General features: G+C 36.4%; 60 protein-coding genes and 1 other annotated feature (2 of these 61 cut by a window edge). Of the genes, 17 read left to right on the forward strand and 43 right to left on the reverse strand.

Annotation, left to right across the window (positions count from 1 at the left end; translation table 11 throughout):
- The 6 genes from BJ095_RS08835 to BJ095_RS08860 all read right to left on the reverse strand — a co-directional run.
- On the reverse strand, positions 1 to 749 hold the 5' end (the start) of the coding sequence (locus BJ095_RS08835; RefSeq protein WP_107935031.1) for a Ppx/GppA family phosphatase. Its footprint begins 790 nt before the window's first position; the window shows 749 of its 1,539 coding nt (coding positions 1–749); it begins with the start codon at positions 747 to 749; its stop codon lies beyond the left edge, outside the window.
- Positions 750 to 981: 232 nt separating this feature from the next.
- Entirely contained in the window at positions 982 to 1,884 is a 903-nt protein-coding gene (locus BJ095_RS08840) for a chemotaxis protein (RefSeq protein ID WP_107934972.1), read from the reverse strand.
- A gap of 102 nt (positions 1,885 to 1,986) precedes the next feature.
- Positions 1,987 to 3,306 carry an MFS transporter gene (locus BJ095_RS08845; protein WP_107934973.1) on the reverse strand — a complete coding sequence of 440 codons (1,320 nt, stop codon included), beginning with the start codon at positions 3,304 to 3,306 and terminating at the stop codon, positions 1,987 to 1,989.
- Positions 3,307 to 3,389: 83 nt separating this feature from the next.
- Positions 3,390 to 4,262: an NAD(P)-dependent oxidoreductase gene (locus BJ095_RS08850; protein WP_107934974.1), complete on the reverse strand. Its 873-nt coding sequence runs from the start codon at positions 4,260 to 4,262 to the stop codon at positions 3,390 to 3,392.
- A 370-nt stretch (positions 4,263 to 4,632) separates the two neighbouring features.
- Positions 4,633 to 4,827, reverse strand: coding sequence for an aspartyl-phosphate phosphatase Spo0E family protein (locus tag BJ095_RS08855; protein WP_107934975.1), 195 nt, complete (start codon positions 4,825 to 4,827; stop codon positions 4,633 to 4,635).
- 96 nt (positions 4,828 to 4,923) lie between these two features.
- Positions 4,924 to 5,112 (reverse strand): hypothetical protein, encoded by a 189-nt coding sequence (locus BJ095_RS08860; protein WP_107934976.1) that lies wholly within the window; start codon positions 5,110 to 5,112, stop codon positions 4,924 to 4,926.
- Positions 5,113 to 5,232: 120 nt separating this feature from the next.
- On the opposite strand from BJ095_RS08860, the gene BJ095_RS08865 reads away from it, so the two are divergent.
- From BJ095_RS08865 to BJ095_RS08875, 3 genes are all read left to right on the forward strand, one after another.
- A complete protein-coding gene (locus BJ095_RS08865) occupies positions 5,233 to 5,424 on the forward strand; it encodes a YkvS family protein (RefSeq protein ID WP_107934977.1) in 192 nt (63 codons plus the stop codon).
- Positions 5,425 to 5,667: 243 nt separating this feature from the next.
- A complete protein-coding gene (locus BJ095_RS08870; protein ID WP_107934978.1) occupies positions 5,668 to 6,279 on the forward strand; it encodes a CPBP family intramembrane glutamic endopeptidase in 612 nt (203 codons plus the stop codon).
- A 79-nt stretch (positions 6,280 to 6,358) separates the two neighbouring features.
- On the forward strand, positions 6,359 to 7,024 hold the full coding sequence (locus BJ095_RS08875) for a hypothetical protein (protein WP_107934979.1): 666 nt from the start codon (positions 6,359 to 6,361) through the stop codon (positions 7,022 to 7,024).
- Positions 7,025 to 7,084: 60 nt separating this feature from the next.
- On the opposite strand, the gene BJ095_RS08880 is transcribed toward BJ095_RS08875, so the two are convergent.
- From BJ095_RS08880 to BJ095_RS08915, 8 genes are all read right to left on the reverse strand, one after another.
- Positions 7,085 to 7,531 (reverse strand): MarR family winged helix-turn-helix transcriptional regulator, encoded by a 447-nt coding sequence (locus tag BJ095_RS08880; protein WP_107934980.1) that lies wholly within the window; start codon positions 7,529 to 7,531, stop codon positions 7,085 to 7,087.
- 82 nt (positions 7,532 to 7,613) lie between these two features.
- Positions 7,614 to 9,038, reverse strand: a complete 1,425-nt coding sequence (locus tag BJ095_RS08885) for an ATP-binding protein (protein ID WP_215534988.1) — start codon at positions 9,036 to 9,038, stop codon at positions 7,614 to 7,616.
- A gap of 607 nt (positions 9,039 to 9,645) precedes the next feature.
- Entirely contained in the window at positions 9,646 to 10,995 is a 1,350-nt protein-coding gene (locus BJ095_RS08890; RefSeq protein WP_107934982.1) for a TrkH family potassium uptake protein, read from the reverse strand.
- Positions 10,996 to 11,229: 234 nt separating this feature from the next.
- Positions 11,230 to 12,003 carry a TerC family protein gene (locus BJ095_RS08895; protein ID WP_107934983.1) on the reverse strand — a complete coding sequence of 258 codons (774 nt, stop codon included), beginning with the start codon at positions 12,001 to 12,003 and terminating at the stop codon, positions 11,230 to 11,232.
- 500 nt (positions 12,004 to 12,503) lie between these two features.
- The gene (locus tag BJ095_RS08900) at positions 12,504 to 14,081 is read right to left on the reverse strand and encodes a peptide chain release factor 3 (protein ID WP_107934984.1); all 1,578 of its coding nucleotides are present in this window, start codon (positions 14,079 to 14,081) and stop codon (positions 12,504 to 12,506) included.
- Positions 14,082 to 14,364: 283 nt separating this feature from the next.
- A complete protein-coding gene (locus tag BJ095_RS08905; RefSeq protein WP_107934985.1) occupies positions 14,365 to 15,834 on the reverse strand; it encodes a UDP-N-acetylmuramoyl-L-alanyl-D-glutamate--2,6-diaminopimelate ligase in 1,470 nt (489 codons plus the stop codon).
- A 1-nt stretch (position 15,835) separates the two neighbouring features.
- Positions 15,836 to 16,894: a M42 family metallopeptidase gene (locus tag BJ095_RS08910; RefSeq protein WP_146223204.1), complete on the reverse strand. Its 1,059-nt coding sequence runs from the start codon at positions 16,892 to 16,894 to the stop codon at positions 15,836 to 15,838.
- A gap of 340 nt (positions 16,895 to 17,234) precedes the next feature.
- Positions 17,235 to 18,626, reverse strand: a complete 1,392-nt coding sequence (locus BJ095_RS08915) for an aldehyde dehydrogenase (RefSeq protein WP_107934986.1) — start codon at positions 18,624 to 18,626, stop codon at positions 17,235 to 17,237.
- 160 nt (positions 18,627 to 18,786) lie between these two features.
- Between BJ095_RS08915 and BJ095_RS19015 the strand changes: the two genes are divergently transcribed.
- Positions 18,787 to 18,954 carry a hypothetical protein gene (locus BJ095_RS19015; RefSeq protein ID WP_181418010.1) on the forward strand — a complete coding sequence of 56 codons (168 nt, stop codon included), beginning with the start codon at positions 18,787 to 18,789 and terminating at the stop codon, positions 18,952 to 18,954.
- Positions 18,955 to 19,158: 204 nt separating this feature from the next.
- On the opposite strand, the gene BJ095_RS08920 is transcribed toward BJ095_RS19015, so the two are convergent.
- The 3 genes from BJ095_RS08920 to BJ095_RS08930 all read right to left on the reverse strand — a co-directional run bounded on the left by BJ095_RS08920 (position 19,159) and on the right by BJ095_RS08930 (position 22,429).
- A complete protein-coding gene (locus BJ095_RS08920; RefSeq protein ID WP_107934987.1) occupies positions 19,159 to 20,517 on the reverse strand; it encodes an IS1182 family transposase in 1,359 nt (452 codons plus the stop codon).
- 440 nt (positions 20,518 to 20,957) lie between these two features.
- Entirely contained in the window at positions 20,958 to 21,671 is a 714-nt protein-coding gene (locus BJ095_RS08925; protein ID WP_107934988.1) for a thermonuclease family protein, read from the reverse strand.
- 179 nt (positions 21,672 to 21,850) lie between these two features.
- Positions 21,851 to 22,429, reverse strand: a complete 579-nt coding sequence (locus BJ095_RS08930; RefSeq protein WP_107934989.1) for a phosphatidylglycerophosphatase A family protein — start codon at positions 22,427 to 22,429, stop codon at positions 21,851 to 21,853.
- 135 nt (positions 22,430 to 22,564) lie between these two features.
- On the opposite strand from BJ095_RS08930, the gene BJ095_RS08935 reads away from it, so the two are divergent.
- From BJ095_RS08935 to BJ095_RS08945, 3 genes are all read left to right on the forward strand, one after another.
- Positions 22,565 to 23,284, forward strand: a complete 720-nt coding sequence (locus BJ095_RS08935) for an alpha/beta hydrolase (RefSeq protein WP_107934990.1) — start codon at positions 22,565 to 22,567, stop codon at positions 23,282 to 23,284.
- 80 nt (positions 23,285 to 23,364) lie between these two features.
- Positions 23,365 to 23,880, forward strand: a complete 516-nt coding sequence (locus tag BJ095_RS08940) for a YjcG family protein (RefSeq protein ID WP_107934991.1) — start codon at positions 23,365 to 23,367, stop codon at positions 23,878 to 23,880.
- A 3-nt stretch (positions 23,881 to 23,883) separates the two neighbouring features.
- Positions 23,884 to 24,312, forward strand: a complete 429-nt coding sequence (locus BJ095_RS08945) for a GNAT family N-acetyltransferase (RefSeq protein ID WP_107934992.1) — start codon at positions 23,884 to 23,886, stop codon at positions 24,310 to 24,312.
- Between the two features lie 144 nt (positions 24,313 to 24,456).
- Here the strand turns inward: BJ095_RS08945 and BJ095_RS08950 are convergent, their stop codons facing one another.
- From BJ095_RS08950 to BJ095_RS08975, 6 genes are all read right to left on the reverse strand, one after another.
- Positions 24,457 to 24,705, reverse strand: a complete 249-nt coding sequence (locus tag BJ095_RS08950) for a stage VI sporulation protein F (RefSeq protein ID WP_107934993.1) — start codon at positions 24,703 to 24,705, stop codon at positions 24,457 to 24,459.
- Between the two features lie 13 nt (positions 24,706 to 24,718).
- Positions 24,719 to 24,865 (reverse strand): YjcZ family sporulation protein, encoded by a 147-nt coding sequence (locus BJ095_RS08955; RefSeq protein ID WP_146223205.1) that lies wholly within the window; start codon positions 24,863 to 24,865, stop codon positions 24,719 to 24,721.
- Between the two features lie 169 nt (positions 24,866 to 25,034).
- Positions 25,035 to 25,406: a stage V sporulation protein AE gene (gene spoVAE, locus BJ095_RS08960; RefSeq protein WP_107934994.1), complete on the reverse strand. Its 372-nt coding sequence runs from the start codon at positions 25,404 to 25,406 to the stop codon at positions 25,035 to 25,037.
- A gap of 10 nt (positions 25,407 to 25,416) precedes the next feature.
- Positions 25,417 to 26,412, reverse strand: a complete 996-nt coding sequence (locus BJ095_RS08965) for a stage V sporulation protein AD (protein WP_107934995.1) — start codon at positions 26,410 to 26,412, stop codon at positions 25,417 to 25,419.
- Positions 26,406 to 26,861: a stage V sporulation protein AC gene (gene spoVAC / locus BJ095_RS08970; protein ID WP_107934996.1), complete on the reverse strand. Its 456-nt coding sequence runs from the start codon at positions 26,859 to 26,861 to the stop codon at positions 26,406 to 26,408. The genes BJ095_RS08965 and spoVAC overlap by 7 nt, the downstream gene beginning before the upstream one ends.
- Positions 26,862 to 27,263, reverse strand: coding sequence for a hypothetical protein (locus BJ095_RS08975; RefSeq protein WP_107934997.1), 402 nt, complete (start codon positions 27,261 to 27,263; stop codon positions 26,862 to 26,864).
- A gap of 188 nt (positions 27,264 to 27,451) precedes the next feature.
- On the opposite strand from BJ095_RS08975, the gene BJ095_RS08980 reads away from it, so the two are divergent.
- Positions 27,452 to 27,964 (forward strand): CotY/CotZ family spore coat protein, encoded by a 513-nt coding sequence (locus tag BJ095_RS08980; protein ID WP_107934998.1) that lies wholly within the window; start codon positions 27,452 to 27,454, stop codon positions 27,962 to 27,964.
- Between the two features lie 241 nt (positions 27,965 to 28,205).
- Here BJ095_RS08980 and BJ095_RS08985 read toward each other — a convergent pair whose 3' ends face one another.
- The 6 genes from BJ095_RS08985 to BJ095_RS09010 form a co-directional block, all read right to left on the reverse strand.
- Complete coding sequence (locus BJ095_RS08985; RefSeq protein ID WP_107934999.1) at positions 28,206 to 28,538, reverse strand: 4-diphosphocytidyl-2C-methyl-D-erythritol kinase; 333 nt, start codon at positions 28,536 to 28,538, stop codon at positions 28,206 to 28,208.
- A gap of 94 nt (positions 28,539 to 28,632) precedes the next feature.
- Complete coding sequence (gene mgtE, locus BJ095_RS08990) at positions 28,633 to 30,009, reverse strand: magnesium transporter (RefSeq protein WP_107935000.1); 1,377 nt, start codon at positions 30,007 to 30,009, stop codon at positions 28,633 to 28,635.
- 140 nt (positions 30,010 to 30,149) lie between these two features.
- Complete coding sequence (locus BJ095_RS08995) at positions 30,150 to 31,052, reverse strand: RluA family pseudouridine synthase (protein WP_107935001.1); 903 nt, start codon at positions 31,050 to 31,052, stop codon at positions 30,150 to 30,152.
- Between the two features lie 12 nt (positions 31,053 to 31,064).
- Positions 31,065 to 31,859 carry an NAD kinase gene (locus BJ095_RS09000; protein ID WP_107935002.1) on the reverse strand — a complete coding sequence of 265 codons (795 nt, stop codon included), beginning with the start codon at positions 31,857 to 31,859 and terminating at the stop codon, positions 31,065 to 31,067.
- 3 nt (positions 31,860 to 31,862) lie between these two features.
- A complete protein-coding gene (locus tag BJ095_RS09005; protein ID WP_107935003.1) occupies positions 31,863 to 32,543 on the reverse strand; it encodes a GTP pyrophosphokinase in 681 nt (226 codons plus the stop codon).
- Between the two features lie 44 nt (positions 32,544 to 32,587).
- Positions 32,588 to 32,977: a UPF0738 family protein gene (locus tag BJ095_RS09010; RefSeq protein ID WP_107935004.1), complete on the reverse strand. Its 390-nt coding sequence runs from the start codon at positions 32,975 to 32,977 to the stop codon at positions 32,588 to 32,590.
- 104 nt (positions 32,978 to 33,081) lie between these two features.
- On the opposite strand from BJ095_RS09010, the gene BJ095_RS09015 reads away from it, so the two are divergent.
- From BJ095_RS09015 to BJ095_RS09030, 4 genes are all read left to right on the forward strand, one after another.
- Positions 33,082 to 33,669: a CYTH domain-containing protein gene (locus tag BJ095_RS09015; protein WP_107935005.1), complete on the forward strand. Its 588-nt coding sequence runs from the start codon at positions 33,082 to 33,084 to the stop codon at positions 33,667 to 33,669.
- 23 nt (positions 33,670 to 33,692) lie between these two features.
- Positions 33,693 to 34,427, forward strand: coding sequence for a lytic transglycosylase domain-containing protein (locus BJ095_RS19390; protein WP_107935034.1), 735 nt, complete (start codon positions 33,693 to 33,695; stop codon positions 34,425 to 34,427).
- A 201-nt stretch (positions 34,428 to 34,628) separates the two neighbouring features.
- Positions 34,629 to 35,030, forward strand: a complete 402-nt coding sequence (locus BJ095_RS09025) for a globin domain-containing protein (protein WP_107935006.1) — start codon at positions 34,629 to 34,631, stop codon at positions 35,028 to 35,030.
- Positions 35,027 to 35,836 carry a DsbA family protein gene (locus BJ095_RS09030; protein WP_107935007.1) on the forward strand — a complete coding sequence of 270 codons (810 nt, stop codon included), beginning with the start codon at positions 35,027 to 35,029 and terminating at the stop codon, positions 35,834 to 35,836. The genes BJ095_RS09025 and BJ095_RS09030 overlap by 4 nt, the downstream gene beginning before the upstream one ends.
- Before the next feature lie 576 nt (positions 35,837 to 36,412).
- Here the strand turns inward: BJ095_RS09030 and pepF are convergent.
- From pepF to spxA, 4 genes are all read right to left on the reverse strand, one after another.
- The gene (gene pepF / locus BJ095_RS09035; RefSeq protein WP_107935008.1) at positions 36,413 to 38,218 is read right to left on the reverse strand and encodes an oligoendopeptidase F; all 1,806 of its coding nucleotides are present in this window, start codon (positions 38,216 to 38,218) and stop codon (positions 36,413 to 36,415) included.
- 64 nt (positions 38,219 to 38,282) lie between these two features.
- On the reverse strand, positions 38,283 to 39,407 hold the full coding sequence (locus BJ095_RS09040; RefSeq protein WP_107935009.1) for a competence protein CoiA: 1,125 nt from the start codon (positions 39,405 to 39,407) through the stop codon (positions 38,283 to 38,285).
- Positions 39,408 to 39,654: 247 nt separating this feature from the next.
- Positions 39,655 to 40,305 (reverse strand): adaptor protein MecA, encoded by a 651-nt coding sequence (gene mecA / locus BJ095_RS09045; protein ID WP_107935010.1) that lies wholly within the window; start codon positions 40,303 to 40,305, stop codon positions 39,655 to 39,657.
- 477 nt (positions 40,306 to 40,782) lie between these two features.
- Positions 40,783 to 41,178 (reverse strand): transcriptional regulator SpxA, encoded by a 396-nt coding sequence (spxA, locus tag BJ095_RS09050; protein WP_181418012.1) that lies wholly within the window; start codon positions 41,176 to 41,178, stop codon positions 40,783 to 40,785.
- A 512-nt stretch (positions 41,179 to 41,690) separates the two neighbouring features.
- Positions 41,691 to 41,900, forward strand: a binding site (T-box leader).
- A 67-nt stretch (positions 41,901 to 41,967) separates the two neighbouring features.
- Here spxA and trpS point away from each other — a divergent pair.
- Positions 41,968 to 42,957: a tryptophan--tRNA ligase gene (gene trpS, locus BJ095_RS09055; RefSeq protein WP_107935012.1), complete on the forward strand. Its 990-nt coding sequence runs from the start codon at positions 41,968 to 41,970 to the stop codon at positions 42,955 to 42,957.
- Positions 42,958 to 43,280: 323 nt separating this feature from the next.
- On the opposite strand, the gene fabF is transcribed toward trpS, so the two are convergent.
- Both fabF and BJ095_RS09070 read right to left on the reverse strand, forming a co-directional pair.
- Positions 43,281 to 44,516 (reverse strand): beta-ketoacyl-ACP synthase II, encoded by a 1,236-nt coding sequence (gene fabF / locus BJ095_RS09065; protein WP_107935014.1) that lies wholly within the window; start codon positions 44,514 to 44,516, stop codon positions 43,281 to 43,283.
- Positions 44,517 to 44,564: 48 nt separating this feature from the next.
- Positions 44,565 to 45,503, reverse strand: a complete 939-nt coding sequence (locus BJ095_RS09070) for a beta-ketoacyl-ACP synthase III (protein WP_107935015.1) — start codon at positions 45,501 to 45,503, stop codon at positions 44,565 to 44,567.
- Positions 45,504 to 45,693: 190 nt separating this feature from the next.
- Here BJ095_RS09070 and BJ095_RS09075 point away from each other — a divergent pair, with 190 nt between their 5' ends.
- Positions 45,694 to 45,885 (forward strand): YjzD family protein, encoded by a 192-nt coding sequence (locus BJ095_RS09075; protein ID WP_107935016.1) that lies wholly within the window; start codon positions 45,694 to 45,696, stop codon positions 45,883 to 45,885.
- A gap of 109 nt (positions 45,886 to 45,994) precedes the next feature.
- Here the strand turns inward: BJ095_RS09075 and BJ095_RS09080 are convergent, their stop codons facing one another.
- On the reverse strand, positions 45,995 to 48,124 hold the full coding sequence (locus BJ095_RS09080) for an ATP-dependent Clp protease ATP-binding subunit (protein WP_107935017.1): 2,130 nt from the start codon (positions 48,122 to 48,124) through the stop codon (positions 45,995 to 45,997).
- A gap of 211 nt (positions 48,125 to 48,335) precedes the next feature.
- Between BJ095_RS09080 and BJ095_RS09085 the strand changes: the two genes are divergently transcribed.
- A complete protein-coding gene (locus BJ095_RS09085) occupies positions 48,336 to 49,037 on the forward strand; it encodes a Crp/Fnr family transcriptional regulator (protein ID WP_107935018.1) in 702 nt (233 codons plus the stop codon).
- Between the two features lie 39 nt (positions 49,038 to 49,076).
- On the opposite strand, the gene BJ095_RS09090 is transcribed toward BJ095_RS09085, so the two are convergent.
- The 3 genes from BJ095_RS09090 to BJ095_RS09100 all read right to left on the reverse strand — a co-directional run bounded on the left by BJ095_RS09090 (position 49,077) and on the right by BJ095_RS09100 (position 51,548).
- Positions 49,077 to 50,216, reverse strand: coding sequence for a zinc-dependent alcohol dehydrogenase (locus tag BJ095_RS09090; protein ID WP_107935019.1), 1,140 nt, complete (start codon positions 50,214 to 50,216; stop codon positions 49,077 to 49,079).
- A gap of 199 nt (positions 50,217 to 50,415) precedes the next feature.
- Complete coding sequence (locus tag BJ095_RS09095; RefSeq protein WP_107935020.1) at positions 50,416 to 50,730, reverse strand: metal-sulfur cluster assembly factor; 315 nt, start codon at positions 50,728 to 50,730, stop codon at positions 50,416 to 50,418.
- 56 nt (positions 50,731 to 50,786) lie between these two features.
- Positions 50,787 to 51,548 carry a prolyl oligopeptidase family serine peptidase gene (locus BJ095_RS09100; RefSeq protein WP_107935021.1) on the reverse strand — a complete coding sequence of 254 codons (762 nt, stop codon included), beginning with the start codon at positions 51,546 to 51,548 and terminating at the stop codon, positions 50,787 to 50,789.
- Positions 51,549 to 51,759: 211 nt separating this feature from the next.
- Between BJ095_RS09100 and BJ095_RS09105 the strand changes: the two genes are divergently transcribed.
- Together BJ095_RS09105 and BJ095_RS09110 are read left to right on the forward strand one after the other, a co-directional pair.
- Complete coding sequence (locus BJ095_RS09105; RefSeq protein ID WP_107935022.1) at positions 51,760 to 52,566, forward strand: Cof-type HAD-IIB family hydrolase; 807 nt, start codon at positions 51,760 to 51,762, stop codon at positions 52,564 to 52,566.
- Between the two features lie 97 nt (positions 52,567 to 52,663).
- On the forward strand, positions 52,664 to 53,515 hold the full coding sequence (locus BJ095_RS09110) for a DegV family protein (RefSeq protein ID WP_107935023.1): 852 nt from the start codon (positions 52,664 to 52,666) through the stop codon (positions 53,513 to 53,515).
- 103 nt (positions 53,516 to 53,618) lie between these two features.
- On the opposite strand, the gene BJ095_RS09115 is transcribed toward BJ095_RS09110, so the two are convergent.
- From BJ095_RS09115 to BJ095_RS09130, 4 genes are all read right to left on the reverse strand, one after another.
- Complete coding sequence (locus tag BJ095_RS09115) at positions 53,619 to 55,448, reverse strand: oligopeptide ABC transporter substrate-binding protein (RefSeq protein ID WP_107935024.1); 1,830 nt, start codon at positions 55,446 to 55,448, stop codon at positions 53,619 to 53,621.
- A 149-nt stretch (positions 55,449 to 55,597) separates the two neighbouring features.
- Positions 55,598 to 56,506 (reverse strand): ABC transporter permease, encoded by a 909-nt coding sequence (locus BJ095_RS09120; protein ID WP_107935025.1) that lies wholly within the window; start codon positions 56,504 to 56,506, stop codon positions 55,598 to 55,600.
- A gap of 30 nt (positions 56,507 to 56,536) precedes the next feature.
- Positions 56,537 to 57,499, reverse strand: coding sequence for an oligopeptide ABC transporter permease (gene opp4B / locus BJ095_RS09125; protein ID WP_107935026.1), 963 nt, complete (start codon positions 57,497 to 57,499; stop codon positions 56,537 to 56,539).
- Between the two features lie 2 nt (positions 57,500 to 57,501).
- On the reverse strand, positions 57,502 to 57,671 hold the final stretch of the coding sequence (locus tag BJ095_RS09130; RefSeq protein WP_107935027.1) for an ATP-binding cassette domain-containing protein. It continues 778 nt past the right edge of the window; 170 of the gene's 948 nt are visible here — the last part of the coding sequence; the start codon falls outside the window, past its right edge — the gene reads right to left on this strand; its stop codon occupies positions 57,502 to 57,504.

Consider the following 57,671-nt stretch of genomic DNA (forward strand, 5'->3'; position numbering starts at 1 on the left):
CTAAATGTTTCCAAATAACTACTTAAGTTTGTCAGCTCTTCACGAGTAATTTCGTATTGGTGAACGCCAGATATCGGATATTCAATTAGCTGCTGATGAATTTGTGCAGCATTTCGAGCACTTCCTCCTATTCCAATGACAGGAAGCCCAATCTGCTTTATCCATTCAAGCTTTTCAAATTGCTGTCTCACATACTGACGCAATGGTTCTTTTTCTTCCTTACTGATTGCTTCTCCTGAAACGAACATTTCCTTAAGGGAAACCGTACCAAATGGAAAGCTAATTGTTTTTTGTAGCTTTTTATCCTCAAATAAAGTGATTTCCGTAGAGCCACCACCGATGTCAATTGTAACTGCCGATTTCGTATCCATTGAATGAGCAACAGCAACGAATCCAAAAAAGGCTTCTTCTTCCTCTGTTAATAAATCGATTAGAATTCCTGTTTCTTTTTCCATACGATCAATAATGGTCTGGTTATTAGTAGCTTGGCGAATTGCCGCTGTGGCTGTCGCCTTTATATCTGTTACATCATAATCGTCGATAATTTTTTTAAATGAGCTTAATGTGTCAGCCAAGAGCACGATACCTTCTTCAGACATCTCACCATTTGCTTGCAGATATTTTCGCAACCTTGCCACTGTTTTAATATTTCCGAATTCTCTTAAGCCTTCAAGGTTATTATATTTATAAAGTACTAGACGTATTGTGTTGGACCCAATATCGATAATAGCCGTTTTTAAATTTTCCATATTTTCTATTGTTATCACTTCTCTCTTTGAAATTTCATATGGAAGAAACACTACTCTTCTATACCCTAAAGAATGGATTAAAAATTTCAACTTTAAACCCGAGAAGAAAAAAGAACACAATCGTTAACCCTTGAAAGGTTTCCGACCGTGTTCTAATATAAATCAATCACCTTGGAAGAGCCTTACTAACTAAACTATAATTTTTAGACTGCCTAAAATATTGACCTCTTTTTTATAGAATCAATTCGTCGACCTTTAAAATGAGCTCCGCTATTTCAGGTTTACTAATTTGCTCTTGGGCACCTACTACTTCCCCTTTATGACGAAGATCATCTGTTATCAAGCTTGAGAAGATAATTACAGGCAGCTTCGCTAATGAAGGATTTGTTTTAATTTTTTTAGTAAAATGATGCCCATCCATTTGTGGCATCTCAATATCTGTTACTACTAATTGTACATGCTCTTCAATATTGCTTCCTGTACTTAGAAGTGATTCCAGGTAATCAAAAGCATCACGGCCATTTTCAAAGAATTCAAGGTTTACATAGCCTGCTTCATGCATCGTATCATGCAATAATTTTCGAAGTAATGGAGAATCCTCTGCAATAACAATTTTCTTTTCAGAACGTTCACGTTTACCCAGCTTTTTCACAGATTCTACGTTGATTCCCGACTCAGGATTGATGTCCACCATAATTTTCTCGAAATCCAGTAATAAAAGCATTGTGTCCTGCTGTTTAATAACCCCAATTACCTGACTTGAGCCACCTTGATACATATCTGAAGGCTTTTCAATTTCATTCCAAGAAATGCGATGGATTTGTGTAACATTATCAACATGGAAAACAACCTTTTGCTTATTAAACTCAGCAACAATATATTTTTGCTGTGCAGAAAATGTTCCATTAGAAATCCCTAAAACCTTAAGCATATTCACTACAGGCAATACTTCTCCACGAAGTTGAATAATCCCTTCAACATGAGGATGTGCATGCGGGATAAAAGTCACAGGAATCGGTTGGATGATTTCTTTAACCTTTATCACATTAATACCAAATTTATTATTAGCGACTTCAAATTCTACAATTTCAAGTTCATTTGTACCACTTTCTAGTAAAATACCTTTATGTTCCAAGTCACTCACGCTTTCCTTTCCCGGCTAAAACATTTTTATTTTAGCTACTTTTGATACAGATTTTTATAAGTAAATTGTAACATAGGGGAAGGTATTCTCCTATCATCTATTTTCTTCAGGTTTTACCTTCAAATGTATGAGTAGTCCAATTAATGTCAGTATGATTAGGGAACCTAACGCTACTCGACTTGCTAATGTTCCTTGATCTCTAAGGATTAATGTGATCGTACCATAAATTGCTGGCCCAATTATCGATGACACTTTTCCTGAAAATGCGAATAAGCCAAAAAATTGTCCGCGCTTTTCTTCTGGAGATAATTCAATAATTAATGTGCGAGAGGTAACCCACATGGATCCAAGAGAAATACCAAACATACTACCCGCAATCCAGAACATTCCCTGAGTTGTCGCAAATACAGCTAAAATAAGGGCCACAATCATAATAATTGCAACTATCGTTATAGATTGTTTTGCCCCAATCCATTTTGCGATATATCCAAATACCATTGAACCAATGACAGTTGCAATTGTGCTGACCAAATACAGGATTATAAATTGACCCGATGTAAATCCTACAATAGCCGTTGCATAAACAGCCATCATAGCGATCGTTGTTGCTATTGCATCATTTAGGAAAAAGTAAGCAATCATAAATGTAAAAATCGCTTTATACTTTTTCATTTCCTTGAAGGTCTGAATAATTTCCTTATAGCCTTCTAGAAATTTAACCTTTTTTCTCTCTGCCTTAGGGATTGGCTTATCCTTTATAAAGAAAAATAATGGCAAGGAAAAGATTAGATAGAGAATAGCTGTCGGTATAAATGCACGATGGAAGTCTCCATCGCTTACAAGTAGATATACTAGCAAACCGCACAGCGTACCCAGATACCCTACTGCCACACCAAAGCCAGATATTAAAGGCATTTCTTCTTTTGTCCCAAGATCCCCCATCATGGAATCATAGAATACTAAACTAGAATTAAAGAAAAATTTAGCTATAACAAAGCTTACAACAACTAAAAACAAACTAAGGGGAACACCTGAGTAATGTATATTAAAATCAAAACTCGCAAAGACCCCCATCATAAACGTGAAAACAATCGAAATAGAAGCAAACCAAACGATAAACCTCTTTTTGTAGCCAGTATTATCAATCCACACACCAAACAACGGTGAAAATAGTACGAGGAAGAAGCTAGCTACTGCATTCGCATAAGATATAAACGTGCTTGCAACCTGCTGTCGAACTTCGTCAGTTCCTAGTACTTCATCCATATAAAATGGGAAAAATACTGTATTAATGTTAGACGAAAATATCGTGTTGGCAAAATCGTAAAATGCCCAGGAAAGAATGGGTAACGAAAGATATAAGGCAATCGGACCTCTTGTATTAGAGTTTTGACGATTAACTGTTTTCCCCAAAGTGTTCGCCCCTAAAAAAATATTTTCTATATCTAAATTTCAACAAACACAAGACAGCGTTCAATTATAGATTGAACAAAAAATTAATCAATATAGTATTTAATCAGGCTTTGTGTCCCATTATCTCCATAGCCCTTTTCTAACAGCGTATTATAAAGCTCTTTAGAAAGTTTTACACCAGGTAGATTTAAGTTCATTTTTTCCGCTTCATCAATGGCAATTTTCATATCCTTAATGAAATGCTTCAAATAAAAGCCTGGTTCGAAATCTCCTTTAATCATGCGTGGACCAAGATTGCTCAATGACCAAGATCCAGCTGCTCCTGTAGAAATAGATTGAAGTACCCTTTCTATATCTAATCCTGCCTTCATGGCATATGCAATTGATTCACAAACCCCAATCATATTCGTTGCAATAAGCAATTGATTACACATTTTTGTATGCTGGCCTGCACCTGCTTCACCTTGATACACTATATTCTCGCCAAAGATTTGTAGAATCGGAAGTAATTCATTAAAAACAGCTTCGTCTCCGCCCGCCATAATAGAAAGCGTCCCATTTTGAGCACCAATATCCCCACCCGATACAGGTGCATCAATACTAGAAATCCCTTTTTCCTTTGCTGACTCATATATCTTTTTCGCAAGTGTAGGCTCAGAAGTTGTCAAATCTACAGCAACCGCTCCTTTTCGGGCAGTTTGTAAAAGTCCTTGCTCACCAAAGTAAACCTCCTCAACATCTATAGGGAAGCCCACCATTGTAAAAATTATGTCCCTATTTTTTGCTGCGTCTTTTGGTGTTTCTGCCCATTTTGCACCAAGCTCAATTAAGCTCTGAGCCTTAGATTGCGTACGAGTATATACACTTACCTCATAACCAGCCTTTAATAAGTGTTTAACAATACTAGAGCCCATAACTCCTGTTCCGATAAATCCAATCTTTTTCGTATGTAGCATTTGATCAACCCTTTCCTATTCTCATGAATAGCAAACAATATTATCTGTATTAATACTAAGTAGCCATATCTCATACAATATAAGAGCGAGATAATTTTTTATAATAGTTTACCAAATATTTTCTGATTATTGCTTAAAAGTAGAAAAAAATTACATAAAATTTACAAAATAAGTGTCATATTCTAAAAAAAGCTAGTGCATCCCCTGTATCGAGCTTTTACTTTGGCAATACAACTTTCTCAATTGAACACAAAAAGAGAGCAGAAGACTAATGCTCCTGCTCTTAAAGGGGGAAATGAGAATGTTGCTGTGTTCATAAATAATATATCCCCCTTAATACCTTTTTAAACAATTTTTACAAATTTTTTTTCTAGATATAATTATACTCATCATTTTTTTCTAATTGCTTATCTTCACTAGCAAAAACAACATCATATTCATTCATTAAACGATCTAATTCTTTACTTATACGAATTGTTCTTGGGTTTTGAAGACCGTACTCTATTCCAGTTTGTATCATTAGCTGTCTTTTTGATTCAAGTTCTTTTAAAAGGTCCTTACCCACTAAACTCCTCCTAAAAAAATATGATGTAATTATTATAAGGGTTTCTTAGGAAAATAAGGACGAAAATCGCTAGACAAAGTTCGACAGAAATAGCGTTTAACTTCTTGGTTCCTTTAAAAATGTGAAAACAACATCTCCACCCTGTTGAGCTTCTCCACGAAAATGTTTAAACTTTTCATCACTTACCAAGAACGTTCGAAATTGCAAAAATTCTTCCTTCGGTATTTTGATACTTTCAATTTCACCGTTTTTAAGCTGTTCAATTATTTGTTGATAGTTATCCATTTAATCACCTTTTAATTGTTAAATTTTAGAGAAATTAATTAAAAATTCTAAAAATCTCTTTACTTTTTTTAGATTTTCATGCAAAATTTCTTAATATTAGTCGATAAGGAGCTGACTCTTATGAAAATAGCAGAGGTTGGAAATATTGTCGAGTTTAAAGAAGGTTTACAAGGTGTCGTAGAAAAGGTAAACGAAAACTCTGTGATTGTAGACTTAACGATTATGGATAATTTTCATGATCTAGATATGGAAGAAAAAACAGTTGTAAATCACAAACGCTATAAGATTTTAAATCATCCAAAGGAACATTAATTCTACTAATATGGTACTAGCCTTTAAAGTACCTAGAATTCACCCGAGGTCACCTCGTTTAGTTCTCACCTAAAATTAATCACCTCTGGTAGAGGCTTTAACTTCACTACATTAGAGAAGTTAAAACAAATTCCAAAAAAGTTCAACACATTAATACAAATAAATAAAAATCTCCTTTTCATTTGCTAATAGATGATAGGAGATTTTTTTTTTGATAATATGATAAGAAGGAGGTCATTAATAATGGAAAAATCTAAACAATTTGTCGGGCTCCTTCTCTCTTTAATATTCATTTATGTAATGCTGTATATTACTTTTAAAGAAGTTAATATCTTTTGGTACCTATACACCTTTACACTTCTGGTAGGAATAGCGATAGCCATTGTCTACGGGAAATTCATGGATGAAGTATCCACATGGCAATACATTATCTATGGTATTGGTTATGGGACAATCCTTTACGGAATTGTGCGACTAGGCTACTTGCTGATTACAAAGGTTGATAGTGGCGCCCAAATCGCAATAACAAGATTTCTAGAAGCCTATGGACCAGCTAATATTGGGCATTTTTTATTGCTAGTTTTCATCATCGTCTTAGGTGAGGAATTATTCTGGCGTGGTTATGTACAACAATATTTAAAAAAGTGGGTATCATCTAGTATGGCGGTTATTATTACTAGCGTCCTTTTTGCACTATCTGTGGCTATTAGTGGATTCTGGCTAGGTGTTGTTGCAGCCTTTGTTGCAGGACTGATTTGGGGATTCCTATATGAGTGGAAGAAAAGCTTGCCACTTATTATTGTCTCACACGAAGTATTTATTTTACTTCTATTCATGATTTTACCTTTACATTAAGCTTTAGGTAAAAATTGAATTAAATGTGAAACCTTTTATAAGATAAAACGTTCTATATAATAATTAAGGGGGCTAAAAAATGTCAAAAACTATTAAATTAATCATAACACTATCATTATCAATTGCCGTTTTAGCTGCATGTAACACAGCCGAAGAATCTACAACTACCGAGTCTGAAAAAGAAAATGTAACAGCAACAACTGAATCAAAAGAGGTCAATGAATCGGTTGAGACAGAAGATACTAAAGCAGAGGATGCACAAAAAGAAGAAGATACTGCTGCTGAAGAAACACAATCTACTCTAACTTTTTACTCTAAAGGGGAAAGTAAAACTGAAGAGGTTACTGAAATTTCAGGTGAACGTTATACACTGCAAGCAATCCCAGGCTTCAGTTTAACGCCAGAAGAGCCTGGTAAAGACATGTTAATATATGACCAAGACGATACAGTCTCAATGCGAATTGAGGCCTTAACAACAAGTGCTACAACCTTTGATGACTTAGTAGCAAATACAGAACAAACAATGGCTGCTATAAGTGAAGACTACAAACCTTATGATATTTCAGCATTTGTCGAAGGTCAAAATTTATCTAACTCAACTGCTTATGTTGCAAATTTTGACACTGAAGAAGTAATAACTGTCGTATTCTTAAAAGCAGACAAATTAGTACGCTTAACAATCTACGATAATACAGAAGTTGATTTATCGGAAGCAATGATTAAAATGGGCTTAACAATTAAATAATCTTACATGTGAATGTTAGAAATACTAAAGGAGTTGCCTCATAAATAGAGACAACTCCTTTTAGTATGACAAATCCTTTATTGATAGACCTAATTTCTTTAACAGCTCAATCACAGTATCCTTTTCTTCAGAAGTTAAAACACTTAATAATTCATGTAAATTTTCTTCGTGCTCTGGAAATAACTTCTTCATGAATTCCGCACCTGATTCTGTTATCTCTGCAAATGTTACACGTCGATCTGAAGGACACGAAACTCGATCTAAATAACCTCTTTTTTCTAGCTTGTCAATCACATACGTAATAGAGCCGCTAGCAAGTAAGATTTTATTCCCAATTTGTTGCAGCGGTTGACGACCTTTATGATAAAGTAATTCTAATACCGCGAATTCTGTTGGATTTAAACCGTGCTGTTGAAAAAATTGATTCGTCACTTCATTTATGGCCTTGTTCGCTCTCGACAAGACAATATACAATTTAAGCGATTGCTTAATTTCCTCAGAAGACATGACAAAACACCCTTTTTATCATTATATATGAATTATAGCGATAAAAAGAAACTTTTGTCAAAATACTCATCTCTATTTTTCTTTAAACTACAGGTAAACGGTTAAAAGAATCATGGCTCATCCACATTTCAATTAAGTTATCATCCTCATGTCTTAAATACTGACGTTCAGATATAGGTAATGAAATTTTAAATGTTGTCCCTATGCCAATATTACTTTCAACACTGATAGTGCCATTATGCTCTTCAATAACTTTTTTGACTAATGCTAGTCCTAATCCAGTTCCCGTTGCTTTCGTTGTAAAAAACGGCGTAAATAACTGATCCATTTCAGCGTCTGATAATCCTGTTCCCTCATCAATGACAGAAACCTCTACTCCTCCGTCATGATTTTCCAGCTTAATAACAACAACCCCACCACTACACATTACCTCAATTGCATTTTTTACTAGGTTAATAAGCATTTGCTTCAACCGATTATGATTACCCATTATGCTAATTGGACAGTAATTGGAATCATCCATTTTCAGCATGACATTGTACTGAATAGCATGCGGAATCATTAATTCTATCACTTCCTTTACCACATGAGTAATAGAAGTCTCCTCATAGCTTCGTTGTTTAGGCTTAGACAAATATAACAGATCCGTTAGTATTGACTCCATTCGCTGTAACTCTGAATCCATAACAGATAAATAATTTTGATGATCTTCATTTGAGTTTAGTCTTAGCAAATCAACAAATCCCTTTAATGAAGTCATTGGATTACGAATTTCATGAGCAATACTTGCTGCCATTTGGCCAATAGAGTTTAAAGTTTGCTGCTGTTCAACCTGTTGCTTTAATAATATTTTCTCTGTTTCATCAGTAATTGTTGTAACAATCATATTCATATTATAGTTGAATTTACTTTCCATTTTATAATAGGAAGGCTTTCCAATATCACTCGAAACATTTATAGTAGCTCGTCCACCATTCATTAGATTTGCAAAATATTGTAGTTTACTATATTCGTAATCCGAAAGTGTTTCGAATATCACTTCATGCTGCTTCTTGATAATCTGACTTTTTTCGCATTGCATACATTGTAATGCTTGACTATTTAAATCCACAATTTCCCCATTTAAATCAGTCAGAATAATACCATGCGAAATGTCATTAAACATAGAGTAGATGTCAATACTGTTGCTTTCATTAATTGAGCTAGCTTCAGACTTTGGAGAAATTCTTACAAATATAAGATCCTTCTTTTCATGAAAATATCCCATCATGCGAAATTCCTTATACTTTCCCTCATCAATTTTAAGATTCAGATTGCAAAATCCACCAAGAGTGCTTTGAATTTTCTTTAAATAATTATTCCATTTACTTTTAGATGACTCGTCCATCTCTAATAGACTTCTTGATGATTGATCTATATTTAGCATTTGCGCTGCATAGTCATTAATTGACTCAATTTGACAGGAAGTATTCAATATTAGTACTGGATCTTTAACGGTTTGAAACAATTTCCTAAAAATAGGTCTGACAGTTTTCACCATTTCACTCTCACCAATCCTTTCCTTCTGGAAAAAATACTCTCTTCCACGCAATTCTCTTACTTTTATTCTATTAATAAATTGGTTAATTTATGACTTTGTAAATTAAATTATACTAAATATTCAAACTATATCTTTTAATACAAATTATTCCATAGATTTTTTTTTTAATAAAATGGGACAAAAACATTATTTATAAGGCATACAATCTATTTAAGTAACATTTTTATGATTATTTTTGTATTTTTATACTACCGTCATGCTAATAGATGTAAGACCTTTGACCTTTTATTTTTTCGACAAATTCCAAAATTAAAATTCGTTAGTCCTATTGAAATCCAATTTTCCTAAAAAACTTCTCTTGATTACAATATTTAATAATTAAATTAATTATTTAGAATTACATTATCTTGAAGTTAATCTTAATTTAACTAATAAAACCAAAAATTGCACGTTAAATATCTGTAAATTCTAATAATTTAATATTTGTAACATTACAAAACTCAAATTTCCGCAAAGAGCTACTGGCGATAAATGACAAAAAGGGTCTCATATTATAATGAGACCCCTTAAAAAATCAACCGATTATAACCCGTTCCTTTGGATAGCGATAAGGCGGTTTATCGACTCTACCTCCGAGTGTATATAAGAATGAAATTAATCCAACACGACCGATAAACATCAAAATCATAATGACGAATTTGCCTTCAGTCGACAAATGCTCGGTAATTCCTAGAGACATACCTGCTGTTCCGAAGGCAGATGTGATTTCGAATATAATTTGTGTAGTAGAAGCAGCCGGCTCCGTTATTAGTAAAATCATTGTCGAAATCATGACCATAAAGAAAGCAAGCATAATGACAACATAGGACTTGAAAATATCAATTAAATAAATTTCACGACCGTATAATTGTATCTCTGTTCGCCCATTTGCAAAGTTATATAAAAACAGGATAGCAAGTGCAAAGGTCGTTGTCCGAATTCCTCCACCTACTGAGCTTGGTGAAGCACCTATAAACATTAAAAAGCTTAAGAAAATGTCAGTAGCTTCACTAAACAAAGTTACATCAAATGTTACTAACCCACCCGAACGTGCTGAAATCGAGTGAAACATTGATGTAAACAGCTTTTCATGCCATGGCATGCCACGAAAAGAGTGAAAGGTTTCTATCAGTAAAATAACTAAAGTACCTACAACAAATAATAGACCATAGGTAACCGTTGTTATTTTTGTGAATAAGCTAAAACGAAATGATGGATTTTTACGGAACATATAATTTTTCACTTCAATTAACACCGGGAACCCAATCGCACCTAGCACGATTAAAATCATTGTGATGAATTGAACAAAATAATCCTTGTGATAGGGTATTAAGCTATCGCCTGTAATGCTAAATCCTCCATTTGTCGTTGCCGAGATGGCAGCGAAAACGCCATGTTTAAATGCTTGTTCCCATGTATCAAAGTATTGAAGAAAATGCATTGATAAAATAAGTGCACCAACCGCTTCAATGATAAAGAGTATTTTTACGATTTCCCTTAATAAATGAACTACACCAGACAAATTGTATTGGTTATGGTCAATCATAATTAGCTGTCTTTCACGCATTCCGATTCTTTTCCCCATAATAATCCAAATAAAAGTCCCTAATGACATGATTCCTATTGCCCCTAATTGCAATATTACGAGCAATACAATCATTCCAAATGATGTAAGAGCTTCAGATAGATCAAATACTGTTAAGCCTGTAACACTTACAGCACTTACAGCAGTGAATAACGTATCGATTAAAGATATATCAACGCCATCCTTATATACACCAGGAATTCTTAATAAAAGGAAGGAAGTAGCTATTGCTATAAAATAATAGCTAACAAGTATTTGAAATGGTGTTATGACTCTAGTTTTTTTAGGATGCTGGGCCATATAATTCGCCTCTTTTACTTATCGTTCTAGTTCTACAAGTATAATGGAAAATTCATCTAAAGTGAACCTTCAATCAGTGAGTTTCATTGAGATAGAATATTATGTATTAAAGTTACCGACATCACAGTTTCTTCAAATAACATTCCTCAAGACTAGTTTGTGATGAATATGGTAAATTAATTCGAAATATAAAAGAAAGAGGAACAGTTTACACTGTTCCCCATTTCTATAGGTTTATTCCTGTGTAGTTTGTTTTTTCTTTTTCGAAACTCCAAGGAACCATCCACCAAGAGCAATAGCTAGTAATACAACCCAGAAAATTGCTTTCCATGTTGTAGAATGCGCAAAGTCATGTGGTAAAATTCCTACACCATCATGCGATAATGTTAGGATTGCTAATTTCACACCTACCCAACCAACGATTAAAAATGCGGCTGTTTCTAAATCAGGGTAATCGTGCAGTACTTTAACAAACCATTGTGCTGCGAAACGCATAAGTATTAAACCAACAATACCACCAAAGAACATAACTCCGAATTGTCCGGCATTAATACCACCAATATCGAAATTACCTACTTCAGGTAATGTAACCGCAATAGCAACAGCAGCCAGCATAGAATCTACTGCAAAGGCAATGTCTGCCATCTCAACTTTAGCAACAGTTGCCCAGAAGCCCTTACCTTTTTTCGTATGTTCTTCAACACCATCATCTTCTTCATCATCCTGCTTAAATTTCTGGTCGTAAATATTCTTAATCGAGATGAATAAAAGATAGGCTGCCCCAATCGCTTGAATTTGCCAATAGTTTACTAAAACCGTGATTAGGAACAGTGCTGCAAAACGGAAAACAAATGCCCCTAATAATCCATAAAATAAAGCCTTTTTCTGTTGATCTTTAGGTAAATGCTTTACCATTACTGCCATAACAACGGCATTATCAGCAGCCAATAATCCTTCTAATACGATAAGTACAAGTAATACCCATGCATATTCCAAAAATATTTCCACTACATCTTCCTCCTTACCATTTGTTTACCCACATGAAGGGATTTTTATTAGAAAATTTCGCTTATCCTTCTGACTTTCAAATAAGCAAAATTTTTGTTCCAGCAGTTATAGTTTCTAACTGCAGGTAAATAAATTCACTGAAATAACCATTTTTTAGACAAAAGAAAAAGACCCATGCCTAATAAATAGGCAAAGGTCTTGCTAAGCAATTTTAGTGATTCCAAAAATAAGCTTTTGAAATCAAATAATCAAATGCTTTCACACCCGATGGTTCCCACCATGTAATGACGAATGTGAAGTAAGTATTTTTCAATACTTATAAGCTACTCCCCTTTGACAATAGTCAAATGGTTATTCAGTTATTATTTAACTTAATTAAAACATATGCCTAGATTAAATGCAATTTATTTTTTTGAATTAAATGTAAATGTATTATTAAGTTGCTAACACGGTGGAAGCTGATAAGAAAAAGAACGCCAAATATGGCGTTCAAGAAAATTCTATAATAAGCTATATAGCTTGATGTCTTCGTTTTTCTCTGAGAACCAGCGCATAGCGAATTCATTTTCGAATAAGAAAACAAGATTATCAAAGCGGTCTTTTACAAGCATTGAACGAGCCGAATGCATTGATTCTTTTACATCCTCTTCGTTTTCAATCCAACGAGCAATTTTTGAACCAACTGGCTGCATTTGTACTTCTACATTATATTCGTTTTTCATACGATGCTCGAACACTTCAAATTGTAATTGTCCTACTGCACCAAGAATTACTTCTTCCGTATGAAGCGTTTTATAATATTGAATTGCTCCTTCTTGCACTAGCTGCAAAATCCCTTTATGGAATTGCTTTGACTTCATAACATTTTTCGCTGTAACACGGACAAATAGCTCTGGTGTAAATTGAGGTAGCTTCTCAAATTGGAATGTCTTCTTCCCACCAACTATAGTATCCCCTATCTGGTAAGTACCCGTGTCATATAACCCAATGATATCTCCAGCAACAGCCTCATCGACCGTTTCACGATCATCAGCTAAAAACTGCGTAGATTGAGTTACCTTAAAGGACTTGTTTGTTCGAGAAAGTGTAATATTCATTCCACGCTCAAATTTACCTGACACAAGACGGACAAACGCAATTCTATCACGGTGAGCCGGGTTCATGTTTGCTTGAATTTTGAAGATGAAACCAGAAAGCTCATTATGATCTACTGGGTCGATAAACTGCTCATCCTCTGTAATACGTGGTTGTGGAGCAGGTGCAAATTGTAAATATGTTTCAAGGAAAGTCTGCACTCCGAAATTAGTTAAAGCAGACCCGAAGAATACAGGAGTTAACTCCCCACGACGGATTTTTTCCTCTGAGAAATCATTGCCTGCCTCATTTAAAAGCATGATGTCATCCATTGCCTGAGAGTAGTAAGAAGTCACTTTCATCGGATGATCTACAGCCAGCTCTCCGTCTTCATCGATTGGCAGGAAGCGTTCTGATTCATCTGTACGGAATTGTTCGATTCTTTTGTTATAACGATCGTAAATTCCTAGAAATTCTTTCCCCATCCCGATAGGCCAATTCATTGGGTAAGCGTTGATTCCTAAAACTTCTTCTAGTTCTTCGATTAACTCAAGAGGCTCTTTCCCTTGACGGTCAAGCTTATTGATAAAAGTAAAAATTGGAATACCGCGTAGACGACAAACTTTAAATAGCTTTAATGTCTGTGCCTCAATCCCTTTTGCCGCATCGACAACCATGACAGCACTATCTACTGCCATTAGCGTACGGTAAGTATCCTCAGAGAAATCTTGGTGCCCAGGTGTATCTAAGATATTTACACGGTTACCAAGGTAGTCAAATTGCATAACTGAGGATGTTACAGAAATCCCACGTTGCTTCTCGATTTCCATCCAGTCAGAAGTTGCAAATTTACCTGTTTTTTTCCCTTTTACAGTACCAGCATCACGGATGGCACCACCGAATAATAATAATTTCTCTGTAATCGTTGTTTTACCAGCATCCGGGTGAGAGATGATGGCAAAGGTACGACGTGCTAATATGTCTTGCTCTAATTTTGAAGTCATTTTTGTTTCTCCTTTTTATATACCCTTGCTAATGGAAACTTCGATTTCGTCTTATGAAAAGCGATTCGTTATTTTCCTTATACCGATTCAATTATAAGTACATATCAGTATAATAAAAGATTCTTCTTAAGTAGTACAACCATTTTTCTTTTGTCTACTATATATACTGGGAACAAATTCTATTATATATCCAGTTTCTTGGTTCATCGAGAAAATTTTAATGGCTGTTCAATAAGCTAGAGCTTACCGAACAGCCGTAAAACAGCTTCATCCTGGATAAGTTTTACACGAATTTCAATCGGCCAGCTTCGACCGCAATTTCTGCATCACTATGAGGATATTTTGTATTCTCGATGATTTGGTAATCTTCATGCCCTTTGCCAGCGAAGATAATAATATCACCCGGGTCAGCAATTGAAACAGCATGACGCACTGCTTCAGCACGATCTCCAATGCAAGCAAATTTGTCATGTAGCATACCTTTAGCTAAATCTCCTGTAATACTATCATATTCTTCATAGCGTGGATCATCTGTTGTCAGAACGACATAATCAGCCAGAGATGCTTTTTGTGCCATGGCAGGACGTTTTGATTTATCACGATTACCACCAGTTCCAATTAGGAAAATCAATTTATTTTCCGGCTTTTTATAAGGCAAAGCAGCATTAATCGCTTTTTCAATCGCATCTGGAGTATGTGCATAATCAATAAAAATTTGTAATGGCAAATCCGTTTTAACACGTTCCATACGGCCACGGACTGGCGCTAGATCTTCAATTTGTTCGATAATTTCTTCCAATGAGTATCCACGAGCATAAAATACAGCTGTTGCTGCTAATACATTATAAACATTAAATTCACCAAGTAAATGCATTGTTACCGGGAATTTTCCTTCAGGCGTATGCATATCAAAGGTTGTTAAGCCATCCTCATAATTGCAGTTTTCCGCTTTGAAGATTGCATCGTTTTTCAGCCCATACGTCCAGGCTGGATAGGAAGTCATTCTTTCATATTTTTCAGACCATGGATCGTCTGCATTTAAGACAACAAACTTATTCTTCGTAAAGTCTTGCCCCATTTGAGAGAATAGTAAGCCTTTAGCATTTCCGTACTCTTCCATTGTACCGTGGAAATCTAAATGATCATGCGTCAGATTTGTGAATACTGCAACGTCATAATCTACTCCAGCAAGCCTGCCTAAAGCTAGGCCATGGGATGATACCTCCATCACCATTGCACTACAGCCTTCCATTTTCGCACGGAAAATCATTTGCTGTGTACTAAGAACATCATTAGTTGTATTAGCCGTTTCGTAAAGCACACCGTTCAACTCAAATCCAATCGTTCCGGATAAGGCAGATCGTTCTCCCATACCAACTAGCATGTGATGAATAATGCCCGATACGCTTGTCTTTCCATTTGTACCAGTTACACCAATCATCATTAAATCATTTGAAGGGTACTCAAAGAATTTAGCTGCCAGTAAACCTAATGCACGCTCCGAATTCTTCACGATTACTTGGGCAGCTTCACCTTCTAGTGTAAGCTCCTTTTCAGTTACAACTACCGTTGCACCTGCATCTACAGCTTTTTGTGCAAAATCATGGCCATCAACTGTCTCGCCTTTAATACAGACAAACATGCTTTTCGGTTGAACACTTCTAGAGTCGATTGAAACATCCTTGATGGTATTTGGTAATTGTCCTGAAATTTTCTTTAATGGGAGAACACTTAATAATTCCTCAGTATACATATTAATCCTCCGAATCCATTCGTGAAATTACGTAAGTGTATAATAATTGTGCAGTTGCTCTTAATGAGTCAACATGCGTACGCTCATATGCATGAGAAGCTTCAATACCCGGTCCAAATAATGCGTGCTTTACATCAAAGCCAGCGCGAATTGCTGCTGATGCGTCAGAACCATAATTCGGATAAATATCAAGCTTATAATCAATGCTGTTCGTTTTTGCCAGCTCAACTAAATGTCTAGTTAACTCATAGTGATAAGGGCCACTCGAATCCTTTGCACAAATGGATACTGTATACTCATCAGAGCTTTGACCATCACCAATCGCACCCATATCCACCGCAATATATTCCACTACTTGCTCAGGAACATTTGAATTTCCTCCGTAGCCGATTTCTTCGTTATTTGAAATATAAAAATGAGTTGTATATGGTAGTCTAATATCATTTTCTTTAATGTGCTTCACCAATTGTAAAACTAATGCTGTACTTGCTTTGTCATCTAAATGTCTTGACTTAACAAATCCACTATCGATAACCTCAAAACGAGGGTCAAAGGAAACAAAGTCTCCTACCTCAATACCCGTAGCACGTACATCTTCCGCATTAAAGCATTTTTCATCTATACGAACTTCTATATGATCTGCATCTCGTTTAATGGCATCAGTATTGTTATAGACATGGACAGTTGTTTCATGAAGCAGTATTGTGCCGCGAATTTTTTTGCCTTGTGCAGTATGGATTGTACAATACTCACCCTCCACTGCATTCCATTTAAATCCGCCAATCATCGTTAGCTTTAACCGACCGCTAGCTTTAACTTCCTTTACCATTGCACCTAAAGTATCGACATGTGCTGTAAGTAAACGATGAGAATCGTTATTTTCGCCCTCTATTGTCGCAATTATTGCACCTTTATTTGTTTGCCTATACTCAATCCCGATGTCTTTTAAATAACTTCCTATAAATTGCATAATTGTTGCTGTATACCCTGATGGACTAGGAATATTTACTAATTGACCTAATAAATCAATTGTACGTTTTTCATCAAATACATTATTCACTAAAAAGCCCCCTCAATTTCCGTAACTTCTAAATAATTTTAATGATATCAAAATTCACCAAAAATCGACACCCTCATTATGTATGTAATTCCAAAAATTTTATTAGAAAACTTGGCTAAGCGCCAAGCCTTATAGCGATTAGCCTTAGTAGCACTTATGCAGATTAGAAAATTTTTACTTTTTATCCGTTATAAAAGCTAATAATTCACTATCCGATAACATTTGTATACAATATTATACCACTTCTAATGCATTTCAATAATAAGGAAGATAGGTCGATTTTTAGAAAAACACGATTTTCGCCAAAAGTAGCGAAAATCCGTGTTTTTGAGGAAAGGATTTATTTTAATATCGTTTTCACAAGCTTTAGTTTTTGCTTGTAGGGTGGGAACAATAAATTATTCGCCATTTTTGAGGATCGCTTCATGATGGATTTTGGATGTGTAAAGTTCTCAAAGCTTGCTTTACCATGATACGCATTGACTCCAGATGGTCCTACGCCGCCAAATGGCAGATATGGGTTCCCTACATGTGTAACGGTATCATTGATACAGCCACCTCCAAAGGGTAATTCCTCTAGGAAGATTTCAATTGCTTTTTCATGCTCCGAGAAGAAATAAGCAGCCAATGGTTTAGGCAGCTTTTGAATTTGATGTAATGTATATTTTAAATTGTCATATTTCATGATTGGTAGGATTGGACCAAAAATCTCATCCTCCATAATTGGACTGGACCAATTGATATTTTCTAAAATAGTTGGTTCAATATAAAGGTTTTCTTCATCTAGGCTTCCACCGAGTGTAATATTTTCTTTTTCAGCTTCAAGTAACTTTTGCAGTCGAGTAAATTGACGGCTGTTCACAATCCGTCCGTAGTCACCGCTTTCCTGCGCATCTTCTCCATAAAATTGCTTGATCGTTTTTTTCAATTCTTTTATGAACTTCTCATAAACGGACGAATGTACAAATAAGTAATCGGGAGCTACACAGGTTTGACCAGTATTATTAAATTTCCCCCACAGGATTCGTTTTGCTGCTACCTCAAGATTAGCAGTTTGATCTACAATCGCTGGACTTTTTCCACCAAGCTCCAAGGTAATAGGCGTTAACCTTTCAGCTGCAGCACGCATAACAACCTTTCCAACTGCCACACTACCTGTGAAGAAAATATAATCAAATGAAGCATGAATTAAATGAGTGACCTCTTCTTTTTCTCCCTCAACTACTCTTATATATGATGGATCAAAGGTTTCCTCAAGAATCTTTTTTATAATTTCTGTCGTATGAGGAGTTGTTTCAGAAGGCTTAACTACTGCTGTATTCCCACCAATAATGGCACCAATTAGCGGCTCCATTACAAGCTGGAATGGATAATTAAATGGACCAATAATCAGGACAACACCATAAGGCTCTCTGACAATAAAGCTTTTTGCAGGCTGAAAATGGATAGGTGTCTTAACATGTACAGGCTTTGCCCATTCATCGATATTTTTCACGAAATAGCTAATGCTATCCAGAACAATCCCTACTTCATTTGAGTAAGCTTCAAATTCACTTTTGCCTAAATCTAAATTTAACGCCTTCAAAATATCTTTTTCATAGTGCTTGATTTTATCTTTTAGCTTTAATAATTGTTTTTTACGAAATTCTATATTCCTTGTATGTCCTGTTAAAAAAAATTTTTTTTGCTCCTCTATCATGAATTCTACGTCTTCTGCTGAAAATCTTGTCATCTACATCCCTACCCCTTAATACATAATTAAAATTAATCTGTTCATAATAACTATGTACAATTTACTACAATTTATCGTCTAATTCCTTCTTTAATGTTTAATTTAAATTTATAAATGGTATTTAGAAGGAAAGAGACAAACTAAAAGGGGGCAATTTTATATGATTTCGACTGATACTTGGTGGGAGAAAATTTTTTCAGGACCTTTGTCTGTAGGATTGAATGAAGAAAGATTACATCAGTTAAAGGACGAATCTTTTTTATTCTTAAAAGAGGATGAAGAAGAATTGCCACAAAGTGTTTTTGATCAACAGCAAATTGATTACTAATCATCTTGAGTAGTATTTGTAATGAAGGAAAATTTAAGATTCAAATATAAGTAATGGACCCTTTTCATATAAAGAAAAGGGTCTCAGATTGTCGACAAAAGGCCTTCAGAATGGTCTCATTCTGAAGGCCTTTTGTATTTTTGAAAGTTTTTTGAGTATTTTACAGCCTTATTTTAAGGAAAAGTACTCTACGAGTATTCTAATTTAGACCATTTCTGAAGCTTGCCAAGTCCAATTGGCAAGCTTCTTTAAATTCATGGCAGCAAAAGTAAGCATCGCCTGCATGGACAATTTTTTAATCCCACGTAGGGTTGTCCATCGCATACCATGCTTTTCCTTTGCATCCGCAAAAACACGTTCAATCGTTTCTTTACGTCTCGCATATATTTGTTTGATCTCGTTTTGATGACGAAGATGATCTGCTTCCTCTACATGATGTGCCCAAATATGACGCTCAATGATTTTTCGGTGGTCTCTACTGTTTGTACATTGAGAAAGCAAAGGACAGGTTGCACATTGAGTAGGGTTCGATTTATATTGACGTTTCCCCTCTTTAGTCGTTGTCGAGTATTTTAGGATTTGCCCTTCCGGACAAAGGTAGCAATCATAGTACTCATCATAAACATACTCATGTTTTCGTAAAAATCCGTCCTTCGTTTTTGGTCGTGTATAAGGAAGTGCTGGTTGAATATCTTGTTCAAATAAGAATTTAGTAATTGCAGGTGTTTTATAAGCAGCATCGGCAGCAACAGCAAGTGGCTTCTTCACTTTTTCCATAACCTTCTCAACAAGTGGCTGAAGCATATGACTATCATGAACATTCCCAGGTGTCACAATCGATCCAAGTATAAATCCATACCGATCCGCTGCCGCATGGAATGAATAAGCAAACTGTTTCGTTCTTTCATCTTTTACATAGTATCCACTTTCAGGATCTGTCGTACTTTCCTTAATTTCCTTCGTTTCTTCTTTTTCAAATTTATCAGGTGGAAATGGCTTCTTCCCGTGATCAATACGATCTTGATTCAATTCTTCTTGAAGTTTAGCTTCATATGCCCGAGTCTCTTTACGGACTATCTTCTTTTCGAATTTACGTTTATTCGCACTCGCTTTAACATGAGTTGAATCAATGAAAACATGGTCAGCACTTAGTAATCCTTTATCTGCAATTTCTTTAAGAATTCGATAGAAAATCTGTTCAAAAATATCAGTGTCTTGGAAACGACGTTCGTAATTTTTACCGAAGGTAGAAAAGTGAGGTACTTCTGAATGAAATCCAAACCCTAAAAACCAGCGATAGGCCATATTCGTTTCAATTTCTCTTATTGTTTGACGCATGGAACGAATTCCAAATACATATTGAATAAATGTCATTTTAATTAATACAACTGGATCCACACTAGGCCGACCTATTGTAGAATACAGTGGTTCTACTAGTGGATAGATAAAAGAAAAATCAATGGCTGACTCCAGCTTTCTGACAAGATGATTCTGTGGTACAAGTTGCTCAATTGTAATCATCTCAATTTGATCACGTTCATTTATTTGATTTTTCGACATCATATCCATTCACCTCAGGCACTTAATTAGAAAGTAGTTGATTGTAGTGTAGACGGCGACTCCTGCGGGAAAAGCGTGAAGACCGATACCCCGCAGGAGCAAAGCGACGAGGAGGATTGGGCCACGCCCGCGGAAAGCGTCCGTCGAAACGGAAATCAACTAACTCTATTTCAAAAACTATTACTTTTATTTTAAAAGAAAAAAGACTGTAGGCAAACTCGAATTTTCGAGTTTGTCTACAGTCTGGGACCCTTTTCTTAAAAAGAAAAGGGTCTATTTATTTTCGCAATCGACTCTACCCTAGTGTGATTTCCTTTGCCAATAGTATTGAATCGATAATCGATGTGTATATCGACAATGAATTGCCTAGAGAGAATGAAGGAGAATGACAATAAAAAATCAGCTCTCTAAATAAAGTGAGCTGATTTTTTAATATATGGATGCTACTGCTTCGGTGGGCGAAATCCCGCTTCCACAGCCTCTTTTTCTGTACAAAACATTACTTCTGCCTTTGTTTGTTCATAGCCAGGCGAATCTGGTGTATGGTAAATTTTATTTGAACCGATATTCCCTTTTATGAGGCAATCATTTGAAGCATTCGCATTTGAGCTCTGCTCCACTGCTTCAGGATGAAATCCATCTCCCCTTGCATAATTTTCCACTGACCATATCCCAACTGCCTTTTTGTGTGCAGCTGTTTGAATAGTATCAAACCAGTCAACATGCTTTGTATTGGGCTCATAGATATAAGCAACCCGAGCAAGACCATTCTGCAACAATTCCTCCTGTACATTCTTCCCATCAGCTGTGTAAACATAGGCCAAGAGACGATTGTACTTATCCCGATAGGAAACATCAAATTCCAGATAAACTGTTTCATGTCCTGCTAGCAGCTCATTCGTGAAGGCTTTTGCTTCCTGACCAAAGGGTTGTTCTCCATGAGTTGGATGATTCGTTTCAGGTGTATCTACCAGTAAGAAACGTACAGATTCATCAGCCCCATGATATTTGATTTTGATGGTATCCCCGTCGATAACATTCACAAGCGGAAATTCCTCAAAGGAAGAAATGTCATGGTTTGGATTACTCTCGGCTTTTTCGAGGCTGCATGCTCCTAATATTAATAATAAAATGATTGGAAAAACCCTTTTTAGCATTGTAATTCCTTTCTACTACATAAAATACATTTTCTATCTGAATAATAAATATAATACGACCGCTAAAATGATAGTGCCGCTAGTTATTAATGTTTTAATATCTTTTGGTGTCATTGCTTTTGCCTCTCTTAACAAATAATTTTCTAGCTACATTATTATTGTACATTAAAACAATACAGCTAGATATCCGAATTTGAATTTGATGATGATTCCAGAACTAATGCCCGTGCATCAGCAAATGTTTCACCGTCCTCTTCTAAATCACGCATACGATGGGCAATTCGGGAGGCTGCACTTGCTGCAATACTGGCAACTAAATCATCTAAAAAAGTATGAACACAGTTATTTTTAGTATCCAGCTTTTTTATAATACCTACTTTATCTTTATCTAAATAGCCAAAGGTAGTTAAAGCAATGCTTCCATAGGTCATAACCGCTCCTAAAGCAAGGGTTTCATCAACACCAAATAAGCCTTCATCTGACTCAACAATCGATTGAAGGGGCTCGGATAACATTTTCTTTTCTGCTAATTCGTCTAGTTCAATCCCCACAAGTACCGAATGTTGAACTTCCCTTTTGTGCAATACGCGTTCAACCGACTCAATACAATGCTCTATTAATAGACCATCATTATAGGGTAATTGCATTTGATAGACAATTTCAGCGATATCTTGAACTTTTACTCCTCGCCGCTTTAAAGCCTCTTTTGTTGCTTGTGCAACAGCTTCAGATGGAACACGCTTCTTTTTTTCCTGCATATTAACAAGCCCCATTTCATTTATTGTATGTAGCAATTACTGCTTGTTTTCACGCCTTACCATACTACATAGTACACGTTGCATTATGCTTATGATACAATTTCGGTACATTGGATTTAAAAGGAGGAATACCTCGTGGAACATGGAACCATTAAAGAAATATCATTTTTTAGTACTGCATTAAACGAAGAACAGGAATTATTAATCTACGTACCTGCAAATTATACTCCTCTAAATAAATATCACATTTTAATCGCTTCTGACGGTAAGGACTATTTTCAATTAGGTGGTATCAGTCGATTAGCCGATCAGCTGCTGGATGAGTACGAAATTGAAAATATTATTATTGTTGGAATTCCTTATAAGAGTGTAGGAGATCGCAGAAGAAAATATATACCTACAGGCGAATTACATGATGCTTATTTACGTTTTCTCGCTCATGAGCTAGTTCCTTATTTAGACGAGGAATATTCAACTTATCAGCTAGGGTCAACGAGAGGTGTCATCGGAGATTCAATGGCAGCTACAGTTTCACTAATTGCCACTTTAAAATATCCTGCTATTTTTAGCAAAGCCATCTTGCAATCCCCTTATGTTGACGAGCATGTATTAAAAATTGTAGAAAAATCGAATAATATGAATACGGTTTCAATCTATCATGTAATCGGAACAGGTGAAGATAAGGTTGTAACGACAGACAAACAGATAAAAGACTTTTTAACACCGAATAGACAATTGCACACCTTACTTAAATCAAAGGGTTATACAACATTCTATGAAGAATTCGATGGAAATCACACCTGGAAATATTGGAAGCCTGATTTAAAAAGAGCCTTAATCAAAAATTTCAGTTAAGTACCTGATGAGGGAAATGTCGAATTTTTTTAAATTCTGTTATAATTGTTAGTATCATGAATTTTAAGGGGGCTTAAATGATGAAATACGGTATTGTAGCATTTCCATCAAAAAGATTACAGGATTTAGCGAACACGTATCGCAAGCGTTATGATTCACATTATTCGAAAATCACACCGCATCTTACTCTTAAAGAGGCATTTGAAGCAGAAGAAACAGAGATTGGTACTATTTCTCAAAAGATTGCTTCAATCGCAGAAAAGCATGCACCTTTAAATATTCACGCGTCTAAAGTGAGTTCCTTCTTTCCAACAACAAATGTTATCTATTTTAAAGTTGAACCTACTGATCAACTAAAAAATCTACGACAAGATTTACAGGAGCAATTGAATATCGGAAAACCAAAGCATGTCTTTATTCCACACATTACAATTGCGCAGGATTTAACAGAAACTGAGCATGACGATATTTATGGGCAATTGCGCATGATTGGCGTTAATGAACAGGAAGTAATAGATCGAATTCATTTAGTATATCAATTAGAAGATGGCTCTTGGACTACTTACGATACTTACCGATTAACTGGGGCTGAATAACCATTGTTTAAGTTTAGCATTGTGGAAAACAAAACGGACCTTGCTTTCGCATTTTCTGTTAGAAAAAATGTCTTTGTTGAGGAACAAGGTGTCCCTGAGCATGTTGAACTAGATGAGTATGATACATCTTCATACCATTTTATCGTCAAAGACCAAGATCATCCAATTGGTGCAGCTAGACTGCGTAAATTAGAAGAAACGATCGGCAAGGTTGAACGTGTTTGTGTTCTTGAACAATATAGAGGCAAGAAAATCGGGTTACTGATTATGGAGGAGATTGAAAAGTATGCTAAGCAGCTTGGTGTAACAAAGCTGAAGCTTAATGCACAGAGCTACGCAATCCCTTTTTATGAAAAGCTTCATTATACAGTTACCTCTCCCGAATTTCTTGATGCAGGAATTCCACACCGTGCAATGGAAAAAGTAATTTAAACAATCCAAGCCCAAGTCATCTATCACTTGATAAATAAAAAACACAACTCGGCCAAAAATGGCCGAGCTGATAAATTTTTGCGGATATAACAAAACCCGCTAACAAAAGCAGTCGGCAAGCTAAAATCGACTGCTTTTGTGCTGTTAGTCTAACATTTTTTGAATTTTGCCTAGATCCAGTGATTTTCCATCCTGTACAATCGATTTAACGATTTGATCCTCTAGCTCTTTACTTACAGGTTTGTTAGCCACCTTGCTAACGCGTTTTATAATTTTACGAACTTGTTTTTCATTTGAAAAATCAGCATGTTGAATTGCATTTGCAAGAGCAAAAATTTCCTCCATACTTACACCTGTTTTGTTTTCTATCTGTTTAAAAAAAGGGTTTTGCATTTATCTCCCCTCCTTACATATAGCACTTTCCTACAATGATTAATAAGATGAATAGTACAACGATTAATACAAAGTAAGATCCTTTGTACCCTCCATCGCCTCCACACATATCATATGCAGGCATAGTGTAAGTTGGTGCACACATATCGAACGCTGGCATTGTTTGAGTTGGCCCACAGAAATCTTGTGCAGGCATAACTTGAGTTGGTCCACAGAAATCATGGGCAGGGCTAACCTGACCGCAACCGCAATTATTATTCCACATTAAAAATCCCCTCCTTTCACTTTGTATACTATGTCAGTACACAAAGGAAAGTCGGGGTATTTGTCTAGTTTGCTTTTCCTTTTGGTTTAAAAATTAGGGCTGCTATGAATCCAAATACAATTGCTGCGCTTATTCCAGAGCTTGTTACCTCAAACATCCCAGTTAAAACACCAACCCAGCCATGTTTCTCAGCCTCGGCTAAAGCACCATGTGTCAAGGAATTACCAAAGGAAGTAATCGGCACTGTTGCTCCAGCTCCTGCGAAATCTATCAACGGTTCATATAAGCCAAGACCATCTAAAATTGCTCCGGAGACGACTAATATAACCAATGTATGACCCGGCGTCAGTTTCCCTACATCCATAAGTAATTGTCCGATGACACAAATGATTCCTCCAACGATAAACGCAAATAAAAAACTATAAAAAACAATCATCCTCTTCGCCTCACTCCATCGTAATTTCGATTGCATGTGCAGTACAAGGAATTGTCTCGCCTTGTTGGAAAGACATTGGAGAGAGTAGAGCACCTGTTGCAACTAGTAAAACCCTTTTATAGCGTCCTGTTTTCATTTGCTGCTCAATATAACTGAAATAAACAGATGCTGAACAGCCAGCACCACTAGCCCCTGATTGGAATGCCTCATCTTCTCCGTAGTATTCTGCACCAGCATCTCGGAAAACCTCTAATTCTTCTTGGGTTGCATCTGTTTGAGCAAACATCGCCTTGAGAATTTTCAAACCAATTTTCCCTAAGTCGCCCGTCATGATTAAATCATAATCTGTTATTTTTTGATGACGCTTCTTTAAATGGGAGGTGATTGTATCATAAGCTGCTGGAGCCATTGCTCCTCCCATATGAAACGGACTTACTTCCCCATAATCTACAACCTTACCAACAGTAGCAGCTACTACAGAAGGCAGTTTCGGGTCATGCTTTCCTATTAAAGCGTAGCCTGCTGCAGTTACTGTCCACTGAGCAGTTGCAGGCTTCTGCGCACCATAGTCTAATGGGTAACGGAATTGTCGTTCAATTGCATTATGTTGACTAGCAGCACCGGCAATTGCAAAACGAGAGGCACCTACTTCAGTTAGAAGACTTGCTATGATAACTGAGGAAACAGAAGTCGCACAGGCTGAAAATAGCCCTATAAAGGAAATAGCCAGCTCTCTTGCTGCAAAATTGGTAGGAGTCATCTGGTTTACAAGATCCCCACTTAAAAAGAAATCAACATCTAAATTTTTCAAATCAGCTTTCTTCATCACAATGTCACAGGCTTCTTGAATCATTTTTGAATGTCCCTGTTCATTTGTCTTTTGTCCCCATCTCTCATCTTCTGAAACAGAGTCAAAATAAGAATAAAATACACTTTTACTTTCGACAGGACCAGCTACAGCACTACAAGCAACGATGGATGGCTTTGAAGGAAATAATATCACCATTCGACCACACCCATTGATACTAAGATTAGCTTAATAAGCGCTATGAAAAAGGCAGATCCAACTCCAAACAAAATAACAGAGCCTGCCAGCTTGAACATGTTGCCTCCTACACCTAATACCCAGCCTTCTGTTTTTCCTTCTATTGCTGCCGAAACCACAGCATTTCCGAAGCCTGTTACCGGGACTGCACTACCTGCTCCTGCAAAAGCACCAAGCTTACGATATAGACCTAAGCCTGTTAATATCATTGCTATAAATACCATCGTAGCAACTGTAGCATTTCCTGCTGTTTTATCTGTAAAGTCAAAAAAGATCATATATAAAAAAGTAATCGCTTGTCCTATTGCACAAATAATACCGCCAACTAAAAATGCTTTTAAACAATTCTTCAGATAGGGGGTAGGCGGTGTATTTTGTTGTTCAATCTGTTGATATTCTTGCGGATCCAATTAAGTCTCCTCCTTTGCTAAATCTTTTAGCTTCTTCACTTCATCAGTTACCTTTTTTTCATCCTCTTCTTCTAATAGCTTTTGTGTTTCCCAGTGCATTTTGAAATCAGAGGACACAAGTACATTCAGTTCAGGATATTTTTCTTCTATTTCCTTTTGTAATTCTTTCTCAACCTTTTGTTCTTTAAATCCAACCCAAGGATTCACTTGTATGGCTATTAACACTTCATCCTCTGCCATAATAGCTGTCCCCGTATAAACGTCCTTCTTGTCTCGTATCAAGCTTTCTATTTCAGCTCTTTTCTCCTCATCTGTTGTTATTCCAGCTACTTGAATGGTTTGTTCACTAGAGCATCCAATCAAAAAAAGTGGAATAAGAACGATCGCTGCCAATTTTTTCAAGCTTCAACCCCCTTTTTCTCTCATTATGCTCATTAAAAAAATAATCTATTCAATCCGTTTAGATAGGTAAAACGGTAATTTTATGCAATAAATTTTCAAGGAATTTTAATGCTTCAGTACAAAAGCCCGGTTTTCATTTTCGAAATCACATATTGTAGATTGAACTAAACTTAAGAGGGGTGAAACAAATGGGTTGTGGTAGAAACAAATTTGAAAGTTCATCGAGAGAAGATATGATGGGCGGATCAGGTTGTATTTGTGATGTTGTTAAGACGATTTTAAATCTACAAAATCAAGCAGTAAAACATGATGACACTTGTGGTAGTAGCTGTTTTATTGAACCAATCGGAGGACTAACTAAACATGGTCACGCGGATACTCGCGTATTCATGCTACTAGATGAGCTAGGTAGACCATTTAAAGTGGTGACTAAAGGTAAGGATTGCACTTACTCTTACACACCATTCTTCCGTGTAGAAGATGTATTCGGTGATTGCTGTGCTACATTACGTGCTGTTGTTGCTGTAGATGATGAGGAAGCTGTAGACTTCTTCGACGAAGATCCAAACGTAATGGATCCAGAAGCATTCGAAGATATCGCTAAATTCAAGAAAACAGAAACTTGTGTAACTGTTGACTTAAACAACTTCACTGCTATTCAATGTGTTGCAGATGTTGATCTAAACATCCACCATCACTAAGATATAGCTTATGCAGGACCCCAGCAGCCGGTTATCTTAGGGCTGCTGGGGTCTATTATCTTATTTAGTGAGATTCGTATTATCTAGCCAGGTCTGATGAAGATAATCTAGGGCTTTTCTCAATAATCGATTGACTTTCGGAAATAATTCAGCCACTTTTCCCATTAATCTAGCCACTTCGATGAAATCCTTCCATAAAAAAAGAGCAATCCAACTTTTATGTTGAATCACTCTTCCCACTTTAAATTCCGTTAGCTATTGTAATAGCTTTGATCTCGTTACCATTGACCATAATAATTTCATTTAAGGATTTTAATTTCACATCAGAACCTATAACTTCATCTACTTTTCCAACTATTCTTTCGCCATCCTCTAGATGAAACACTAATGTTCTGAATTGGTTAATAGGCTGTGAGAAATAATTTAACTGTCTTGCAATTACTTGATCAACGATACGATCCGATCGGTTTGGCACAAAAACGGATGTACTTTCTTCTAAGAAAGTCTCCTTAACCTCCACAATCTCAGTAAAATAAACTGGAGGGCTTGAAATAAACAGTATTGGCTCTTCCATTTTACACATCCTTTTTTACTTATAGATATGCAAAAGGAAGTTTTTCGTGAATCCTGTCACAAAGCCTAAAAACTAGGACAATCAACTAACCAATTTACATTAACTGACCTAAAAACATTGAGGCTAAGCCTAAATAAATTAAAATACTTGTCACGTCATTCAACGTCGTTATGAATGGACCAGAAGCTACTGCTGGGTCAGCACCAAGCTTATGAATAAGTAAAGGTATGAAGGAGCCTGCGATTGTTGCTACAAGAATGGAAACACTAATTGCAGCGCCAACCAATAGGCCGATTATGAGCGATTGCTTCCAAAAGAAAATGATTCCCACGACAATAAGTCCACAAACAATCCCCGTTATTAAACCTGTAAGCACTTCTCGAAGCAGCATTTTTATTTTGCTATTTCCGCCGATTTCCCCAGTGGCAATACCACGAACAGCTACTGCAAGCGCTTGTGTTCCACTATTACCAGATGTCCCTGAAATTAAAGGAATAAATAGTGCAAGTAACGCAACCTTATCTAACGTTGCCTCAAATTGCCCCATTAACGTTGCCGTGATCATCCCTAAAAATAAAAGCATGATTAGCCAAGGTAATCGTTTTTTAGCAGCTTTAAAGGGACTTGACTCAACATCATCGACATCCGATAAACCTGCAAGCTTTGAATAGTCATCGGATGCCTCTTCATCGATAACGTCAATAATATCATCGACTGTAATGATACCGAGCATTTCATGATTATCATTTACTACTGGAATCGCTAAAAAATTATAATCCTTCATGATTTGTGCAACTTCTTCTTGGTCATCCGAAGCCTTAACATAGACTACACGTTCATTCATAATATTACGAATCAACGTGTCCTCCTCTGAAATAATTAAATCTCTTAAAGAAATTACACCACTTAAGCGATGGTCATCATCTACTACGAATACATAATAAATAGTTTCGGCATTTGGTGCCTCATTGCGAAGAACGGTCATCGCTGAACGGACTGTTGAGTTTTCGAAAACTGAAACGTACTCTGTTGTCATGATCGCCCCGGCAGTATACTCAGCATATGCCAGCAGCTCATTAATCTCTTCAGCTGTTTCGCTATCCATCATTTCCAGATAACTTTCTCGTTGCTCATCATCTAGCTCGTTCAAGACGTCTACTGCATCATCGGTATACATGTAAGAAAGCATTTCTGCCCCGTAGGCTGTATCCATTTCCTTTAAGAATTGCTCATATTCATCATCTTCTAATTCAATTGTTTCAAATATTGTCGCCATCTCTTGAGGAGACAAGAATTGATAAATGGTCTTTCGTATATCAGGGCCTACCTTCTCATAAAATTGGGCCTGATCATATGAATGAAGCTCTAAAAAGATTTCACGGAATTCATCAATATTTTCATCAAGCAAATATTGACGTAATTCTTCCTCGTTAAATAGCTCTTCATTTTTATTATTTTGTTGTTCTACCATACTTGTCCCCTCCTCTCAAAGTAATAATATGTGGAAATTGAAATAAGGTAAAGGCATTTTTAATACATCACAAAATTTTAATAATTCAAATTAATACAGAAAAATAAAAGATGTTCGCACACTTTCCGAACATCTTCCATTTAGTTATTCATCAAATTTCGCATCGGCTCAGGAATTTCACTTGTAACCTGCAGCTTTTTGTTAGTTAAAGGATGGGTCAATTCAAGCATCACACAGTGAAGTGCTTGTCTATTGAAAAGCTCCCTGCTTCCACCATATAGCTCGTCGCCAACGAGAGGATGACCAATATGTGCCATATGCACACGAATTTGATGGGTTCTGCCAGTATGGAGCTTGAGCCTTACATGGGTGATTGGCTCCATATCCTTTGTAAAACCTCTTTTTACCACCTTTATATCTGTATGGGAAGCTTGTCCATCTAAACGAACCTCCCGCTCAATAATACTTGTATTTTTACGACCTATAGGCGCAATGACTGCTTGTGAGTCTTCTGCTACATGCCCATGAACGATGGCTTCATACTGTTTATTGATAAGGTTTTGCTTTTGCTGGAGCCCCATTAAATGATGGATATGACTATGCTTTGCAATACAGGCAATACCAGAAGTATCACGGTCTAGTCTAGTGACAATATGTACCGTTGAATGTATCCCCTTCTTTTCAAAATACCCGCAAATATAGTTAGCCATACTACCTGTAGGATTTTCACGAGATGGAATTGTGTTCATGAAGGCTGGTTTATCAAGCATTAAAAATGCCTCATCCTCATAAAGGATTGTTAAATCTGTATGTTCAACAATCAGCCCATCACTAAACTCCTCCTCAGGGAAATAAACAGTTATGACATCTCCTGCTTTAAGAGCATGTCGAACCGTTTTTTCCTCTCCATTCACAAGTATTGCCCCACCACGATATTTGATTGATGTTAGCCCTCTTTTAGAAATACCGTACTTACTAATCGCATCTCTTAAAAGCTGCCCATCATTTTCTGCGTGAAATTGTAGCTTAAATCTTTTATCCATGCTAGCTCCTCATTAGTCATTCGAAACAAACGAATCATGTACGCGTTCCCAGAATGGAAAAGGACGGAAGCGTGCAAAACGTACTTTTTCATTGGCCACATTAAATGTAATCCATTTTAAATCGCTTTGTAATAGATGCTTATGATCAATTGTCATCGTGAATTGCTGATCTTTAACTGGCTTTAATGTACAGCTATGGTGTGCCGGTAGCACTAGGGATGATCCTACTGTACGGAACACTCGGTTATTGATCGAAGCCATTTCTGTAATTTGGAACGCTTGTAGAGTAGGATGAATGATTGCTCCACCGAGTGCTTTGTTATAAGCTGTACTTCCTGATGGTGTAGAAACACACAAACCATCTCCACGAAATCGCTCAAATTGATTGCCATTTAACTCTATATCCATAACAAGAGTTACATCGGGTGATTTAATGGTTGCCTCATTTAAAGCCAAATATCTTGCAGTATCTGAATTATGGGTATGCACTTGCACCTCTAATAACGGATATTCCACTACATTAAATTCATTTTTGGCAATGGAAAGCACTAATTTCTCCAATTCAGATGGTTTCCAGTCTGCATAAAATCCAAGATGGCCGGTATGTATCCCTACAAACGCCACTTTATCCAGTCGATGCGCATGACGATGGAAGGCATGCAGAAGGGTACCATCTCCACCGATAGAAATCACAATTTCAGGCTCTTCTTCGTCTAAAATTAGTCCAAAATCTGTTAAATACGTTTTTGCGAGCTCCATCAATTCATTTGATTGGGAATCTCTGCGTGATTGAATTGAAAATCTCAAAACTTATTCACGCTCCTTTTCCTCTGTAGTCGATTGAATTCGAATTTTTGGGTTTGTTGAGTCCTTAAACTCACTAAAGTAGACTTGTGCTTCTTGTATTTCACTTCTAATCGAAGACATTTCTTCATCTAACTTAAATGCTGCTTCAGCTGCATTTTGTAGACGATTCTTGATTTCCTCAGGGAATACCCCTTTGTACTTATAGTTCATTGAATGTTCAATGGAGGCCCAGAAATTCATCGCTAACGTTCTTATTTGAATCTCCGCTAATACTTCGATTTTCCCTTGAATTGTTTCCACAGGATAAGCCACTATCATGTGATAAGAGCGGTAACCACTTGGCTTACTAAATGTAATGTAATCTATTTCTTCAACAACTTTCAAATCATCTCTTTGACGAATCAAATTGACTACCGTTGAAATATCATCCACAAACTGACACATGATACGTATACCCGCAATATCCTGTAAATCACTGGCCAATTTTTTTGACGGCTCAAACGTAATGCCCTTTTCAAGGCTTTTATCATATATACTTGCTAAAGGTTTTACACGCCCTGTCACAAATTCAATTGGAGAAGTTGTTCCTGAAGCTCCAAACTGTGAACGCATCCCTTTAAATTTTATCTTTAACTCATCAACTGCCTGAATATAAGGACTTAAAAAATCTCCCCACGTTCCCATCGAAGACTCCTCCCAAATGCAAGACTTTCAGCTAGCGTATTTTACTATGCTTGTTCTTTTAAAATTTCAGTAAAAGCTGTTTCTACTGCTTCTACAAAGGTTTTTCCGTAATTGTCGTTCCCTTCAATATTAAAAAGAAGCATAGTCAATTCTTCAGTGAAATTTTCAAGCTCGATTTTTTGTTCATTCAATATAAGATATGGATTTTGCTCTGACTGTAAAACGCGTACTAATGCCGGCCATAAGTCATCCGGCAAATATAAATAGCTATATGCTCCCCCTTCTTCCACCAGGTAGATAAATGCTAAATGATCAGAATCTGTCAAAACCTGTCCTGCAGGTTGGATTTGAATTTCATTTTGATTTTCGTTTAAACTAAGGTGTAACTCATTATGTACGAATTGATATTTCTCTATATAATATATATTTCGCATTATGTAACTTCCCCTTCTAAGCTTTTCTCTACATATTTTAACATAGCTCATTGCAAATCGAGAAAGAGAATGTGGAAAATACATATTAAGAAAGGAAAAAAATAATGGCACAAGAAATAGAAATTGAATTTAAAAATGTCTTAACTAAACAACAATATGAAAACCTATTAAAAAAATTCCAGGTAACCGATGAAATGATCGTCCGTCAAGCCAACCATTATTTTGATACAAAGGATTTTCACCTAAAGAAATTATTAAGTGGCTTAAGAATCCGTGAAACGACAAAACGAATTGTTTGTACATTAAAAGAGCGAACTGCTGAAAATACACATTTAGAAACAACTGATGAAATCTCTAAGGAACAAGCTGCTTCAATGCTTGCAGGAAAAGGGTTCTTTGCGGAAAGTGTTAAAGCAAAGCTACTACAATTAGGAGTTCAAGTTGATCAGTTAAAGGTATTTGGGACGTTAACAACTGACCGCGTGGAATTATCTTACAAAGGTGGTACTATTGTGTTTGACCATTCTTTCTATTTAAACTGCGATGATTATGAGGTAGAATATGAAACAGACGAGGAAACCCTCGGAAAAGAAATTTTCGATCAGTTTTTAAAGGAAAACAACATTCCAAAGCAGGTAGCAGATAAAAAAATCGCTCGCTTTATGAATGCATTAAAATTGGAGAGAGGTTGATTGTATTGAATAATATATCATCAATGAAAGCATTATTAGAACTCCAAGCAATTCAATCATTTGGTAATTCAGATGCCAATGTTCAATCGGCATCTAATGATCAGTCAATCTTCACTCAGTTCCTAAACGAAATGATGAGTACACCAAACTCATCCCTTACTGAAGCTGAAAATTTACTTGGGCATTATGCAAGCTTAGATAGCACTTCTACTACTGGATTGGATACTAATTACTTATCATCCTTTGCCTTAAATGGAGAAGCCAATTTTTTACCAAATACTTATTACAACGAATTAGTACAAAACGAAGAGAGTGTCCTCTCAAATTATATAAATAAAGATTATTTAAATTCTGGTGGCTTTACAAATGTATTAGCAGGGGCAAATGCATATAGTGATATTATCGAACAAGCCTCTCAAGCATATGGTGTACCACAAAAGCTAATCGCTGCTGTCATGAAACAAGAATCTAATTACAACGAAAATGCCGTGAGCTCTGCAGGTGCTACAGGCTTAATGCAGCTGATGCCAGGTACTGCAAAATACCTTGGTGTGAATGACTCAAAAGATCCGGCTCAAAATATTATGGGCGGTGCAAAATATTTAGGTCAAATGCTAGATAAATTTGGTCAAAATATTGAATTAGCATTAGCAGCCTACAATGCTGGACCAGGAAATGTTTCAAAATATGGTGGAATTCCGCCATTTACTGAAACAAAAAATTATGTTACTAAAGTACTTAATTATTACAACGCTTAATGCCTGGAAGCGTTTTTCATACAAGCTTTTTCATGCTTTCAACAAAGACTCTATGACTCGGTTATGCTATTTGTTTGAGAAAAAGGTAATACGTTGTTAAAATGTATTTACCACATATTTTTTAAACAGTGGTTATAGACTAATCAGTATACTCTACTTGGATTTTCTTACGTATACTAAAAGAAGTAAAGGAGTACACCTATGAATCGAAAATATACGATTCCTTACGAGGAAATTGGTGCTGAAAAACTTTCTGAGCTCCTTCACGCTTTTTATGAACGTGTTGGAAGACATCCACAGTTAAAATCTATTTTTCCAGAGGATTTAACTGAAACAACAAGAAGACAAATTCAATTTCAGACTCAGTACTTAGGTGGGCCTAATTTATATAGTGATGAACATGGACATCCAATGCTAAGAGCTCGTCATATCCCATTTAAAATTACACCTGATCGTGCACAAGCCTGGTTAGAATGTATGAAGGAAGCGATGGATGAGGTTGGACTCGAGGGAAAATTCCGCGATGTGTATTACCAACGACTTGTCCTAACGGCGAATCATATGATTAACTCGCCAAATGAAGATGAGGAGGGGTTAGTGTGAATAATGTTCAATTATTATCAGAACCTGCCCCTACATCTACTACAAAACCAATAGAATTATATATTTTTATAGATCCGCTTTGTAAGAATGCCTTAAAAATGCAAACGATGCTGCGCAAGCTTCAATTAGAATATGACCACTATTTTACGTGGCGTTATATTTTAAGTACAAAGCTTGCTTCTCTCAATACATTAGGCCGCCGCACAAAAGGCTGTATTACTGGAGCTGAATTAGATATTACCCATCCTGCACTTCCATCGATTGCGATTAAAGCAGCAGAATTACAAGGTAAACGTGCATCGGCTCGCTTTTTACTTAAATTACAGGAGCATGCGCTTTTAAAAACAAAGGAAGTTACTTCCTATTCAGCACTAATCGAAATTGCCAAGGAATCCAATATTGATATTGAAGAATTCATTTCTGATTTTGGATCCAAGGAGGCTGCTCGTGCTTTTCAATGTGATTTACACATCACACGTGAAATGGAAATTGAAGAAGTACCAAGCATTGTATTCTTTAATGAATGCATAGAAGACGAAGGATTAAAGGTAAGTGGCATGTACGCTTATGAGGTGTATGTCCAAATACTTCAAGAAATGATGAATGAGGCAATCATTTGTAACCCACTCCCCACTTTCGATGAATTATTTGCTAGATACCATACATTAACGACAAGCGATGTTGCAGCAATCTACTCCATCTCCACACAGGAAGCTGAACGCGAGTTAAAAAAACGTATGCTCCAACAAAAAATCGAACGCCTATGTAATGAAGAAATCACCCTCTGGCGTCGCAAGTTAACTTAATCAGCACTTATTAATCTTAAAACTATTATTATATTAAATTTCAAGTAGACAAAGTCACAATGGCTTTGTCTATTTTTTTAGGCCTATCACATTAAACTTAGAGTGAGTTAGGAGTAGAAAGATTATATAGGTGTAATTAGAGGTAAACAGTTTTTGACTCTAAACGCAATAAAAAGAGGCGTCATCGACTGACGCCTCTCACAAAGGGGATGGGAGAAATGTTCACGTTCAAACAAAGGGGTGTATGTTTGTTATGTGATTTATTTCACGTATTTACTTTATCACGGAATAATAATGTATGCAATACTATGAAAATAGTTTCACAAATTCGTCATATAGTAACCGTTTTCATAGTGATATTATATATTGCCACTTATACCTATGCTACATGTATGCTTTTAGATTTAGAAAGCTCTATTGTGAAACATTTAGAAAATTGAATACAAAATTACTATTGTATTTATAGTAACTTAATTTGATTTTGGGTTGTAGCACCCCACCTATCTCCCTCCCCTAACTCGAATAAAAAATGCTCCACAGTTTAAATCCACCTGTGGAGCGTTTTAATTACCAAGCTTATTTCAACAACAAACCTTCAAGTTCATTTAGTTTTTCTTCAAATACTTTACATGCTTCTTGGATTGGTGCAGGTGATTCCATATCTACTCCTGCTGCTTTTAATACTTCGATTGGGAAATCAGAGCATCCAGCTTTTAAGAAGTTATTGATATAACGTTCTACTGCTGGTTGGCCTTCTTCAAGAATTTGCTTGCTTAAAGCTGTTGCAGCACTTTGACCTGTTGCATATTGGTATACATAGTAATTGTAATAGAAGTGCGGGATTCTAGCCCATTCTAAACCAATTTCCTCATCAACTGTCATTTCTTCACCAAAGTATTGTTTATTTAAATCATAGTAGATTTCAGTTAGGCGCTCAGCCGTAATTGCCTCACCTTTTTGGTCTAGGTCATGGATGATATGCTCAAATTCAGCAAACATTGTTTGGCGGAATACTGTACTACGGAATCCATCTAACCAGTGATTTAATAAATAGATTTTTTGCTGAGCATCCTCAGTTGTTTTTAACAGATGGTCGAATAATAATTCCTCGTTACAAGTAGAGGCAACCTCTGCTACGAAGATTGAATATCTTCCGTATGGGTATGGTTGGTTTGCACGTGTATAATAGCTGTGCATACTGTGGCCAAACTCATGAGCTAATGTAAATAGGTTGTCTAGGTTGTTTTGCCAGTTCATAAGGATGAATGGGTTTGTGCCATAAGTACCCGATGAATAAGCACCACTTCTTTTCCCTTTGTTTTCCAATACATCTACCCAGCGGCTGTCTAAGCCCTTTTGTACAGTAGCTTGATATTCTTTACCAAGAGGCTCGAAGCTTTTTACCATAATATCCTTTGCTTTTTCATATGGCATTTCAATTTTCACTTCTTTTACTAAAGGAGTGAATAGATCGTACATGTGTAATTCTTCTATACCTAATACCTGCTTGCGCAATGCAACGTAGCGATGTAATACTGGTAAAAATTCATGAATTGTTGAAACAAGCTGATCGTATACCTTTTCTGGAATATGGTTGTTGCTCATCGCACTTTGTCGTGCAGACCCGTAATTACGTATTCTTGCACTGACGTTATGAGCTTTTACATTTCCAGCTAAAGTAGTAGCAAATGTATTTTTAAATTGACCATACGTTTTGTACATTGCTTTGAATGCATTTTCACGTACTTCACGGTTGTCGCTCTCCAAGAAAGTAACATAGTTTCCATGTGTTAACTGTACGTCTTCCCCTTTGTCATTTTTGACTGTTGGGAATTCTAAATCTGCATTGTTTAATGCACTGAACGTATTTCCAGATGCTCCTGTAACCTCAGAGAATTGTGCAAGCAATTCTTCTTTATCGGCAGTTAATACATGTGGACGTTCTAAATTCAACTCAGTTAACATTTGCTTGTACAATGTTAATGGCTCATACTCATTAATGTAGCTATTGATCGTCTCTTCATCGATTGATAAAATTTCAGGTGTTACAAATGACCATGCAGCAGAAAATTTTGCTCCTAGTGAACGGATTCTACTATCTGTTGCTTGATATTTACCATTTGTTGTATCCTGGTCATGCTTTAAATGGCTATATACATAAAGTTTTCCAAAGCGTTCTGATAGTTTATCGCTAAATTGTAATGTTTCATATAAAGCTTGTGCACTTTCAGCCACTTTCCCTTTATATTTTTCAGCCTCAGGGATTAATTTTTCAATTTCCTTGAATTCCTGCTCCCATGCTTCGTCTGATTGGAAAATTCCTTCTAAATTCCAAGTTAAATCTACTGGTACTTCATCACGAGTTAACACTTTTTTAGCCATTTTAAATCCTCCGATACAGTTATTTCGAAATTCGAATCACATGTTTATTTTCTCAATATTTCGTCTATATTGCAAGGAAATGATTATATAAAACCTCTAATAACTTTTCCTCTTGGATAGATTGATAGGAATGCTGTATTGACAGCTCTTCAAGTATTCTGCAATATTGTTGCACTACATTTTTCGCTCTTTCATTCTGAGGCAAGCTCGCCCACTTTAAAAAGTAGAAAATAGTTTGTCCCTTCATATGCCTTAGCTCAATTTGGTTTATGTGAATAAAATAAAAGATTGCAAGCTGCCAATCAACCGAAAACACTTGAAATTCATCATTTCCAACAAGCGGTATACCTATATAATTAGGTAAAGCGTGCAAATTTAAACGTAATTCATAGACACTTCTTAATAGTATGTCCTTTACACCTCTCCTACTTAATAATACTCTGTCTTGTAAATACTTATGTTTCTCTTGGTTATTAATAAGCAAATATTGTTTGAACTCATTTTGGGTTAATGGTCTCGGAAGATAAAATGGGAACTTTTGATGGTCAATAGGGATAGCTTGTACTTTAGAGATAAAGCGGTTGCCCTGAAGAAAAATTAGATTTGAAATATAAAAAAACTGTCGCACAGCTGGATTGTACGTCATAAGATATGGATGGTGTTCAGAGGATAATAAAAATTGCTGATGGTTTTTAGTAAGAGATATTTTTTGAATCCCTTTTTTTACAATATTGCTTGGTGTGTTGGGAATCCAGATTGGAGAAATTTTCTCACTAGCATATCCCTCGTTTCGCTCTATTAATCTTTCTTGCGAGATTGGGCTGCACTGAAACTCAATGGCGAATTGTTTTTTATTTTGATCTTGCAATAGAATATCTGGTCTTTGCTGAATACTTGGTAAATAAGCCTCTAACTCGGTATCGATACTCAATGCCTTAAAATGGTTATATAGTTGCTCTTTACCTTTTAAATGGATTTCGGATTCTCTATCTGAAAATAGATAGTCACAGTTACTTTTTGAGATATGGGCAAAATGGGGAATTTTTAAGGAACCAATTTTAAATAATAGCTGTTGTTTACATAGTGGGCAGTAAAACTTTTTGGAGCTACGAAGCTGATGTAATGTTGTTTGAGGCATGCTTGAATTCAATATAAAGGGCTCATTCTGCTCTGTATAAGCTACAAGCATAGCACACCTCCTTTTGCTTATTATAAATTGACTATAATAGCTTTTCAATATTTTCTGTAAATAGTAGCCAAACTTAAATTTTGCCTCATTTTAAAACAAAAAAGAGATGCCTTGTATTCAAGACACCTCATTTTATATAACGGGCACTAAACTCCATTTCAAGAATTTTGAAAAACAGTTTCGGAGCCCGTTGAAATGTTAAATTAGATTTGTGCTTCAATTAGGTTATTACAACCTATTTCACAGCTTAAGCGAAGTATTGAAGTACTGTTTCAAAACAATCCTGTTCCATAATTGTTTCGCCATATTCTTGAATACGATAAATCGTCATTTTAGAACCAGCAAGATATTCATTAATAATTGCACGGATATCTTGACGTTCTTGGTTTTCTTCGAGATTTGAGAAATCAACTGCCAAGAAATAGTATTTTTCATATTTGTACAAGGAAGAATGTACGCCATGTGATACTACACGTTTTGCAACAGGAATAATTTCGTCAATGTCTTTAAATTTATAAAGAGATATATTATTGAGACCGAGTTGATTAATATCGTCGTCATCAAAGGCATCAAAAATAGAGTCATCTAAATTTTTATGAGCAGCATCTCGATGCTCATCGAAACCGGATAGCAACCCGTTGGATTCCCCATCGGAATTTATGTTAGCTCTTGTTACAATTACTTCAAGGCCATGTTCAGAGGCATTTACATGAATCCAAATTGGTCCATCAAGGTCAAAGTAATCTTCTGTATTTATTTCGCCAATCATATCCCAGAAAAGTTCTTCCCCTTTATTTCTGTTGTACCAAATCTCTTCGCGACTATAACCGCGGTCCTCAATATCACGATAAGTAATAAAGAGCTTTATTGTGTTTTCGTTTACGCGTTCGATGTCCATTAGACTTCAACTCCCTTCACAGTCATTCGTTGAAAAACAAAGAAAGCGTTCTTAGTATGTTTTGGATTGCTAAACTTAAACCAAACAATTCAAAACACAGCATTCATAACAACTTATTACAGAACTAAAGCTTTTTTTCTATATATCTATGCTTTATTCTATAATTCTATTGTATGATTACCTATATGAAATGAAAAGAAAAAACAACTACAGAAAAAATTAGTTTGAATATTGAAATTGTAGATGACAAAGCATTTGAAATCAAGTAGAAAGCATTCAGATTTTAGTTAAATAAAGTGTGAAATTTCTTGCTCATGTACTAAAATTATGTAATGCATTCACTGGATTGGAAAACCTGGTTTTATCAAAATATTCGCTAACTAGATTGCGCTTTATAAGCCTGTAAAAAATAAAAACGATAAAATCCAGTGATAATGGATTTTATCGATATACTCGCAAGAATATTCCTAGAAATGATTAATTAACCATTTTTTGTGCTTCAAGTAATTGGAACGCTCGAACTTTTCTTGGTAAGAAACGTCGAATCTCATCCTCATTGTACCCAACCTGTAAGCGTTTTTCGTCTAATATAATAGGACGACGAAGTAAACCAGGGTACTCTTGAATTAACTCATATAATTGTTGAAGCGGTAAACTTTCTACATCAACATTTAATTTTTGGAATATTTTAGAACGTGTCGAGATAATTTCATCCGTTCCATCCTCTGTCATTCGAAGTATTTCTTTTATTTCACTGATTGTTAAAGGCTCAGAAAAAATATTGCGCTCTCTATAAGCAATTTCATGCTCTTCCAGCCATGCTTTGGCTTTTCTGCAGGACGTACAGCTTGGTGATGTAAATAATGTTACAATCATTATTACACTTCCTTTCCGATTGGGATGGATATAATCTATTATCAAGTATTTATTATTTTAGAATTAGTTTAATTAAAACAACGTCTTAATTATACAATAATCTTAGCCTTTTGGATATAGCTTACATTTAAAAATGATAGTAAACGCAATATTAATTATACCTATTTATTCTCGTTTATACGCAAATTCTATATTTTTGTTATAGTACACAAATAATATTCCCTTTACTTGGTTAAAGTAAACATTTAGCAATTAAATATAGCCAATTCTCAATTAGTCGACATTAATCGAGAAGAAATCGCAAATTTCTGTTAATTACCTCTTCGTTTTACACAGATTTCACCAAAAGAAAATAATTATCTTTCACGATACAATTATTCCCCAAATTCTTTCTATTTCATTCCAAAAATAAAAAGAAAATAAAATTTGCTTTTGAAACTTATTTTGTATATGATTTTTTTATATAATTGAACATCAGGTTTGTTAACGAATCGTACATTTAAATGAATTGAAAAACGATGATAAAGATTAGTACATATGCCTCTTTGTGCATAGAGAGTCTGTGGTTGGTGAAAACAGAAGACAGAGCATATGGAATGGACTTTTGAGTGGCTTTATGAAGGTAGTAGTAAAGCACGGATACTTCACGTTACGAAGTCTAAGTGGTCATTATTGACAAACTGGGTGGTACCGCGGATTCAACATCATTCGTCCCAATGCGCATTAGCGTATTGTGGAGCGTATGGTGTTTTTTTATATTAAAAATTAATTTTAGGAGGAATTACGATGAAAACCATTTTTTCTGGGGTTCAACCAACAGGAGTTATTACTTTAGGTAACTATATCGGGGCTTTTATGCAGTTTCCGGCACTACAAGATGAGGGCAATGCAATTTATTGTATCGTGGATCAGCATGCCATAACAGTTCCTCAGGATCCAAAGGAATTGCGCTCAAATATCCGTACATTAGCAGCTACATATTTAGCGACTGGAATTGATCCAAACAAATCAACTTTATTTATCCAATCTGAGGTACCTGCCCATGCCCAAGCAGGCTGGATGCTACAATGTGTAGCGACAATCGGTGAACTTGAGCGCATGACACAATTCAAGGATAAGTCAGACGGGAAAGAATCCGTAACAGCTGGCTTATTAACATATCCCCCATTAATGGCTGGTGATATTCTTTTATATAACACGACGATCGTACCAGTAGGCGATGACCAAAAGCAACATATCGAGCTAACACGCGATCTTGCAGAGCGTTTCAATAAGCGTTATGGTGATGTATTTGTTATTCCAGAAATCCAATTACCAAAAGCTGGCGCACGTATTAAGTCTCTACAGGAGCCTACAAAGAAAATGAGTAAGTCTGACCCAAATACAAAAGCAACAGTACGCTTCTTAGATACACCGAAGCAAATTGAAAAGAAAATCAAATCCGCAGTTACGGATTCCGATGGTTATGTAGCATTTGACGAGGTAAACAAACCTGGCGTTTCGAACCTATTAACAATCGAATCTGCTGTTACAGGAATCGATATCCCTTCTCTAGTACAAAAATATGATGGCCTAGGTTATGGTGCCTTTAAAGAGGGCGTTGCAACAAGCTTAGTGGAGCATTTAGAGCCGATCCAGCAACGATTCAATGATTTAATCGAATCTGCAGAGTTGGATAGAATTCTTGATGAGGGTGCTGAAAAAGCAAATGCCATCGCTTCAAAAACGATTAAACAAATGGAAAACGCGATGGGCTTAGGTCGAAAATCAAGATAAACAGTATAACGATCGAACCAATGGCCATATAAAGCTCGTTTGTAGTAACGATAAAAGCCCAAACAGCTGACCAAGAATATCCGAGCGTACGATAGTTTAAATACAGTAGTAGGTTTCCTACTGACATTACGCAAATACCATAGCTAAATAAAAACAGCATAAATCGAAACATGTCCACCATCCTTATATTAACTAAATATTCATTTACCAACATAAAAATGCCTTTAGCTTTTCGCTAAAGGCATTTAACTTATCGACAAATCCTTACAGGGATTATGAGGCTGGAAAAGCAGCTAGATATTTGCTAGATTCTATCAGCCTATTTAATCAACCTTTTTCAACAAGATACTTGCATTATGTCCACCAAAGCCAAGTGAGTTACTCATTGCGTATTCAACATACTGATTACGTGCAGTATTTGGAATATAGTCTAAATCACATTCTGGGTCTGGCGTTGTTAGATTAATAGTTGGAGGTAAAATGCCCTCTTTTAAAGCTAATGCAGTAAAGATAGCTTCTACCCCACCAGCAGCACCTAGTAAGTGGCCAGTCATTGATTTTGTAGAACTCATCGCTAGATTATAGGCATGATCTGCAAAGACAGTTTTCACTGCTTTTGTTTCAAATAAATCATTATATGGTGTACTCGTACCATGAGCATTTATATAACCGACTTGTGTTGGATCCACATCGCCATCCTCTAATGCTTGACGAATCGCTCTTGCAGCACCCTCACCCTCTGGAGCTGGAGCTGTAATATGATGAGCATCTCCTGTTGAACCATAGCCAACGATTTCAGCATAGATTTTAGCACCACGAGCTTTAGCAAATTCATATTCCTCTAAGATTAAGATACCTGCTCCTTCACCGATAACAAAGCCATCACGGTTTGCATCAAAAGGACGAGAAGCAATTTCAGCATCTGGATTTAGTGAAAGTGCAGTACTTGAACAGAAGCCTGCTACTGCCATATTTACGATTGGTGCCTCTGCTCCACCCGTAATCATAGCGTCAGCATCCCCGCGTTGAATTACTTTGAATGCATCACCAATTGAGTTCGTTCCTGAAGCACAAGCAGTTACAGAACAAGAGTTAATCCCTTTTGCACCAAAGTGAATTGAAACTTGACCAGAAGCCATGTTAGGAATCATCATCGGAACGAAGAATGGGCTTACTCGTCGTACGCCGCGTTCTTGGAAGGTTACATATTGATTTTCGTATGTTTCCATCCCACCAATCCCAGAGCCAATCCATACACCAACACGAGGAGCGATTTCTTCTGTAATTGTTAAGCCTGAATCCATCATGGCCATGATGGAGGACGCTAAAGCATAATGAGTGAAACGGTCCATTTTTCGCGCTTCTTTTTTCTCAACATATTGTTCGATATCAAAATCTTTCACTTCTGCTGCTATTTTAACTGGAAATTTCTCTGCATCTAATCGCGTCAATGCGCCAACACCAGATTTCCCAGCGATTACATTTTCCCATGTTTCTTCTATTGAATTTCCTAAAGGAGTAACAGCTCCAATTCCCGTAATAACAACTCTTCTTTTCATCGTTTTAAAATCCCCCTTTGGTTTTAAACTGCTAGCATTTTTACAGTACTATTTTCCCCACTTAATGACAGCTGCACCCCAAGTTAGGCCGCCACCAAAACCAACTAATACGATAATATCGTCATCTTTGATTTTACCATCTTCTAATTCGTCTGCCAAAGCAAGTCCGATAGAAGCAGAGGAGGTATTTCCGTACTTGTGGATATGCTTTGAAAGTTTTTCTTCGGGTAACTCAAGTCTTTCGCGAGATGCTTCCATAATACGAATATTGGCTTGGTGTGGAATTAGTAAATCCACGTCCTGTTTCGATAGTCCCGCTTTATCTAGAACGGAAACAGCTGACTCGCCCATTTGTCTAACCGCAAATTTGAAAACTTCTCGGCCATTCATGGTAATTGTATGTTCATCATTCAAGAATAGGTGTTTACCCCCAGTTCCATCTGCACCTAATTCAAATGATAAAATACCTCTTCCTTCACTTACCTCACTAACTACTGCCGCACAGGCGCCGTCTCCGAACAATACTGCTGTATTACGATCATTCCAGTCAGTGATTTTGGATAGTTTTTCAACACCTACTACTAGGATATATTGATAACTCTTACTTTCAATAAATTGCTTAGCAGTAGCAAGCGCATATATAAAGCCTGAACAAGCTGCCGACACATCCATTGCAGCAGCATTTACAGCGCCTAATCTTTCTTGAATTTGACATGCAACACTTGGAAAACCTCGATCTGGCGTTACCGTAGCAACTAAGATTAACCCGATTTGATCTGCCGTTATGTTCGCATTTTCAATCGCATTGATGGCAGCGTTATACGCTAAATCAGAAGTATTTTCTTCCGGCCCTGCGATTCTTCTTTCTTCTATACCAGTTCTTGTACGAATCCATTCATCATTTGTATCTAAAGTTTTCTCTATATCAAAATTTGTTACAACCTTCTCTGGAACGTATTTCCCCAATCCAATGATCCCTGCGTTCATTTTAATCCCCCCAGTTTACTACTAACATTTAGTACCTGGTAATAATTATAGCTCATAAAAAAAAGAACCTCAACCTTTTATTCACGATTTGTTCTTAAGTTTGTAGTTCTTTTTTATGATTGTATATGTTATGATAATTAAGATGAAAATTGGAATACTATTTAAAATTGTTTTATAGAGGTGAAAAAGAATGCAATATGTAATGACTTTAATTTGGTCTGTTCTATTAATGTTAATGTTAAATTATGTAGTAAGCTCAGTTTTAGCTGTACCATTTGTACTTTCAACTAGCTTAATTCTTGGTGTTATTTTTACAATTTTAATCTTTATCATTGGTGCGATTATTCCAAACGACCCAACACCAGAAGCAGATCATCACTAATTTAGAATTTTAGCACTTCTTCTATGAAGTGCTTTTATTTTTCTATTATATATTTTAAACGGGTAACTCTTTAAATAGAGCTACCCGTTTTTTTCGGATATTAAGCTTTCTATTTTTTCACTAGTAATTGGCCATCCTCTAATGTAGCATATAAGCTTTCTCCTGGAAGAACTTCTCCCTTTAATAATTCTTTTGCTACTGCTGTTTCGACATTTCGTTGAATAAAGCGTTTTAAAGGTCTTGCTCCAAATTGAAGATCAATCCCATGTTGTACAATCCAATCGACTACCTCATCAGTTACCTTTAGCTCAATCTCTTGTTCAGCCACACGCTCCTGCAGCTGACCAACATATTTCCAGGCGATTGCGTGGAAATGTTCGGTACTCAATGCATGGAAGGTAATAATGTCATCCACACGATTTAAAAGCTCTGGTTTAAAGTGGGCACCTAATTCAGTCATAACTAGATCTTCTATAGATTGCTGGTGTTCTGGCTTAGCTTCAAGTAAATAATGCGAGCCGATATTAGATGTCATAATCACCACTGTATTAGTAAAGTTAACCAAACGCCCTTGACTATCTGTAATTCGCCCGTCATCTAATATTTGAAGTAAGATATTTGCAACATCAGGATGTGCTTTTTCAATTTCATCCAAAAGTACTACCGAGTATGGATTACGACGAACAGCTTCTGTTAATTGGCCACCCTCTTCATAGCCAATATATCCTGGAGGCGCACCGACAAGTCTGGAAACACTATGTTTTTCCATATATTCACTCATATCAATGCGAATAAAATGATCCTCTGAATCAAAAAGCTGTGCTGCTAAAGCTTTCGCAAGTTCCGTTTTCCCAACACCAGTAGGACCGAGGAATATAAACGAACCAATTGGTCGATTTGGATCTTTAATGCCTGAGCGAGCCCGCCAAACGGCTTCAGTCACAAGCTTAACGGCATTTTCTTGACCAACAACTCGTTCATGTAATGTTTCCTTTAAACGCAGGAGCTTGTCTCTCTCACCCTCTACAAGCTTAGTAACCGGAATGCCTGTCCATCTTGAGATGATGGAAGCAATTTCTTCTGCAGTTACTTCCTCTCGGAGAATTCTTGTGTCAGAGCTACTGTTCAGCTCCTCCTCTAAAATAGTTAACTCCTTCTCTAAGGTTGGAATTTTACCATGACGGAGCTCCGCTGCTTTGTTTAAATCATATTTACTTTCTGCGTCCTCTAAGTCTCGTCGATAGCTTTCAAGCTGTTCACGTTTTTTCTGAATAGCTTGCAGGCTTTGTTTTTCACTTTCCCATTGCTTACGTATCTTCTCTGTAGAATCCTTTAAATTAGACAATTCAGCTCTTAATGCTTCCAGACGCTTTTGACTTTGAGCATCTTTTTCCTTTTTCAATGCCTGCTCTTCAATTTCTAACTGTAATACCCGACGAGTTACCATATCAAGCTCTTGCGGCATTGAATCGATTTCAGTACGAATCATCGCGCATGCCTCATCGATCAAATCGATTGCCTTATCCGGCAGGAATCGTTCCGTAATATAACGGTTAGAAAGCTCCGCTGCTGCAATGATGGCACGATCATGAATGCTCACTTTGTGATGTACTTGAAAGCGTTCCTTTAACCCTCGCAAAATCGATACCGTGTCCTCGATAGATGGCTCTCGGACAATTACCTGCTGGAATCGACGCTCAAGAGCCGGATCTTTTTCAATGTACATACGGTATTCATCTAATGTAGTTGCTCCAATACAATGCAGCTCACCTCGTGCAAGCATCGGCTTTAGCATATTGCCCGCATCCATTGCTCCATCTGTTTTACCAGCACCCACAATTGTGTGAATCTCATCTATAAATAAAATGATTTGACCTTCAGAATCTTTTACCTCTTTTAATACACCCTTCAGCCGTTCTTCAAATTGCCCTCGATAGCTAGCCCCTGCGATTAATGCACTCATATCAAGCTCATATAAAAGACAATTTTTTAACCCTTCAGGTACATCCTTACGAACGATTCGTTGTGCAAGCCCTTCAACAATTGCCGTTTTACCGACGCCAGGCTCACCTATTAGAATCGGATTATTTTTTGTTTTTCTTGATAGGATTCGAATGACATTTCGAATTTCTTCATCTCGACCAATAACAGGATCCATCTTTCCATTTTTCACTTCTTCAATTAAGTTACGACCGAATTGTTCTAATGGACTACGATTGTCTTGCTGTTGAAATTGCATTCTTAAGCACCCTTTCAAATTTTTATCTTATATAATATTTTGATTTTTAGTTTGACCTTTTTTGACTAATTTGATTATAAGCTGTTTACAATAGAATTGCAAAAATTGGCACATAGATTTTACATTTTATTTGCCCTTCTTGTGATATCATATATTGAAATTATTTTTCTGATCGAAGCAAAAAAGTTCACTAAATAAAGGGTGTGAAGGAATGGCAGGAACTGATACATTACCAATGAATATTAGTCAGCTATTTGAAGAGCATGGTCTACAACTCCAAGTTGAAAAAGGAGATTATATTTTCCATGAAGGCGAAAGTGCCGGAGATTTGTTTTTTATAAAAAAAGGCTCCATCCAAATCAGTAAAGAATCAGAAAACGGGAAAGAACTAACGTTTCGTGTGTGCGGCAAAAATAGTATCATTGGTGAAAGCTCGTTGTTCGGCCCTACGACAGTCCATTCAAATACTGCAAAAGCAATCGTGGAATCTGAAATAGCGATTCTTAATAAGCATTTACTTGAAATGTTTTTAACAGAACAGCCTACTCTCATGATTGGCTACCTAAAATGGATTCAAAATGAAAATCTAAAAAATCAAAGCTTGATACGCGATTTAGTAATTCATGGAAAAAAAGGCGCCCTCTTCTCTACTTTGATTCGTTTATCGAATACCTATGGAAAACCGCTTGATGATAGTAAAAATCATATTCTCCTTGATATATATTTAACTAACACAGATGTAGCTAGCTTGTGCTCAACAAGTCGAGAAATGATCAACCGTATGCTGAATGATTTAAAAAAGCAGAACATTATTTCCTTTGACAAAGGCTATATTACAATTTTAGATTTGAATTATTTAAAAGAAGAAATTGCATGTGAAAACTGTCCAGCAACTATTTGTCGAATTGATTAAAAAGGTACGCAGAGGAATTTTCTGCGTACCTTTTTTATATTAAGGCTTCAATACAACCTTGATACATTCATCCTCATGGTCATTAAATATCTTATATGCCTCGCTAGCATGCTCAAGTGCAATTCTGTGCGTGATAATTTCTGTTGGATCAATTTTCCCGTCCTTAATCATGTCAAATAGCATTGGCATATAGTGAATAACGGGAGCTTGTCCCATTTTAATATTAATATTTCTTTCAAATAAATTACCTAATGGGAAATGATTATACATAGAGCCATATACACCTGTAAGCTGTAATGTACCAAATTTTTTCACAGCCTTCATTCCTATACGGATAGCACTTGTTGTACCACCTGAAAGCTTTAGCTTTTGCTCCACTGCTTCAAGAGGATTCTTTTTCCCATCCATCCCAACGCAATCGATTACTACATCGGCTCCACCTTTCGTGATCTCAGCGATATATTGACCTGTATCATCATGCTCATCAAAGTTGATGATTTCTACATTATTCATTTTCTTCGCATGATTTAGACGATATGGGAGATTATCGACTGCAATGACACGCTTTGCGCCTTTCATCCAGGCAAATTTTTGCGTCATTAAACCGATTGGCCCACAGCCTAATACTACGACTGTATCGCCATTCTTAACCCCACCACTTTCAACACTCCAGTAGGCTGTTGGAAGAACGTCAGACATAAAGAGCAGCGACTCATCTTCAAGCTCTACAGATTCCGGTATTACAAAGGGTACAAAGTTTCCGAATGGCACACGGAGCAACTCTGCTTGTCCACCCTGATAACCACCATAACGCTCTGTGAATCCAAAGTATCCACCTGTATCAACATGTGGGTTTGGATTGGCATTATCACATTGGCTCTCCATTTCATTCGAGCAATAATGACAGTGACCACAGGAAATATTAAAAGGTAGTACAACACGATCTCCCTTTTTCACTTTTTCTACACCAGCACCTACTTCTTCTACAATCCCCATTGGCTCATGCCCAACTACATAATCCTTTGATGTAGGAAGTGCACCTTGATAAATATGAAGGTCAGACCCACAAATCGCTGTGGACGTTACACGAATGATGATATCATCACTTTTCTCAATCTTCGGATCAGCAACCTCTTTAACTTGCATATCTTTTGCACCCTGGAAAGTAACAGCTTTCATGTAAAAAAACCTCCTATTTCATAAGTGATTATTAAAATTTCATATTTCTACACTTCCCCTTATTTTGCATGATAATCATTTAAATATTCCTCTCGCTATATTCCTTAGAAAAAATTAGCAAACTTCAACAAAAAAACTGCAGACAAACTGAAATTTTGTTTGTCTGCAGTCTATAGAGCACACTTGCTCGTTTTTAAAATTACCGAATTCCTAAAGCCATTTTTGCATAGCGTGACATCATATCTTTTGACCATGCTGGCTGCCAAACGATATTAACATCAACCTTTTTCACTTCAGGCAGCTCACTTAAAGCTGTATTTACTTGGTCAACGATTACCGGACCCAGTGGGCACCCCATAGATGTTAGCGTCATTGTTACTGTCGCTAATCCTTCTTCGTCTAAATCTACCTCATATACTAAACCTAAGTTGACAATATCGATGCCAAGCTCAGGATCGATTACATTTTCTAAAGCACCTAACATGCTCTCTTTCATATCTTCACTGATTGCCATTTTCTTGATTTCCCCCTTTTCTATAGTGTTAACTCTATCATAGCAAATGAAATTATTTATGCCAAATGTTGCGAAAGGAACGATGTAACAGCAAGGACACCGCTTCGCGGAACCTTATGCCCCGAATTTTTCGACTCAACAAACTTTAATTTCTCAGGTGAGGCTTCATATAGTGAACGTAATTCCGTGTAAAAATGATATGTATTTTCGAATGGAACAGTCATATCTTTATGTCCATGCCAAAATATCACGGGTCTTTGGTTGAATCGTGTTGGCTCATTTGTTATATCGTATTCTGATAATTGATTTAAGATTGCCTCTTTCTGCTTTTCATCGAATGGTAATGCTACACCCATTTTTTCAAATTGCTCTAGCTGATAATTCGCTAGATCCACATATCCCGGAGCTCCCATACAAATCGCTGCAGCACTTATCCAATCATAAGAGTTTAAACAGCCAGCTGTAATAATTCCACCCATCGAGGAGCCAGCAATCCCAATTTTAGCATCGCCATAGCCTCTTTGCTTTAGCTCTTCGTAAATGCTGCTAACCTCATGAATAGTTTTCAGGACAATTTCCCAAAAATGCATATTCATTTTCAACTCAGAAAGATTCTCATTTCGTACACCGTGTAAATAAGCATCGGGCATGATGACACGTACACCATTTTGGACTAATTGATAGGCGTAGTGTAAATTATGCTCCTTCGCACTTTGAAAGCCATGGAGAAATATTACAACAGGCGTTTTTTCGTTCATTGAATTATCGTAAACATGTAATAAAGGTATACCTTTCCACATATCATCTTGAACATACATTTTCTTTCACCCCTAAACAATATTAGAAAATCTATTTTATTTCTTAAATAGTTTTTCTAAAGCAAATATTTTATCAATAATAGAAAAAACTATTCATAACAATCATATCATTGGTGGAAAATTTTTGCTAAAAATAGAATCAGATTATCAATTTTTGACTAAATATATCCATAAGGATAAAATTTAAAGAGAGAGAAAGGAGACTTCCTTCATGAAACCACATTTAATAGTATTAGATTTAGACGGTACATTATTAACGGATGAAAAGAAAATATCCGAAAAAACAAAGGAAACTTTATTCAAGGCAAAGGAAGCCGGACATCAAGTAATGATAGCTACTGGGCGTCCGTTCCGTGCAAGTCAGCTGTATTATAATGAGATGATGTTAACGACACCAATCGTTAATTTTAATGGTGCCCTTATACACCATCCTAAAAATATAGGATGGAAAATGCTCCATTCCCCAATTGATATTAGCGTTGTCCATGATGTAGTTGACTCAGTGGATAAATATCAATATGAGAATTTGATAGCAGAAGTAAAGGACGATGTATTTATCCATAACGAGGATAATCGTATGATGGATATCTTTAATATGGGCGATCCTCGCGTGACTATCGGGAACCTTCGCGGAAGCTTAACCGAAGATCCTACCAGCTTACTTATACATGCAGACGAAGGAAATGTGCCAATCATTCGTGATCATTTAGCAAGTGTTCATGCCGAATTAATCGACCACCGTCGTTGGGGTGCACCCTTCCATATTATCGAGATCGTACGAAAAGGCTTAAACAAGGCCGTTGGAATTTCACACATTGCAAAAGACTTGAATATCCCACGAGATCGTATTATCGCATTTGGCGATGAGGATAACGACTTAGAAATGCTTGAATACGCAGGAGTCGGAGTAGCAATGTCAAACGGTATTGATCAGCTAAAAAATATCGCCAATGAAATTACTTTAAGTAATAACGAAGATGGCATTGCCAAATTCCTAATAGAAAGACTAAAATTATAAGTATAGATATAAATAGATATACCAGTATTCCCTTTAATTCACTAGAACGAATGGGATAGAGGATATTACAAATTCAAGGCTTAAAGGAGGTATGAATATGAAAATTTTTGCAGATAGCGGCAGTGATTTACCAAAGGAGTTTTTTACTGAGAATAATGTAGAGCTCTTTACCTTACGAGTGGATTTAAATAACCAACAATATAATGATATCCTGGATATTGATCCTAAGGTAGTATACGATGCAATGAGAGAAGGTGCAGTTCCCAAAACCTCTCAGGTGTCGCCAGAGGTTTTCTTAAAACAATTTGAAGCCCTTGCAAAAAATGATGAGGAAGGAATTTATATCGCCTTCTCTTCTAATTTATCGGGTACATATAACACAGCTGTGATGATTGCTTCTCAGGTACGCGAAAATTACCCAAATTTAAAATTAAAAATTATTGATTCAAAATGTGCCTCTCTTGGACATGGGCTGCTCGTACTTGAAGCCGTTCGTTTACGTGAAGAAGGACTAGCCTATGAAGAAATTGCTCAAAAAATCACGCATATGGCTGAGCATATGACTCAATTGTTTACTGTAGAAAACTTAAGCTACCTAGCTGCTGGTGGACGACTTTCTAAATCGAGTGCATTTATCGGTGGACTTTTAAGTATTAAACCGATATTGCATGTTGAAGACGGAAAGTTAATTCCTCTAGAAAAAATTCGAGGTCGTAAAAAAGCGATTAACCGTATCATCGAACTAATGGCAGAGCGTGGCGGCGATTTTTCAAATACAGTCGTAGGAATAAGCCATGGCGATGATTTAGAATTTGCAAAAGAGGTACAGGCTTTAATCGAAGAGAAATTGCATCCAAAAGCCTTCGAAATAACAATGATTGGCTCGAGTATTGGCGCACATGCTGGTCCCGGCACAATTGCCATCTTCTTTACTGATAAAGACTATTAAAACATTTCGAGCTGTTTCTAAAAGAAACAGCTCGTTTTTTTGTGAATATATAAAAAGATGAACCCGAGGAGTTTTACACCCCTGGGTTCATCTTTTTTAATAATTAGTTAGCTACTGGCTTGTCAGCTACTAATTCAATTTCATGAATTTCTGTTGCATCTGCATAGTCAATATTGTAGTTTTTCACACGTTTATTGACTGGGAAGATTTCATAACGGAACTGCATTGGAATTGTTGTTGCAACTTCTTCAAGATGCTCTTGGAAAATTTTGAACTGCTCCGCACGGAAATCAGTATCAAATGATTCTGGAGAATCGATTGCTACTACAGCAGATTGTAATACATCTGAAGTGTAACGGCTGAAGTTGTATTGGTCAGCTTCGCCATATAAACCTGATGGAGATGGGTTAGTACCAGTTCCCCAAGCACCCATGAACATATCGATTTCTGGATCATCAGCTTGAACCATATCATAGAATGCGTTGAACTCGATTAAACGTCCAGTTGATAATACTACGTTTAAACCAACATCTGCCCAGTTTTGTAGGTAGAATGCGATGATTTCTTCTTGAGTCGCATCACCTGACATAGCAGCTAATTTAATTTCTAATTTTTCACCGTTTTGATCTTCACGGATACCGTCACCGTCAACATCCACGAAACCAGCTTCATCTAATAAAGCTTCAGCTTTTTCTGGATCATAAGTGTAACCATTTAACTCACCATCATAGAATGATTCAAATACTGGTGGAATTAAAGAGTTCGCACGCTCACGTAAGTTATTATAGAATACTTCAGAAACTTGCTCGATATCTAAAGCAAACCCCATAGCTTGACGTAATTCTTGGCTACCCATTTTAGAGTTTTCCATATCTGTTACTACTTTATTTTGAGTTGTATCAAATTTACCAACTTTGAATCCAACATAAGAATAGTAAAGCTCTGGACGACCTAAGATATTAATGTTTTCTAAGTCTTGAATTTCTTCCATTTTTGTTGCATTGAAGCTTGTTACTAGATCATAGTCACCAGAAGCGATAGCTACTGAAACAGAGCTTGATGGAACCACTTTAACTACTACGCCGTCAAGTTTTGGTTCACCTTTCCAGTAGTGCTCGTTTTTAACGTAAGATACAGACTCACCTGGTACAATTTTGTCAATTTTGAATGCACCCAAAGTAATTGGGTTTTTACGAACTGCATCAGACTCGATTAATTCAGCTACAGGGATATCACCAACTTGATGTACTGGAGCTGCGTAAGTCCAAAGACCGTCACCACCGTAGAAGATAGATGGTGATAATTGTTTAAAGCTAATTTCTAATGTTAAATCATCAATTTTCTTAAGACCAGAGATTGTTTCAGCAGTACCTGCATGATATTCCTCAGCACCAATGATGTTTTGGAATTGAGTATCATAGCGTACACCAGTGTAATCTTTGTGGCCAATAATATGGTAAGGTAAAATCACGTCTTCAATAGTTAACGGTGTACCGTCAGACCATTTAACGCCTTCACGAATTTTTACAGTTGCTTTGTTATTTTCTTGGTCAACATCTAAAGATGCGATACCTTCATCAGTAAGCATGAAGTCTCCATCAGTTTCGAAAAGTGCATTTGAAGTCCATGACATTAACTCAGAATCATAAGCATCTTCATAAAGTTCCCAGTTGAAGATCCCTTGGAATGGCTCATCTTTAACCATACCAACTTGAAGGATACCACCTTCAATAGCTTCACCTTCGTTTGTTACAGATACTTCAAATAGTTCACTTGAATCTTCAGTTGTTTCTTCAGCACCTTCAGCTTGCTCTTCAGTGTCTGTGTCAGCTGGCTCTTCAGTTGCTGTGCCATCTTCTTTCCCACTACAAGCTGCTAGAACTAGCAATAGTGAAAATAGTGCTGCAAATAATAACCATTTAGATTTCTTCATTGCTTTTCCTCCCTTTTCTTTTTGTACCTAATAAGATTTATTTATATAACATATTTACTTTTAATTTGTGTAAATATGGTGGTACCGCATTTAACTAACTAGTTTAAAAACATATAATTTTCTGTTATTTAAAACCAAAATGATGCAGCTTACCCTAAGCGTTGACGTGAATCTGCTGCTCTACGTAAAGCTTGACCAACATAGTTGATTCCTAACATCATAAATAAGATAAATAATGATGCTGGTAACCAAACCCACCAATATTGCTGCAATACAAGCGGATTATTAGCATTACTAACCAATGTTCCTAATGACGGTGTTGAAAGTGGAAGTCCAAATCCTAAATAAGAAAGACCTGTTTCAATACCAACATTCCCTGCAAAGTTTAACGTCATTTCAACAATGATTATAGAGCTTAGATTCGGCAGTATTTCTCGAACAATGATGACAAAATCATTTGTTCCAAGTGTCTTTGAGGCATGTACATAGTCTCGTCTACTTTCAGATAGAGCCTTTGAACGAACCAGACGCGCAGTACTTGTCCATAAGAACAAGCTCATTATTAAAATGAAAGCTCCAACAGTATATTTTGGTACTACTGTGATGAACACAATGATTAACATTAAACTTGGAATAGTTATGAAGAAATCAATGATTCGCATGAACATATTATCAATCCATCCACCGAAGTATCCACATAATAGTCCAACTAAAATTCCAAATATACCAGTGATAAGAGTGATCGAAATCGCAATTAACATCGAGTTTTTGGCACCTACAACAATTTGCCCAATGATATCTTTACCACCCTGATCGGCACCAAGCAAGAACTTGTCACCAGGAGCAGCAAATTTATCTCGCAAGCTTACACGCATTAACTGCTGCTGATCGATCATGAAATATGCCCAAAAGAAAATACCTATAATTACCGCTACTAAAACTACTAGTGAAAACATTGCTAATTTATCTTTCATAAACTCTCTAAAAATTACTTGTAATCCAGTAGGAGGAGAGTTTACGTGATTAACATTACTATTTTTTTCATTTTTCTTTGCCATATTATATCCTCCTTAACTTTTTAGTGTCGCCTATTCAATCCTAATACGTGGGTCGACAATACTCATAATGATATCGGATAATAGACTACCTAAAAGGGCTAAGAAGCCAAATAACATAACTAATGCTGTAATTACACTGTAATCACGTGAAGAAATTGAGCTTACAAATAGTTGTCCCATACCAGGGTAACCGAAAATTGTTTCAATGAAGATTGATCCACCTAGTAATCCAGTAATCGTAAATCCTAAGAATGCTGCAATTGGTAGTAAGGAGTTACGGAAAATATGTTTTGAGTAAACTTTTCGCATTGGAATCCCTTTACTACGAGCAGTACGAACGTAATCCATTGATTTTGCATCGATAATTTCAGAACGTAAGTATTGAATAATACCTGTTGTTCCTAAAATAGCATAAGTGATGGATGGTAATAGGATATGATAGAATCGATCCCAATAATAACCTAAAGTTCCAACCTGTGTTTTAATATCAACACTACCACTTGTAGGGAACCAGCGTAGCTGATATCCAAATAAGAATAGGAATACTAGCGCTAAAACAAATGTAGGGATTGCATATGTAACAAAGCTATACAATACAATTGTTTTGTCTAAACGAGAGTTTTGATATCTCCCTGCCAAGATTCCTAATGGGATAGCAAGAGCATAAAGTAAAATTACACTTAGTAAAGAAAGCCAGAACGTATTTAATGCACGTTCACCGATTAACGCGCCAACATCGCGTTTATACGTATAACTTAGACCAAAATCACCTTGGAAGGCATTCCCCATCCAACGAAGATACTGCATATGGACCGGATCGTTTAATCCCGCTTTTTCAGTCAGCTCTGCAATACGAGCAGGATCTGTTTGAGGTGTAATCAATCCTGTGAAAGGATCACCAGGCATAAATTTAGCTAGGACAAAGATGATTACACTTAATACAAACAACTGTGGAATCATTATTAGAAATCTTCTTACAATCGTTTTCCACATCTCTACAAGACCTCCTTCACTTGTGAAGTAGCCGCTACATAATGAGTGTTTGAGACTGGCAATAAGTCAAATACACGTTCATTTTCATCAAAATAGTTTTTATGCTCTGCTTGATAATGTTGCTCTACTCGGATTCTTTCACGTTTTCGTTCTTCTCTACCAACCGGCGATA

Source organism: Ureibacillus chungkukjangi, assembly GCF_003217295.1.
Classification (GTDB): domain Bacteria; phylum Bacillota; class Bacilli; order Bacillales_A; family Planococcaceae; genus Ureibacillus; species Ureibacillus chungkukjangi.

Bases quoted from the DNA above. Each gene is read 5' to 3' on its own strand.
- BJ095_RS08850 (WP_107934974.1), bottom strand. From the start codon at position 4,262: ATGCTACATACGAAAAAGATTGGATTTATCGGAACAGGAGTTATGGGC.
- BJ095_RS08860 (WP_107934976.1), bottom strand. From the start codon at position 5,112: ATGGATAACTATCAACAAATAATTGAACAGCTTAAAAACGGTGAAATT.
- BJ095_RS08865 (WP_107934977.1), top strand. From the start codon at position 5,233: ATGAAAATAGCAGAGGTTGGAAATATTGTCGAGTTTAAAGAAGGTTTA.
- BJ095_RS08870 (WP_107934978.1), top strand. From the start codon at position 5,668: ATGGAAAAATCTAAACAATTTGTCGGGCTCCTTCTCTCTTTAATATTC.
- BJ095_RS08875 (WP_107934979.1), top strand. From the start codon at position 6,359: ATGTCAAAAACTATTAAATTAATCATAACACTATCATTATCAATTGCC.
- BJ095_RS08880 (WP_107934980.1), bottom strand. From the start codon at position 7,531: ATGTCTTCTGAGGAAATTAAGCAATCGCTTAAATTGTATATTGTCTTG.
- BJ095_RS08890 (WP_107934982.1), bottom strand. From the start codon at position 10,995: ATGGCCCAGCATCCTAAAAAAACTAGAGTCATAACACCATTTCAAATA.
- BJ095_RS08900 (WP_107934984.1), bottom strand. From the start codon at position 14,081: ATGACTTCAAAATTAGAGCAAGACATATTAGCACGTCGTACCTTTGCC.
- BJ095_RS08905 (WP_107934985.1), bottom strand. From the start codon at position 15,834: ATGTATACTGAGGAATTATTAAGTGTTCTCCCATTAAAGAAAATTTCA.
- BJ095_RS08915 (WP_107934986.1), bottom strand. From the start codon at position 18,626: ATGACAAGATTTTCAGCAGAAGACGTAGAATTCATGATAGAGGAGCAA.
- BJ095_RS19015 (WP_181418010.1), top strand. From the start codon at position 18,787: ATGATTTCGACTGATACTTGGTGGGAGAAAATTTTTTCAGGACCTTTG.
- BJ095_RS08920 (WP_107934987.1), bottom strand. From the start codon at position 20,517: ATGATGTCGAAAAATCAAATAAATGAACGTGATCAAATTGAGATGATT.
- BJ095_RS08925 (WP_107934988.1), bottom strand. From the start codon at position 21,671: ATGCTAAAAAGGGTTTTTCCAATCATTTTATTATTAATATTAGGAGCA.
- BJ095_RS08930 (WP_107934989.1), bottom strand. From the start codon at position 22,429: ATGCAGGAAAAAAAGAAGCGTGTTCCATCTGAAGCTGTTGCACAAGCA.
- BJ095_RS08940 (WP_107934991.1), top strand. From the start codon at position 23,365: ATGAAATACGGTATTGTAGCATTTCCATCAAAAAGATTACAGGATTTA.
- BJ095_RS08950 (WP_107934993.1), bottom strand. From the start codon at position 24,705: ATGCAAAACCCTTTTTTTAAACAGATAGAAAACAAAACAGGTGTAAGT.
- BJ095_RS08955 (WP_146223205.1), bottom strand. From the start codon at position 24,865: ATGCCAGCGTTCGATATGTGTGCACCAACTTACACTATGCCTGCATAT.
- spoVAE (WP_107934994.1), bottom strand. From the start codon at position 25,406: ATGATTGTTTTTTATAGTTTTTTATTTGCGTTTATCGTTGGAGGAATC.
- BJ095_RS08965 (WP_107934995.1), bottom strand. From the start codon at position 26,412: ATGGTGATATTATTTCCTTCAAAGCCATCCATCGTTGCTTGTAGTGCT.
- BJ095_RS08980 (WP_107934998.1), top strand. From the start codon at position 27,452: ATGGGTTGTGGTAGAAACAAATTTGAAAGTTCATCGAGAGAAGATATG.
- BJ095_RS08985 (WP_107934999.1), bottom strand. From the start codon at position 28,538: ATGGAAGAGCCAATACTGTTTATTTCAAGCCCTCCAGTTTATTTTACT.
- mgtE (WP_107935000.1), bottom strand. From the start codon at position 30,009: ATGGTAGAACAACAAAATAATAAAAATGAAGAGCTATTTAACGAGGAA.
- BJ095_RS08995 (WP_107935001.1), bottom strand. From the start codon at position 31,052: ATGGATAAAAGATTTAAGCTACAATTTCACGCAGAAAATGATGGGCAG.
- BJ095_RS09005 (WP_107935003.1), bottom strand. From the start codon at position 32,543: ATGGGAACGTGGGGAGATTTTTTAAGTCCTTATATTCAGGCAGTTGAT.
- BJ095_RS09010 (WP_107935004.1), bottom strand. From the start codon at position 32,977: ATGCGAAATATATATTATATAGAGAAATATCAATTCGTACATAATGAG.
- BJ095_RS09015 (WP_107935005.1), top strand. From the start codon at position 33,082: ATGGCACAAGAAATAGAAATTGAATTTAAAAATGTCTTAACTAAACAA.
- BJ095_RS19390 (WP_107935034.1), top strand. From the start codon at position 33,693: ATGAAAGCATTATTAGAACTCCAAGCAATTCAATCATTTGGTAATTCA.
- BJ095_RS09025 (WP_107935006.1), top strand. From the start codon at position 34,629: ATGAATCGAAAATATACGATTCCTTACGAGGAAATTGGTGCTGAAAAA.
- pepF (WP_107935008.1), bottom strand. From the start codon at position 38,218: ATGGCTAAAAAAGTGTTAACTCGTGATGAAGTACCAGTAGATTTAACT.
- BJ095_RS09040 (WP_107935009.1), bottom strand. From the start codon at position 39,407: ATGCTTGTAGCTTATACAGAGCAGAATGAGCCCTTTATATTGAATTCA.
- mecA (WP_107935010.1), bottom strand. From the start codon at position 40,305: ATGGACATCGAACGCGTAAACGAAAACACAATAAAGCTCTTTATTACT.
- trpS (WP_107935012.1), top strand. From the start codon at position 41,968: ATGAAAACCATTTTTTCTGGGGTTCAACCAACAGGAGTTATTACTTTA.
- fabF (WP_107935014.1), bottom strand. From the start codon at position 44,516: ATGAAAAGAAGAGTTGTTATTACGGGAATTGGAGCTGTTACTCCTTTA.
- BJ095_RS09070 (WP_107935015.1), bottom strand. From the start codon at position 45,503: ATGAACGCAGGGATCATTGGATTGGGGAAATACGTTCCAGAGAAGGTT.
- BJ095_RS09075 (WP_107935016.1), top strand. From the start codon at position 45,694: ATGCAATATGTAATGACTTTAATTTGGTCTGTTCTATTAATGTTAATG.
- BJ095_RS09080 (WP_107935017.1), bottom strand. From the start codon at position 48,124: ATGCAATTTCAACAGCAAGACAATCGTAGTCCATTAGAACAATTCGGT.
- BJ095_RS09085 (WP_107935018.1), top strand. From the start codon at position 48,336: ATGGCAGGAACTGATACATTACCAATGAATATTAGTCAGCTATTTGAA.
- BJ095_RS09090 (WP_107935019.1), bottom strand. From the start codon at position 50,216: ATGAAAGCTGTTACTTTCCAGGGTGCAAAAGATATGCAAGTTAAAGAG.
- BJ095_RS09095 (WP_107935020.1), bottom strand. From the start codon at position 50,730: ATGGCAATCAGTGAAGATATGAAAGAGAGCATGTTAGGTGCTTTAGAA.
- BJ095_RS09100 (WP_107935021.1), bottom strand. From the start codon at position 51,548: ATGTATGTTCAAGATGATATGTGGAAAGGTATACCTTTATTACATGTT.
- BJ095_RS09105 (WP_107935022.1), top strand. From the start codon at position 51,760: ATGAAACCACATTTAATAGTATTAGATTTAGACGGTACATTATTAACG.
- BJ095_RS09110 (WP_107935023.1), top strand. From the start codon at position 52,664: ATGAAAATTTTTGCAGATAGCGGCAGTGATTTACCAAAGGAGTTTTTT.
- BJ095_RS09115 (WP_107935024.1), bottom strand. From the start codon at position 55,448: ATGAAGAAATCTAAATGGTTATTATTTGCAGCACTATTTTCACTATTG.
- BJ095_RS09120 (WP_107935025.1), bottom strand. From the start codon at position 56,506: ATGGCAAAGAAAAATGAAAAAAATAGTAATGTTAATCACGTAAACTCT.
- opp4B (WP_107935026.1), bottom strand. From the start codon at position 57,499: ATGTGGAAAACGATTGTAAGAAGATTTCTAATAATGATTCCACAGTTG.